Annotated in this window: 58 protein-coding genes (1 of these 58 running past the window's edge); 23 read left to right on the top strand and 35 right to left on the bottom strand. The window is 43.9% G+C overall.

Features of this window, described 5'->3' with window-relative positions; translation table 11 throughout:
• The 6 genes from IE103_RS14595 to IE103_RS14620 all read right to left on the bottom strand — a co-directional run.
• Window positions 1-97: the 5' portion of a YceH family protein gene (locus IE103_RS14595; protein WP_189346869.1), read on the bottom strand. Its footprint begins 593 nt before the window's first position; the window shows 97 of its 690 coding nt (coding positions 1-97); its start codon is at window positions 95-97; the stop codon falls past the left edge of the window.
• A 215-nt stretch (window positions 98-312) separates the two neighbouring features.
• Window positions 313-1587: a hypothetical protein gene (locus tag IE103_RS14600; RefSeq protein WP_189346870.1), complete on the bottom strand. Its 1275-nt coding sequence runs from the start codon at window positions 1585-1587 to the stop codon at window positions 313-315.
• A 143-nt stretch (window positions 1588-1730) separates the two neighbouring features.
• Window positions 1731-2807: a hypothetical protein gene (locus tag IE103_RS14605; RefSeq protein WP_229827304.1), complete on the bottom strand. Its 1077-nt coding sequence runs from the start codon at window positions 2805-2807 to the stop codon at window positions 1731-1733.
• Between the two features lie 573 nt (window positions 2808-3380).
• On the bottom strand, window positions 3381-4532 hold the full coding sequence (locus IE103_RS14610; protein ID WP_189346871.1) for a nuclear transport factor 2 family protein: 1152 nt from the start codon (window positions 4530-4532) through the stop codon (window positions 3381-3383).
• An 86-nt stretch (window positions 4533-4618) separates the two neighbouring features.
• Window positions 4619-5677, bottom strand: coding sequence for an AraC family transcriptional regulator (locus IE103_RS14615; protein ID WP_189346872.1), 1059 nt, complete (start codon window positions 5675-5677; stop codon window positions 4619-4621).
• A 131-nt stretch (window positions 5678-5808) separates the two neighbouring features.
• Window positions 5809-6360 carry a glycosyl-4,4'-diaponeurosporenoate acyltransferase CrtO family protein gene (locus tag IE103_RS14620; RefSeq protein WP_189346873.1) on the bottom strand — a complete coding sequence of 184 codons (552 nt, stop codon included), beginning with the start codon at window positions 6358-6360 and terminating at the stop codon, window positions 5809-5811.
• Window positions 6361-6723: 363 nt separating this feature from the next.
• Between IE103_RS14620 and IE103_RS14625 the strand changes: the two genes are divergently transcribed.
• From IE103_RS14625 to IE103_RS14635, 3 genes are all read left to right on the top strand, one after another.
• The gene (locus tag IE103_RS14625) at window positions 6724-7263 is read left to right on the top strand and encodes a PH domain-containing protein (RefSeq protein ID WP_189346874.1); all 540 of its coding nucleotides are present in this window, start codon (window positions 6724-6726) and stop codon (window positions 7261-7263) included.
• Window positions 7264-7375: 112 nt separating this feature from the next.
• The gene (locus IE103_RS14630; RefSeq protein ID WP_189346875.1) at window positions 7376-8008 is read left to right on the top strand and encodes a methyltransferase domain-containing protein; all 633 of its coding nucleotides are present in this window, start codon (window positions 7376-7378) and stop codon (window positions 8006-8008) included.
• A 69-nt stretch (window positions 8009-8077) separates the two neighbouring features.
• Complete coding sequence (locus IE103_RS14635) at window positions 8078-8827, top strand: FkbM family methyltransferase (RefSeq protein WP_229827305.1); 750 nt, start codon at window positions 8078-8080, stop codon at window positions 8825-8827.
• 82 nt (window positions 8828-8909) lie between these two features.
• On the opposite strand, the gene IE103_RS14640 is transcribed toward IE103_RS14635, so the two are convergent.
• The 4 genes from IE103_RS14640 to IE103_RS14655 form a co-directional block, all read right to left on the bottom strand.
• Window positions 8910-9296, bottom strand: coding sequence for a potassium channel family protein (locus tag IE103_RS14640; RefSeq protein ID WP_189346877.1), 387 nt, complete (start codon window positions 9294-9296; stop codon window positions 8910-8912).
• A 111-nt stretch (window positions 9297-9407) separates the two neighbouring features.
• A complete protein-coding gene (locus tag IE103_RS14645; protein WP_229827306.1) occupies window positions 9408-10067 on the bottom strand; it encodes a DUF3667 domain-containing protein in 660 nt (219 codons plus the stop codon).
• Between the two features lie 156 nt (window positions 10068-10223).
• A complete protein-coding gene (locus tag IE103_RS14650) occupies window positions 10224-10961 on the bottom strand; it encodes a hypothetical protein (RefSeq protein ID WP_189346879.1) in 738 nt (245 codons plus the stop codon).
• A gap of 341 nt (window positions 10962-11302) precedes the next feature.
• Entirely contained in the window at window positions 11303-12406 is a 1104-nt protein-coding gene (locus tag IE103_RS14655; protein WP_229827307.1) for an alpha/beta fold hydrolase, read from the bottom strand.
• A gap of 214 nt (window positions 12407-12620) precedes the next feature.
• On the opposite strand from IE103_RS14655, the gene IE103_RS14660 reads away from it, so the two are divergent.
• The 6 genes from IE103_RS14660 (at window position 12621) to IE103_RS14685 (ending at window position 17542) form a co-directional block, all read left to right on the top strand.
• Window positions 12621-14096, top strand: a complete 1476-nt coding sequence (locus tag IE103_RS14660) for a serine hydrolase domain-containing protein (RefSeq protein ID WP_189346880.1) — start codon at window positions 12621-12623, stop codon at window positions 14094-14096.
• Window positions 14093-14467, top strand: coding sequence for a DUF6249 domain-containing protein (locus tag IE103_RS14665; RefSeq protein WP_189346881.1), 375 nt, complete (start codon window positions 14093-14095; stop codon window positions 14465-14467). The genes IE103_RS14660 and IE103_RS14665 overlap by 4 nt, the downstream gene beginning before the upstream one ends.
• Window positions 14448-15056, top strand: coding sequence for an RNA polymerase sigma factor (locus IE103_RS14670; protein WP_229827317.1), 609 nt, complete (start codon window positions 14448-14450; stop codon window positions 15054-15056). The genes IE103_RS14665 and IE103_RS14670 overlap by 20 nt, the downstream gene beginning before the upstream one ends.
• Window positions 15053-15370, top strand: a complete 318-nt coding sequence (locus IE103_RS14675; RefSeq protein ID WP_189346883.1) for a hypothetical protein — start codon at window positions 15053-15055, stop codon at window positions 15368-15370. The genes IE103_RS14670 and IE103_RS14675 overlap by 4 nt, the downstream gene beginning before the upstream one ends.
• Before the next feature lie 320 nt (window positions 15371-15690).
• Window positions 15691-16329, top strand: coding sequence for a CatA-like O-acetyltransferase (locus IE103_RS14680; RefSeq protein WP_189346884.1), 639 nt, complete (start codon window positions 15691-15693; stop codon window positions 16327-16329).
• 190 nt (window positions 16330-16519) lie between these two features.
• Window positions 16520-17542: an OmpA family protein gene (locus IE103_RS14685; RefSeq protein WP_189346885.1), complete on the top strand. Its 1023-nt coding sequence runs from the start codon at window positions 16520-16522 to the stop codon at window positions 17540-17542.
• 124 nt (window positions 17543-17666) lie between these two features.
• Here IE103_RS14685 and IE103_RS14690 read toward each other — a convergent pair whose 3' ends face one another.
• The gene (locus IE103_RS14690) at window positions 17667-18725 is read right to left on the bottom strand and encodes a phytanoyl-CoA dioxygenase family protein (protein WP_189346886.1); all 1059 of its coding nucleotides are present in this window, start codon (window positions 18723-18725) and stop codon (window positions 17667-17669) included.
• 577 nt (window positions 18726-19302) lie between these two features.
• Window positions 19303-20004, bottom strand: a complete 702-nt coding sequence (locus IE103_RS14695; RefSeq protein WP_189346887.1) for a hypothetical protein — start codon at window positions 20002-20004, stop codon at window positions 19303-19305.
• A 350-nt stretch (window positions 20005-20354) separates the two neighbouring features.
• Here IE103_RS14695 and IE103_RS14700 point away from each other — a divergent pair, with 350 nt between their 5' ends.
• From IE103_RS14700 to IE103_RS14725, 6 genes are all read left to right on the top strand, one after another.
• Window positions 20355-20945 carry a DUF2239 family protein gene (locus IE103_RS14700; RefSeq protein WP_189346888.1) on the top strand — a complete coding sequence of 197 codons (591 nt, stop codon included), beginning with the start codon at window positions 20355-20357 and terminating at the stop codon, window positions 20943-20945.
• A gap of 69 nt (window positions 20946-21014) precedes the next feature.
• Entirely contained in the window at window positions 21015-21455 is a 441-nt protein-coding gene (locus IE103_RS14705) for a GIY-YIG nuclease family protein (RefSeq protein WP_189346889.1), read from the top strand.
• Between the two features lie 270 nt (window positions 21456-21725).
• Entirely contained in the window at window positions 21726-22271 is a 546-nt protein-coding gene (locus IE103_RS14710; protein WP_189346890.1) for a peroxiredoxin-like family protein, read from the top strand.
• The gene (locus tag IE103_RS14715) at window positions 22268-22792 is read left to right on the top strand and encodes an RNA polymerase sigma factor (RefSeq protein WP_189346891.1); all 525 of its coding nucleotides are present in this window, start codon (window positions 22268-22270) and stop codon (window positions 22790-22792) included. The genes IE103_RS14710 and IE103_RS14715 overlap by 4 nt, the downstream gene beginning before the upstream one ends.
• 270 nt (window positions 22793-23062) lie before the next feature.
• Complete coding sequence (locus tag IE103_RS14720) at window positions 23063-24103, top strand: serine hydrolase domain-containing protein (protein WP_189346892.1); 1041 nt, start codon at window positions 23063-23065, stop codon at window positions 24101-24103.
• A gap of 202 nt (window positions 24104-24305) precedes the next feature.
• Window positions 24306-25319, top strand: a complete 1014-nt coding sequence (locus IE103_RS14725) for an IS110 family RNA-guided transposase (protein WP_189346893.1) — start codon at window positions 24306-24308, stop codon at window positions 25317-25319.
• A gap of 874 nt (window positions 25320-26193) precedes the next feature.
• On the opposite strand, the gene IE103_RS14730 is transcribed toward IE103_RS14725, so the two are convergent.
• The 4 genes from IE103_RS14730 to IE103_RS14745 all read right to left on the bottom strand — a co-directional run bounded on the left by IE103_RS14730 (window position 26194) and on the right by IE103_RS14745 (window position 30467).
• Window positions 26194-26697 (bottom strand): hypothetical protein, encoded by a 504-nt coding sequence (locus IE103_RS14730; RefSeq protein WP_189346894.1) that lies wholly within the window; start codon window positions 26695-26697, stop codon window positions 26194-26196.
• Window positions 26698-26947: 250 nt separating this feature from the next.
• Entirely contained in the window at window positions 26948-27337 is a 390-nt protein-coding gene (locus IE103_RS14735; protein ID WP_189346895.1) for a hypothetical protein, read from the bottom strand.
• 214 nt (window positions 27338-27551) lie between these two features.
• Complete coding sequence (locus IE103_RS14740) at window positions 27552-28640, bottom strand: FRG domain-containing protein (RefSeq protein ID WP_189346896.1); 1089 nt, start codon at window positions 28638-28640, stop codon at window positions 27552-27554.
• Between the two features lie 51 nt (window positions 28641-28691).
• Complete coding sequence (locus tag IE103_RS14745; protein ID WP_189346897.1) at window positions 28692-30467, bottom strand: glutamine--tRNA ligase/YqeY domain fusion protein; 1776 nt, start codon at window positions 30465-30467, stop codon at window positions 28692-28694.
• Window positions 30468-30852: 385 nt separating this feature from the next.
• Between IE103_RS14745 and IE103_RS14750 the strand changes: the two genes are divergently transcribed.
• Window positions 30853-31710, top strand: coding sequence for a hypothetical protein (locus IE103_RS14750; RefSeq protein ID WP_189346898.1), 858 nt, complete (start codon window positions 30853-30855; stop codon window positions 31708-31710).
• Window positions 31711-32036: 326 nt separating this feature from the next.
• Window positions 32037-34283, top strand: a complete 2247-nt coding sequence (locus IE103_RS14755) for a carbohydrate binding family 9 domain-containing protein (protein ID WP_189346899.1) — start codon at window positions 32037-32039, stop codon at window positions 34281-34283.
• Window positions 34284-34373: 90 nt separating this feature from the next.
• On the opposite strand, the gene IE103_RS14760 is transcribed toward IE103_RS14755, so the two are convergent.
• The 3 genes from IE103_RS14760 to IE103_RS14770 form a co-directional block, all read right to left on the bottom strand.
• A complete protein-coding gene (locus tag IE103_RS14760; protein ID WP_189346900.1) occupies window positions 34374-34841 on the bottom strand; it encodes a hypothetical protein in 468 nt (155 codons plus the stop codon).
• A gap of 138 nt (window positions 34842-34979) precedes the next feature.
• Window positions 34980-35594 (bottom strand): DUF4124 domain-containing protein, encoded by a 615-nt coding sequence (locus IE103_RS14765; RefSeq protein WP_189346901.1) that lies wholly within the window; start codon window positions 35592-35594, stop codon window positions 34980-34982.
• Window positions 35595-35913: 319 nt separating this feature from the next.
• Complete coding sequence (locus IE103_RS14770) at window positions 35914-36846, bottom strand: methyltransferase domain-containing protein (protein WP_189346992.1); 933 nt, start codon at window positions 36844-36846, stop codon at window positions 35914-35916.
• Between the two features lie 399 nt (window positions 36847-37245).
• Here IE103_RS14770 and IE103_RS14775 point away from each other — a divergent pair, with 399 nt between their 5' ends.
• Entirely contained in the window at window positions 37246-37617 is a 372-nt protein-coding gene (locus IE103_RS14775) for a BlaI/MecI/CopY family transcriptional regulator (RefSeq protein ID WP_189346902.1), read from the top strand.
• On the top strand, window positions 37614-39026 hold the full coding sequence (locus tag IE103_RS14780; protein WP_189346903.1) for a M56 family metallopeptidase: 1413 nt from the start codon (window positions 37614-37616) through the stop codon (window positions 39024-39026). The genes IE103_RS14775 and IE103_RS14780 overlap by 4 nt, the downstream gene beginning before the upstream one ends.
• An 89-nt stretch (window positions 39027-39115) precedes the next feature.
• On the opposite strand, the gene IE103_RS14785 is transcribed toward IE103_RS14780, so the two are convergent.
• The 3 genes from IE103_RS14785 to IE103_RS14795 form a co-directional block, all read right to left on the bottom strand.
• Window positions 39116-39424, bottom strand: a complete 309-nt coding sequence (locus tag IE103_RS14785) for a DUF1272 domain-containing protein (protein ID WP_189346904.1) — start codon at window positions 39422-39424, stop codon at window positions 39116-39118.
• 40 nt (window positions 39425-39464) lie between these two features.
• Entirely contained in the window at window positions 39465-39872 is a 408-nt protein-coding gene (locus IE103_RS14790; RefSeq protein WP_189346905.1) for an SRPBCC family protein, read from the bottom strand.
• Between the two features lie 145 nt (window positions 39873-40017).
• The gene (locus IE103_RS14795) at window positions 40018-40905 is read right to left on the bottom strand and encodes a DMT family transporter (protein ID WP_189346906.1); all 888 of its coding nucleotides are present in this window, start codon (window positions 40903-40905) and stop codon (window positions 40018-40020) included.
• A 149-nt stretch (window positions 40906-41054) separates the two neighbouring features.
• Between IE103_RS14795 and gcvA the strand changes: the two genes are divergently transcribed.
• Window positions 41055-41951, top strand: a complete 897-nt coding sequence (gene gcvA, locus IE103_RS14800) for a transcriptional regulator GcvA (RefSeq protein WP_189346907.1) — start codon at window positions 41055-41057, stop codon at window positions 41949-41951.
• Between the two features lies 1 nt (window position 41952).
• Here the strand turns inward: gcvA and IE103_RS14805 are convergent, their stop codons facing one another.
• A complete protein-coding gene (locus IE103_RS14805; protein WP_189346908.1) occupies window positions 41953-42555 on the bottom strand; it encodes a dihydrofolate reductase family protein in 603 nt (200 codons plus the stop codon).
• A 298-nt stretch (window positions 42556-42853) separates the two neighbouring features.
• On the opposite strand from IE103_RS14805, the gene IE103_RS14810 reads away from it, so the two are divergent.
• Window positions 42854-44434: an AbgT family transporter gene (locus IE103_RS14810; protein WP_189346909.1), complete on the top strand. Its 1581-nt coding sequence runs from the start codon at window positions 42854-42856 to the stop codon at window positions 44432-44434.
• A 107-nt stretch (window positions 44435-44541) separates the two neighbouring features.
• On the opposite strand, the gene IE103_RS14815 is transcribed toward IE103_RS14810, so the two are convergent.
• The 4 genes from IE103_RS14815 to IE103_RS14830 form a co-directional block, all read right to left on the bottom strand.
• Entirely contained in the window at window positions 44542-45294 is a 753-nt protein-coding gene (locus IE103_RS14815) for a substrate-binding periplasmic protein (protein ID WP_189346910.1), read from the bottom strand.
• Between the two features lie 368 nt (window positions 45295-45662).
• Window positions 45663-46256: an HD domain-containing protein gene (locus tag IE103_RS14820; RefSeq protein ID WP_189346911.1), complete on the bottom strand. Its 594-nt coding sequence runs from the start codon at window positions 46254-46256 to the stop codon at window positions 45663-45665.
• Window positions 46257-46355: 99 nt separating this feature from the next.
• Complete coding sequence (locus IE103_RS14825; protein WP_189346912.1) at window positions 46356-47168, bottom strand: LytR/AlgR family response regulator transcription factor; 813 nt, start codon at window positions 47166-47168, stop codon at window positions 46356-46358.
• A gap of 34 nt (window positions 47169-47202) precedes the next feature.
• Complete coding sequence (locus IE103_RS14830) at window positions 47203-48189, bottom strand: sensor histidine kinase (RefSeq protein ID WP_189346913.1); 987 nt, start codon at window positions 48187-48189, stop codon at window positions 47203-47205.
• A gap of 704 nt (window positions 48190-48893) precedes the next feature.
• Here IE103_RS14830 and IE103_RS14835 point away from each other — a divergent pair.
• Together IE103_RS14835 and IE103_RS14840 are read left to right on the top strand one after the other, a co-directional pair.
• Window positions 48894-49361, top strand: coding sequence for a helix-turn-helix domain-containing protein (locus IE103_RS14835; protein WP_189346914.1), 468 nt, complete (start codon window positions 48894-48896; stop codon window positions 49359-49361).
• Window positions 49358-50269, top strand: coding sequence for an alpha/beta hydrolase family protein (locus IE103_RS14840; protein ID WP_189346915.1), 912 nt, complete (start codon window positions 49358-49360; stop codon window positions 50267-50269). The genes IE103_RS14835 and IE103_RS14840 overlap by 4 nt, the downstream gene beginning before the upstream one ends.
• A 137-nt stretch (window positions 50270-50406) precedes the next feature.
• On the opposite strand, the gene IE103_RS14845 is transcribed toward IE103_RS14840, so the two are convergent.
• The 8 genes from IE103_RS14845 to IE103_RS14880 form a co-directional block, all read right to left on the bottom strand.
• Window positions 50407-51267 (bottom strand): alpha/beta hydrolase, encoded by an 861-nt coding sequence (locus IE103_RS14845; RefSeq protein WP_189346916.1) that lies wholly within the window; start codon window positions 51265-51267, stop codon window positions 50407-50409.
• A 57-nt stretch (window positions 51268-51324) separates the two neighbouring features.
• Entirely contained in the window at window positions 51325-51810 is a 486-nt protein-coding gene (locus IE103_RS14850; RefSeq protein ID WP_189346917.1) for a DUF1579 domain-containing protein, read from the bottom strand.
• A 210-nt stretch (window positions 51811-52020) separates the two neighbouring features.
• Entirely contained in the window at window positions 52021-52431 is a 411-nt protein-coding gene (locus IE103_RS14855) for a VOC family protein (RefSeq protein ID WP_189346918.1), read from the bottom strand.
• Between the two features lie 76 nt (window positions 52432-52507).
• Window positions 52508-52855 carry a YciI family protein gene (locus IE103_RS14860; RefSeq protein ID WP_189346919.1) on the bottom strand — a complete coding sequence of 116 codons (348 nt, stop codon included), beginning with the start codon at window positions 52853-52855 and terminating at the stop codon, window positions 52508-52510.
• A 29-nt stretch (window positions 52856-52884) separates the two neighbouring features.
• Complete coding sequence (locus IE103_RS14865) at window positions 52885-53295, bottom strand: VOC family protein (protein WP_189346920.1); 411 nt, start codon at window positions 53293-53295, stop codon at window positions 52885-52887.
• 38 nt (window positions 53296-53333) lie between these two features.
• Window positions 53334-53780, bottom strand: a complete 447-nt coding sequence (locus IE103_RS14870; RefSeq protein WP_189346921.1) for an SRPBCC family protein — start codon at window positions 53778-53780, stop codon at window positions 53334-53336.
• A 214-nt stretch (window positions 53781-53994) separates the two neighbouring features.
• Window positions 53995-55278: an RNA polymerase sigma factor gene (locus IE103_RS14875; RefSeq protein WP_189346922.1), complete on the bottom strand. Its 1284-nt coding sequence runs from the start codon at window positions 55276-55278 to the stop codon at window positions 53995-53997.
• Window positions 55279-55650: 372 nt separating this feature from the next.
• A complete protein-coding gene (locus IE103_RS14880; RefSeq protein ID WP_189346923.1) occupies window positions 55651-56610 on the bottom strand; it encodes a DUF6624 domain-containing protein in 960 nt (319 codons plus the stop codon).
• Window positions 56611-56779: the final 169 nt, after the last annotated feature.

The following is a 56779-nucleotide window of genomic DNA, read 5'->3' on the forward strand; positions in this document are numbered from 1 at the left end:
CTTCTTTCTCAGCAAGTGAGCCTAATACCCGAACTTCGATTTCATCGAGAAATGCATTGTTTGTGCTGTGATCGGAAGGAGTTGCTTCGGTTGTCATGATAATTTTTTGGAGATAGGTAATAGTGGGATTACAGCAGAGGTCGGTACAAAAAAATATGCAGAAACGTGCAGACTGGACGACCTTATTAATCAAAGATTGATTTCATTTTCCTCGCATCTAATTAGATATCGACACCAAGCATCAAACATCAAGCATCAAGCATCGAGAACAAAGATGCCTTGTCTTTTCGTTCCACAGTATTTTACTCCATCTTATTTTTTTGACGGCAGTGCTAAATTTGCTGGTGTGCGCCATAAGTCTCGGCAAACGCCGCCACCGACTTCTCCTTGTGAATCAATGCGAATATCTGCCACCCGCCAATTCTTTTTTTGATCCATGGCGGTGATGAAACTGATGCGGCAACTGCCGCTCGCTCCTTGCGTTGATAGCACTCGACCAGACGCTGCACTTACTAATGCTGATCGATTATCAAATGATGACTGGTAGTTTAAAAATCTCAGTCCACCTACTTCGCTAATCTGTGGTGAACCCATACTTGCGCCGACTTGTTCCTCAGGCCTGCCTTGCCATACTGAAAGTAAGGTTCTTTCTTCTTGGCCGACTTGTCGATCACCTCGAACTTTTCTTACGATTTCTAAAAATTCTAATTCGGCTTGATGTTGTTCTATGATGGGTTGGCCGAAGTTTTGCGCGGCCTCAACTTGCTTCTTCATTTGCTTTTCGATGGCAGCGTACTGAAGATCATAGCGGGCTTTCTCTTCTGGGCTCAGCTTTTTCACCCAAAGCCCTGAAGGGTCAGCACGTTTGCTGCCTTTCCAAAGTACATTCCAGCTTAGGTTAAGCAGATCAATGACTGTTTTTGATTCAAGTGGATGCACAGCTTCTTGCAAACCTATTTTTTGTAAGCCCGAGTTGAAGGCTTCGGCATTCCATTGACCGTTGGCAGTGGATTCTTGCAAAGTAAGGCGTACATCTTCATCTTGGCATGCAAATTTCTGGGCTTTGATCATCGCCGCATTGCTATTGAGTGCCCATTGGGTTTGCTGGATGGGGCGATTGGATAGATCAACTCTGGGTACGGTATAGCTGCGCGGCGCGATACGCATCTTGACCGGATCATTCCATCGTTGCGGATCATTCCAGCCATCGACGATGACGGATGAACTATATTGTTTGCCTTCCTGCCGCGCTTTTTTCGCTGCTTTTTCTGCTTCGCTATAGCTTAGGACACGATATTTGTTGAGACATTCAAATTGTAGTTTTAGCTCATCCCATTCTGGTGCGGTGACGGACTCGTACACAACAATAATGGGCAGTTCTTTGATACTGGTTTTAGCCATGATGTCATTACCTTTGCCCAGCATATCTTCCACTTCGGTACGATCGGTAACACGGGTAATTTGTGCGTACCATGCCTCCCTTTGACCAACTTTTCCTTGTTGGTGAAATAGTGCCCAGTTAGCATCTGCATTACTCATTAACGTCAAGAGTAATGTCATACAACCTAAAGATTTGATCGAAAGCATGGAAGATCTCCTATTGATCGCTTATACGAAAATGCGATGCGCACAATCACTTAAGCTTTGCGACTATCGTTCTGGTAATCGCATGTAATATTGATGATTTGCTTGGCTAAACTAGAGCAAACTACGCGCACAGCAACAACATACTAAAAGCAAACAAAGAAACAAATGGTTTGTGATTTATCTAGCGTGATCTCCACATTATCCCCATCGTTCTTAATTGATACTTGTTTTTGGAAGGTGGTTGGTTGTTTGATGATATAGGACCAATTGACGACTTTATCTTGCGTACCAAGATGTACGCCAGCCGCATTAAACGTATGTGTTTGCCCGACCACTTCTGGAACATTAATCTCCTTATCGTAATTAAAATTAGCAAGCAAGGTGTATTCGCCAGCGGGCAAGCGAGGAAAGGAAAATTTACCTTCATCATCGAGAATTTTTGTACTGATAAAGTGTTTGGCGATCCGTTCGGGAATCTGATCTGGAAGCTTTTTATTAGCTTTGACGTCGGCGAACCAAGCATTAAATTCATCAGTGAGCCATATGAGTGAAACCGCGGTACTGCCTTTGGGTGGATATTGTTTAGAAGCAAGCAATCCACCTTTGAAGTAGGCCCGTCCACTGATTGACGATTTTCCTACTGGACGGATTTCTGCTAGCGCTGCATCCATCGTTTGACCACCGATTTTGCGCCCAGCAACGCAATCGAGCATGGCTGTACGCGCTTTATCAAGTCCATCGTAATTTAATTCGATAAGCAATTTAGGAATTACGCTTTCGGGCATCCATATGCCTAGGTCTTTTTCGCTATCTCGCATCGATTGTAATAATGTACGAATATCGCCGGCAGCAACCATCAAGTTACTAGTACTTGAGTTCGCCTGTTTTGGCAATATCACTCCCTTTAAATTTGACTCAGGCAAGCCTTTCATTCGTAAGATTAAATCGGTTTCTTGTGCCGCATGCGTTACCGGAATTTGCGAACCAGAAAACAATAAGGTGGAATGCTTTGCGGTCGAAGTCGGTCCGAATATGGCAAAGCTATCGACATTGCGTTTGCCCGAAATAAAGCGAATACCACAATTTAATCCCGGCGTTGATTCGTTATAACGAAGATGCCAGGCACCGAGCGCAGAGCGCGTAATAATTTTTCCATCGGATTCTTGCGCATAAGCCTTAGTCCCATTAAGAATTAGCAATCCGATAGACAATATAGTCATACTCATCACGCTAAGAGTAGCGCTTCGCGACCTACATAGTAAGCATCGTTCGGAAAAAGAATAGCGTTGTTGGTCAAGCTTAAACACGAATGATAAAGCGCCAAAACGCTGGATACTTGCCATAAAAAGTTTAACATCGCGCGCGATCATGTTTTATCCAATCTAGTAGGACGTCACGATTGCATTTTGATTGCGGCCAATTGATTGTTTTATTGGTTAATCAAACAAACGTGCGAGTGAGTTGGTGTTGAGGGGAACGCTATTTTTGATTGCATTATATAAAAGTAATCGACTTGGAAATTGTATTAAATTGTACAAAATTAGGTAGTTTTTGTATCTGTGCGCAAGGTTTAGTCCATTCAATCCATCGTCTTTTTTGTATTGGTAGCAGCAGGTATCTACACAAATTGAAAACCAGATAATTCGAACGTTCCCACAAGCGGGAGAAGGGTTACGTTCATCATGATCTTGCGTTGTTGCACTTGTGTAGATACCTATCGCTGGAACGCCAGAGCTCCTTTGTTGTATTCAAACTGTGCTGTTTATGCTGTTTATGCTGTTACTTGGCGCTTTTTACTCTTTCTTTTGTTCTTGTTCTTTTTTTAGTTGCTTGATGATTTCATCAGCAACCAAGGCAGAGGATAAAAAGTTCTGTCCCGTCACCACACGGCCATCAACTTCGACATATGGACCATTCGGTTTGTCGAAGTGAAAGCTACCTTTGTGTTTCATAACCGTTTGTTTAATTAAGAAAGGGAATTGCTTAAAATATTCTGCATTCGCTTTTTCAAAGTCTTCTGGATAACCGGTAATTCTCTTGCCCTCGACTAAGTATTTTCCATCTTTTGTTTTTAGATGGACGATGCCAGCTGTGCCATGGCAAACCGATGAGATGATGCCATTATGCTGTTCGTAAATCTCCATTACTAAGCGCCCGATATCAGCGTCTTCTGCAACACCATACATCGCATTACTTCCACCGATATAGTGAACGGCGCGATAGTCTTGCGCTCGCAGTTGATTTGCTCTTTTTGTATGTTTTAAAGCGTACATAAAGTCGCTGTCATATAAATGCGCCTTATGTAGAGCATTCGAAGTATCGATATAGGCAAGTGGTATTGCACCACCTTCTGGACTTACAAAATCGACGGTGTATCCTGCTTGTTTAAATCGATCATAGGCATTCACGATTTCAGAAAAGCTCGCGCCAGCGGGCAACATGCTGCTACCGTGGTAGTGCGCACTAGAAAGAATAAACAATATACGTGCACCGTTTTGGGTGGATGATTGTTTGACTGCGGCTTTACTAATAATTTGCCATTGATTATTGATGTTTTTTAATAAAAACGTATCAATGTAGCGGCGTTGTTGATGAGGAATAATGATCTCTGCTTTGGCAGTCGCCAAATCGCCACTTACATCGATTTGCAAGATTTCGCCAATGCGTCCATTGAACTTGCCTTGATTCTCTGGCTTATACCAGTTGAGGTATTCCGCGACAGACACTTTGGCAAATGCCTGACCTTCTTTTTCTAATAAGAGATCTGCTGCGGGATTAAACGCTTTGGCGATTTGCTGTCGTCGATTATAAGAAGTTCCCTCAATGTAGTTGCGCAGAACTTCTTGAATTGCTGACACGCTATGCTGATTTTCAGTGGCGAACGGCATTGCATCGCTTGATGGATGCAGGAATAAAAAAAATACAAAAATAAAAAAATAATGCATTGTTGCTCCTTGATTGATTGCGGAAAAAACAGGAGCAAGAATAAGTTTCTAATTGGGGTAGATCTAGCGCGAATTACAATTTCGAATTACGGATTTATAATTTCGGAATGTTGTAATCCTTGCAGAGCCTTATATTTCGCGGGTGTTAGCTGAGTATACTTTTTGAAGGCAGCATAGAAAGTCGATAGCGAATTAAAGCCTGAGCTGTTTGCCAGATCTTCCATTTTCATTGATGAATCACTGCCGAGTAAGTTCTTCGCATGCTCAATTCGATAAAAATTAATAAAATCATTGAACGATTTATGTAGGTTGTCATTTAATAGTTGGGACAACTTTGGGGTTGACCAACCTAAACTTTTCGCTAATTTGGGTAGCGCTAGATTCGCATCCAAAAAGACCTTTTGTGTGAGAACAAATTGTTCTAGCTCGTCGATCAATGCCTGTGCATCTTTATCTGCGATTTTCTTATTCGCGTATGGACTTGGGGTTTTATTTCTTTGCTGTTGTATATGCAAGAATATCGTCATAACCCCGATACCCATTAAAAAAGTGAAGGTCAGTGCGCCTGAGATATATGAGGTGTATGCAGCAAAAAAATATGCAGCCCAAACGAGCGCACTGCCAATGACGATACTTAAAACGATGTAAAGGTCGACATCTTGACGCCAATCGTTTGCTTTAATCGACGAGAGTTTTGGCCAAAGAATATAGATGGATGCAACTGTATAAATCAACCAGACAGCATTAATTAATTTGTAAAATATACCGCCCCACAGTTGTGTGTACAAATGGTAAGGGAAGACAATCCCGATCACAATAATTAATACGCTGGGAATAATCAGATGAAGGCGGTACAGCGAAGACGTTTGAAATCTGCCGAGAAAATGTAAGCAATAACAATACAGTAGCGGACCAATTAAAAAACAGGCGGATAAGCCCACTTGCAAAATTTGCTTACCGATAGCCGGATTAAAATGAAATAGCACCGATTTCAGTACGCGAATGCTCAGCATTAAGACCAGCAACGCTAGAAATCGATTACTCCATCTTCCAGGTTGGCGAAAGAAAAAATAAGCAGCGAGTAGTAATCCATGGCTGCCGCCAAAGCCGCTAATGAGAAGTAAAAGTTGATCTGAAATTGGCATTGCGATGTCAGAGTGTCGCTAGGCGATGTGGCGATAAAGCGCAAAATTATAATGTAATGCGCGTTATTTTAAACGCCTAATTTTTTAACAATCGGCCACAGCGCAGTTCTAATTGAGTTAAGTTGAGCAAGTCAGTTGCAAGCAACCGATGTTCTCTTACTTAACTGAATCGCTCTTTCTATACGAGGGCGATTGTAGCGTTGCAAGATAACTGGATAGAAGTTCAATAGGATATTTAAGACTAATAACCAAACAGATTTGAACACGCCAAATCGTAAGGCAACATAGATATTGAAAGCCAATACAATCAAGAAGATGAGTAAGTGACCTAGTTCAGATTTTTTTGTTTGATGATGTAAGTTAATCAGTGCCTGCGTATTTTTCTCTATCGGATTAGATTTTCGAATGAGCTTTTCCCAACCAACCAAGACTAATATTTTTCTGAAAACATCAACACCGAAATAGGTGTAAATTTTTCCTCGGCGCTCCCATGATTTCTGATTGAAGTATGGCGACTGTAATGTACTCTTTTGAACTTCAATAAAAACAGAAACCCACATCATCAATAGAAAATTCAGTGCCCAAGAAAAAGTGAAGCTCTCCATTTTCATAAAATAGACTAGGGCATAAACCGACGCGATGCTGGCAAGGAAAATTAAAAACAAGCTGATATTTCTTTTCATGATTGAACCCTTTAATTGCCCAAATATCGTGCTTCATCTTTGGTTTAGCTTGGTATTTACTGGGATAAAGTCACCGAAGAAGATACCTTTGGCAGTCTTAGATCACTGATTCTGCGACGATAATTCATCAATTGGTATCGGAGTGTGAAGTATTTTAGTTAGTTGGTCAAAATTAGTTTTTGACATTGAACTTTACTGAGAGGTTTTGCCCACAACATCACTAATGTGAGGAAATGATATGAGGAATCGGATCTGGGGGAGCAGCAGAGCACGATACAAGAACGCAAATGCGTGTTAGCGAATCAATCAACTTTGTGGCAGACTACGCGCTTGGTGTAACAATCACAAAGAGATAAAGATACGATGTTAGCTAATCAGACGATTGAAAAATCAGATACAAAAGATTGTCCAGTTTGCGGCGAGACCATCAAAGCAGTCGCGATTAAGTGTCGCTTCTGTAATACCGATTTACAAGCCTACGCTGCACAAGTAGAGCATGAGTCCGAACGCGTTTTATTTGAAGGTCATCCGGCGACTATTTATAGCGTTTGGCAATGGTTTGTTGTGGTACCGACGCTCGGTATTGGCTACCTCTATTATTGGTTCAAAGCGCGCGGCTTACGCTATGAAATTACCACCCAAAGAGTAAAGTTGGAACGCGGTATATTTTCTAAAGTAAAAGACAACGTTGAGCTTTTTACGATAGAACATTTCGATTTAAATTCACCATTTGGCATGCGTTTGATGGGTTACTGCATATTGCAACTTAGGTCGTCAGATACTAGCTATTCCGAGTTGCATTTGTATGGTATCAAAAATTTAGAAACACTTGCCGATACCTTACGCGATTGTTCCATGCGTGAACGGACTAGACGACGTGTAACAGCGATCATTCATCCTTAGCTATAAATCGCCTACATCAAAGAGTTGAGTTTTTTGCTCCTAAAGTATAACTTTCTTAGTTGACTAATCTAGATTTTCCCTTCACTTATTAAAGTTTAAAAAGGAAAGAGTAATGACGGGCACTAGCAAAGCACTTATGCGGCGGGTTCATGATCAACGGTTTGCAACACGATATTTTGTCGGTAGTGGTATTGATATTGGTTGCGGCTCCGATCCGATTGCGCAGTACCATGAACAGTTTCCTCTGATTACGAGTGTCAAGAGTTGGGATTTGCCGGATGGTGATGCACAGTACCTTGCTACTATTCCAGATGCAAGTTTAGATTTTGCGCATTCTAGCCATAGCTTGGAACATATGGTCGATCCCCGTATAGCGTTAATCAATTGGTTGCGTGTGTTGAGGCCAGGCGGTCATTTAATTGTGATGATTCCTGATGAAGATCTTTATGAGCAGGGACAATTTCCTTCGACATATAACGATGATCACAAGTGGACTTTTACGATTCATAAATCGACTTCGTGGTCATCTCGGTCAATTAACTTAATGCAATTGTTGTCGGAGTTTTCATTGCAAGCTCAGACGCTCAAATTAGAGTTGCTAGATGCAACCTATCGCTATCAATTAAATCGCTTTGATCAAACACTGACGCCTGTGGCAGAATGCGGTATCGAGTTTGTGATGCGAAAACTGACGTCAGAAGAGCTGAAAAAACGTGGACGCTACTCTTCAATTGAACATTTTTAAAGTCAAATAATGCCTATTGCTAATTTACGCCCAATTGCTTTCGTAATCGCAGCCACGAATCACGGAAGTATGTTAGTTAACCGCCACGATTATCGCTTAATAGAGGGGGGCGGATATGGTGTGGGATATCAGCTATTAAACAATTCTGCTTTTGATCCAAGCGAAGTCGATTTTGTGTTGCAACTTCTCAATACCCGTAAGGAATTTGGCGGTCCAGGCGTTGTTGCGATCGATTGTGGTGCGAACATCGGGGTTCACACTATAGAGTGGGCCAAGCATATGCATGGCTGGGGAGAAGTTATTAGTGTAGAGGCGCAAGAAAGAATTTTTTATGCACTTGCAGGCAATATCGCGATGAACAATTGTTTCAATGCACGTGCGATGTGGGCTGCGGTGGGCGCTAATAGTGGAACTATACAAGTACCTGCAGCGAATCACTTCGTGCCATCCAGTTTTGGAAGTTTAGAAATTCGAAAAACTGAACGCACTGAATTTATTGGACAGACGATCGATTATTCAGCACAGAAAACGATAGAAACCAGATTGTTCGCAATCGACGATTTAGCATTGCCGAGAATCGACTTCATTAAAATTGATATCGAAGGTATGGAAATGGAGGCGCTACAAGGTGCAACTGAATCCATCACTCGTTGCAAACCGCAAATGATGATAGAAAAGATTAAATCTAATGAGAAACAATTGACTGAGTTTTTGAAGGCGAAAGGTTATGTGATTTTTGGTTTGGGAATTAATTTGTTAGCGATTCATGAGTCCGATCCAACTTCGAAAAATGTTCGAGTGAATGTAGCATCGAAATAAGGAATAAATTGAATGAATTAATTCGCTGCTACAAGACTGAAAATAAGTCCGCTTGTCCAAATATCTAGCTTAGGTAAATCAATCAGAAATCCCGAGGTGGTGGATCAAGCGGAATGCCTAATTTGTCTGCAATTTTTTGCAGACTTTTTTCTTGCCACTCCTGTTCGTCATGTGTGAACGCGCTCTTGTCGACGAGAATATTTGTGATGATGCTGGCGATGATCATGGGGATAATGCAAAAAATCCAGAAATGCGCAAAGACGATTGCCATCAGGCGACCTTCGATCGTCATGGGTGATAGATCTCCATAGCCAATCGTTAAAGAGGTGACACATGCCCACCATAGACCATCAACAAATGTTTTGCTTTCCAAATGCGAGAATAGAAACGCGGCTCCCAAAATACTGAGCACATACAGAATCAAGATAACTTGAATACGATTCGCGACGTATAACAATAATTTTCTCACTATCAAACTCCTCTTATCGCACGGCAAATCGTCGTGCACTCTCTGTTAATAGAACTTAGTCTGGCATGTTTGCACATGACTTAACTGTTGCAGCTGGCGTGCTTAATTGAATTAATGCAGATACTTAATAAACGCATCGTAACCCAGACCCAATAGCCACGCACACATAGAAAACGTTGAGAATCCTAAAATATAAGCGACCCCTGCCTTGACGTAGCTGAGCTTACTTTTTTGATCGAAGAATTGGCCGATGGCCCATGCCAAGTAGACAAAAATAATTACGCCGAATAGGGTGTTTAGATTAAAGCCTGTCAATCCATAGATGAGAACTGGAACCGCGATGAACAGCATTCCTACACCCATCACGAAGCAAAGTAGGATCAAAATCTCAAAGAAATTCACGTCATGTTTTCTGAAGAAAATTCTGAGCCAACAGGCGATAAAAAATCCCATGATAATGTTGGCGTAGCCATAGTGCGAATGAATCCAGTTCGAAATAGCCAGTTCGGTTGAACTGATATTTGTGCCGATATTGCTTGAGACTTTTTCTACATGAAACAGGTGCGCTATCAGTGTATAAATTAAAGAGGTAACGATAATGAAAATAATTGGCTTCACAAGCCGTGAGCGATTTTCAGTTACATATTCTTTTACCGACGCACCCGGACGCAGTAGTAGCTCTCTCATCGTAAAGAGAAACCCTTTTTCGAAATGCAAAACGTGCTCAATCTCGTGCACAATAAAATGTCCGTCGATGCGCTTGAGTTTCACTGCCTGCCCACAATGAGAACAAAAATTTCCGTGAATCTTGTGCGTGCAATTTTTACAGTTCATAGATGAATAGGGTAAAAAAATGGTGAGGTAGCTTGGTGTATAGAAAAATCTGAAAACGCGACCGACGAGTGGAGCAATTCAAATCTTCAACGATTAGCAGCCTAGGCGCTGGATGCTAGCGACTAATTTTGCGTGTTCATTCTTTCCTGCTTTGGAGGATAAATACAACTCGGTACGTTCGCCGTTATAGAAGGTATTGCGTAAGACGAAATCGAGTTTGCCGTCTCTATCTAGGTCGCCGCTCCAGATCACATTAATTGATTCTGTCTCAATATCGCTTGGCTCTTCGTTTGGCTCGATGATTTCAGTGATGAATTGTTTGAGCTTGGCATTGCTCAAATAAATTTTGCATTTGAGCGGCTCGGTTTTTGATTTAGATTTGGCGCCTTGATGTTCGACTCGTAATTGTTCACTGCCCAATTGATAGATCTCCGCGCTTTCTGCTTTTACCGCTTTTTGAACTACACCATCTTGCAGCCAGCTCGCTTTAATGAACAATAGCGGAGTCGTTTTCCCCTCGCTAACCAATTTACCCGTGTAACTCGCTTTGTTTGACTTTTCGTCAGCGATTGCGTCATAGACTTTACTCACTTTCGGCATACTCTTTCTGAGCACGCTTTGCATGCCTTGTTCTTCTAAGGCAAACCAATTCCGAGCGATCCCATACGACAGCGGAATTTCGCCCCCGTGGTATTGAGCAACTTCCATAATCTCGACACCACTTATTTGCTTAGACAAAGCATCGGCCTGTCCATGCGTCGTATTGCTGATGCTGCTTATGCTAGCGATGATACTTAGTACTAGGATCTTGCGAGTAAATTGAATTTGCATCTTCGATACCATGTGTGGTGTTTAATGCTAGGCGTAGAGAATTTACTCAATTGTAACCAAGTTGTCGGCATGTTCAAATTGATTTTGCGTGGAATTGTTGTCGGTCACAACGGTACTATCTGTGTCGGCTCTGGATTGGGAAATGCAGTTACAGTCAATTTCACACAGATTGCTCTGGACTGTAATCGAATTTGTGAGGCAGAAGTGCATTGTGCAGCATCTCTCACTGAAGAAAAATACTGCACAGTTGATGAATGTTTGTAGTTGATTGATGCGAGCCTACGATCATCATTTTTATTCGATCAGACTAGGCTATTTGATCGTTAAGTTTATTATGTTTGTTAATTGCGTTTCATTTGCATCGTATCCAATACTTCGATGATTTTTTGTTGAAACTCAGCAGATTCATCTTTGTGAATTTGATGGCCAGAGTTAGAGAACATAAATAAGCCTTTTTTCGGAGCTACAACATTTTCAAAATAATTGACCGTGATTGGTGTCGATGTTTGGATATCATTTTTCCCCACCATAAAATAAATAGGGCAGTTGACGGTCTTTAGCGTTTTTGGAAGGTCGATAGCCATCACCTCATTCCAGGCGGGTGACCATGTTTTTGACCACTGCATAAAACCGTTTTTGAACTCCGCACTTGTAGCGAAGGATTTTCCTTCTTTGAAGAACAGCCATTTTCTTAAATAGAATAAGTCTTCATCGACTTTAAAGGGAATATTAACCTGAGCCAGTTCTTGACTAGCCGTTGCGTTTTCTTTTAAAGACTCTTTTAGGATCTCAAGTAATTGCTTCTCGCTTTCTAATTGGCTCACGACCGGATTCGCTGCAAAGTAGGCATGTAATAGTTCGGGGTGATTTCTGACTATATAAAAACCGAGTACATTTCCCCAAGAGCTACCTAGAAGATAAACTTTTTCTTGATGTAATTCCTTTTGTAGAAAGCGTATTACTTCATAGGTATCTTTTCCCATCAAACTCGCAGATGGCGTGATCGGTGATGGATTCAATTGTAAAGTTTTGCCCGCATCTCTTTGATCCCATTGCACGATGGTGAATCTATCCTTTAGGGCGTTGGTAAATGCCTTGGCGTTTGGCATCATGGAACTACCAGGGCCACCGGATAAAAAAAGTAATATAGGACGCTTGGCGTCATCGGTTTTGATTTCAATTGCTTGTTGAATGCCACCGATGTTGGGTGTGTAAATTTGATCGATCTTTACTGGCGCTGCATCAGATTGATTATCTGTATGTTTTGATGCTTGATTGGAATTTAGTGATATTGCTGCGCCAGTAGAAGGCGATGAGGAAGAAAGATTTTTCAACTCAGTTGCATTCGCTACCGTCATCCCACATGAGATTGCGACCAATGCTGCAGTCAATGTTGCAATCTGTGCTGAACGAAAAATGTTTTGTGTTTTTGTCGCGAGTTTCATTTGATCTTCTCCTGTTTGTTGATGTTTGTACTGTATAGAACAGAGAGGTCGTAAATGAGGAAAAAGCGATGAACCGCGATATTCTGGGAATAGAATGAAAAACTTCAAATTATTTTCAGAATTATTTAAGATTAATTTCAAATTCATGAATCCAAATTGATTGATTCAAGTATCTAAGTTGGTAGGTCATCACTCAACATAGAAAGGATTTAAAATGAAATTGATCAAGAAATATTGTGGATTTGTGGTCGCGGGAGCAAGCGTTTGGCTTGCATCGTCTGCCATCGCAAGCGTCATCTCCTTCCCAAATACACCAGCAGCTCAGCTCGCCGCACAGCGTCTTAAAGCCTTCAATGCCGGAGATGCTGCGTTGTTGAAAGCATTTAAAGATGCGCATGATTCGAATCTGTCGGTGGAGAATGAACTGGGTTTGAAAAAAATGATAGGCGAGTTAGAAGTTCTGCGTATTACGCCGAATGGACCACATCGTGTATCGATTATCTTGCGTGAAAAAGATGGCGATCGGGTTGGTACGATGAACTTAGAGGTTCATGAGAACAAGCCAGATCAGGTGAAGAGTTTTGGTCTCACACCAATGCCAGTGACACCAGAAGATTTAATGCCGCAGCGATTAGCTGCACAAGAGGCTTGGCAAAAGCTACAGCGTAAAGCAGACAAGTTGGCCGCCGAGGGAAGTTTTTCTGGTGTGTTTGCGGTGGCGCGGCATGGAAAAATCCTGCAACAACAAAGTTGGGGCTATGCAGATCAAGCTCGGCAACTAAAGAACACTAATCAAACACGTTTTCGGGTTGGTTCTATGTACAAGATGCTGACAGCCGTCGCCATTTTGCAATTAGTCGAACAGCGACGTATCGCTATAGACGCACCAATCGCACGCTATTTGCCCAGCTATTCAAATAAGTCGTTAGCCAATCAAGTAACGATACAACATTTATTAACCCATACCGGTGGAACTGGCGATATCTTTACCGATGAGTATGCGAAGCAACGCACATCAATTCGTGAGCACGCAGATTATTTGCGTCTATTTGGTGAACGCAGTACCGCGTTCGCGCCAGGTAGCCAAGAAGCTTATTCCAATTATGGATATGTATTGCTAGGCGCGATTATTGAAGCGGTGACAGGTAAGCCATATGATCGTCATATACAACAAGCGATCTTACAGCCCGCAGGTATGACGGATACGGGTACAGAACCAGAAGAGAAGGTTAAACAAAAAATCGCGATCGCTTACACCAATGCAGAAACTGGTTTGATCGATGCACACGAGACTTTGCCATGGCGTGGTACTGCAGCGGGTGGTGGTTACTCGACCGCGCGTGATTTAGTTCGATTTGCTGATGCCTTACTGAAAGGTCGTTTATTGTCCGCAGCGTGGCTTGCTAAAGCAAGTCAGGCACAGGTGCCTAGTCAACTCTATGGTTATGGATTTCAATTAGGTGGCTCGAAAGATGCCCGCTATTTCGGGCATGAAGGTGGTGCTGAAGGAATGAATGGTGCCTTGCGCATCTACCCAGCAACCGGTGATATCGTTGTCGCTTTATCCAACTATGATCCACCAGCGGCAGATGGATTGGTGCAATATTACGCCAATCGCATGCCACTAAATGTGCAAGTTAAGCCAAGTCAGGCAGCGATGCCTCGCAATCAAAAAGGAAACTCACCATGAGAATCGAATTTATTCTTCCCTTAATTTTGTGTTTAGCGCCGCTATTAGCGGTGTGCGCCGTACTCGTGTATCGCCATAAGCAAACAAAGGCACGTTATCAAACCTTGATTTATTTAGCGGATAAAGGGATGGATTTGCCAGCACAACTAATGACCGAACCGCAAGTCGCATTTTGTGAACGTCGTCGTGGTATTACTTTAGTTAGCATCGGCTTGGGCATCATTTTAATGTTCTTGGTACTACCGATTGAATTTGATTCTGGTCATCAGATTGGTGAACTATGGGGTTTTGGTCTTTTACCTTTGATCTCAGGTTGTGGTTATTTATTGAGTTGGTGGCTCAATCGTCGTGATGCAGAGCTCGCAAGATAAGGCTGCAGAAGCACGGATTGATCAAGCCTTGGTTGTTCGGGCGCGCCTGAATAAGGATCATCGTGCTTTTGAAATGTTGGTGCGCCGCCATCAAGGGATGGTGCGCGCCTTATTACGTCGTTTGACCAAAGGTGATCATGCGGCGGCTGATGATTTAGCCCAAGAGACCTTTCTAATCGCTTGGCGCAAGCTAGATCAGTTTCGTGGTGACGCGCGATTTTCGACTTGGCTCTATCGCATCGCGTACACACATTTCTTGAAATATGCTGATCAATTTCAGCGTACTCATGATGAGTTAGCTGCGGTTGAAGAACAATCCGATTATGATGAAAACTTAGCTTCGAGTGCGCCAACAACTTCGCAGTACATAGATTTAAAAATTGATTTTGAACGCGCGCTGCAAAGTTTGAATCCGAACGAGCAACTGGTCTTATTACATTGCGTTCAATTAGACTTAAGTCACGAAGAAGTTGCACAAATCTTAGGCATGTCTTTGGGCACCGTAAAATCGAATGCGACGCGTGGCAAAGCAAAATTGCAAACGTGGTTAGACGCTTGGAAAAACAAAATGAAAGGGACAAACACGTGACTCATCCAGTCGAACCCAATATTGAAGCACTATTAAGTGACGCTTATGACGGGCCGGTAGCCGATGATGGCTTTAGTGTTCGTGTCATGCAAAAAATTCCAGCGCAAAGAAAAACACATCATTCTTATTCGTTGATCGCATTTGCTGCCGGACTCTTCGCATTGATGTGGCAAGTGCTATCAAGCTCCTTATTTGAGAAAGCTTGGCACGATCTTGCGCAAGCTCAGTTTTCTGTCACGGTAATGGTGCTATTCGCTGTTTTTTTCGGCGCTTCTTTGTTAGTCTCTGCATGGGCATTGACTGAAGCAGAATAACTATCTTGTGAATAAGAGTAATTGTTGACGAATCGGTGATTTGTTCGTCTGATGAAACTTCATTTGCGCAGCGGCATTGATAACAGTAGTGACGAATCCACATTCATAGATTCATCTTCATATGTTCACATTTAGAAAGCCAATTGGCAGCCTTTGTGTAAGCCTAGGCGATCTCTTAGTCCAGCGCAGTTGCGGTACTTTTCGGTATCATGTCGATTTCCATCTTGAAAACCCAAAGAAAACAATTGGGTGATCTAGCTCAAGCCTGCAACTTAAATATCAGAGTAATTTTTTGATATTCACATCCACACCAAATCAGCATGAAAAAAATTGATATCAATACTTGGAATCGACGAGAACACTTTGCGTTTTTTAGAAAAGTCGATTTGCCTTTTTATAACGTGAACACGCCAGTCGATATCACTGGATTACCTGAATTTGTCAAAGCAAAATCCATTTCTTTAAACAGCACCTTAATTTATTTGACGATTCAGTCAATGAATCAAATCGAGAATTTTCGCTACCGTATTCGTGATGACGCTGTGTTTCTTCACGATGCGGTACATCCATCGTTTACGCATCTTAAAAACGGGGAAGATTTATTCAGAATCATCACCATGGATTGCGGCAATGACTTACTGCAATTTGATCGCGATTTGAAACAAGCGGTCGAAGAATCGACTTGCTATTTCAATTTCAGTAAAGCAGCAGGGCGCGATGACTTGGTATTTATGTCTTCTTTGCCGTGGATATCATTCACCGGTTTAGATCACACCTTAAGCCTAGACCGAGACGACGCAATCCCACGCGTGTCATGGGGACGATATGTCAAGAATGGCGAGCAAACCATGTTGCCATTCAATGTGCGTGTCAATCATGTGTTTGTTGATGGCTTGCATGTCGGCTTGTTCTTTGAAGAGTTTGCACGACAACTCAAGCGGGTGTTGGAACAGAAGTGAATTTTTGATGAAGTAAGCAGCACTGTTGAGCGCTTTTCACAAACAAGTACTCAAAAACAAGTGCTCAACTTAGGGATGAGGAATGCGTCAGTTTTTTTAGCAATTGCTTAGGTATAAGTAAGGACTTTGATATCTGATTTGTTAAAATATGCACTCTTTATTAATTCTTTATTTGATTATGAAAAAGAAAATGATAACTGCTGTGCGTACTGGTTTTTTGCTGGTGACGCTAGCCGCACTTACTTCGGTGAGTTCTCATAGCTTTGCGCAGAGCAGTGATATTTCTAAAGGCCAAGATCATCCCTTGATACAGCGCTTTCAAGCTTCTCGTATGACTGGCTATTTACAGACAGAATGGACTGAGGCGGCAATTCCTCAAGCTAAGGTCGCCAAATTAGATGGCGCTAAAACAGCGGAGTGGAAACTGATTGAAGGCAAAGAAACACGTCTGCATTATCTTTCGCCAGTGGGTAAGACCACTTTAGAAGTGCATCGTAATTATCGCGATGCTTTGTTAAAAGCAGGTATGCAAATCAACGTCACTTGTGATCAAAAATGTGATGACCTGTATCGTGCTTGGCGCGATCAAGCAAAGCCATTTGAACGTCAGTTGAAATGGGATAACGGGCATCACAACGGATATAGTCATTATGATGCGATCGATAATCAAGAAGGGCGGCTGATTGTTGGTAGTTTTCCTGCCAATGGTAGAACGTCGAAGACCCACGTTGTTGTGTATAACTCGATAGCATTTGGTGGTGGAAAAAAAGTCGATCCTATGGTGTCTACTTTTATCCAAATTATCGAAGAAAAAGCCCAGCCAACGGGGCAAGTCAGTGTGAATGCGGAAGCTTTAAAACAAAACTTAGACAATACCGGCCATGTATCTTTATACGGATTGATGTTTGATACCGGTAAAACTGAATTGAAGGCAGAGAGTCAAACTCAGCTAAGCGAGCTAGCCAACGCGCTCAAAGCGCAGAACAATCTGAATATCATTGTCGTCGGACACACCGATAATATCGGCAGCATAGACAGCAATCTGAGTTTAAGCCAAGCGCGCGCTCAAGCCATTGTGCAAGCCCTGATACAAGCGGGTGTCGAGAAGCGCCGTCTCATCGCTAAAGGTATTGCCAACTTCGCCCCCATTGCGACCAATAAGACCGAAGAAGGTCGTGCAATGAATCGACGCGTTGAAATTGTGGTGCAATAATTTGATACGATGAATTGATGTGATGAATTGATTTAGGTAAATTCATCCTCAGTGCGCTTAAGGGCGCAAATCATCGTGAATGTCGACAACTATGTCTATTTTGAGTTGATTTGCGCCTATTTAATTAGCGAAGGCGACGTCTTTCCGCATGACCATGACGAATGTAATGATCTAATCCATCCATGCCAGCTTGCGCCACATCAGGATTGGCTTCTAAATAAGCATTTGCGTCAAAGTGATATGGGCCATCGGGTTGCGTTGAGCGCGTTGAATCAATAAATTGATTTGGAATTTCCCAGCCCGCGTAGCGATTGGGCATAAAATGTCCATTTTGAATATTGATCAATTTTCGGAAATAAATTTGTCCATAAAATGGATCCGAAAATAATGGCGAATACCATGCACAGTCTTCGAAGAAATAGTGCGTAACCTGTGACCAGCGGCTAGCTTGCCGATTGATATGTGGGCTACCACCGTGCAATAAGTTGGCCGCCCAAATTAACGCATCGCCTTTTTTTGCAAGGAATTTCTTAGGTTTGATTCCGTGCGCGTCTACCAAGGCCTGCCACATTGGTTCATACATCGTTTGATCAGGTCTGCTTGGCAAGGTCGAAACGCAACGTCCCAAATGCTCGTTGGTATAGATTGGAAAGCGGTGACTGCCTGGGTAATAAAATAACGGCCCATTATCAACCGTAATATCTTCAAACGCTACCCAAACACCGCACATAAACCGCTCTGGTACCGAATTAAAATGTACTGCATCAGAATGTAGTGCTTGCTGCGTGCCAACCGGAAAATTCAATGTTTGAAAAGGCCATGCTTGCGCACCATAGAGCTTACTCAATAGGTTAATGATGCTCTGATTTGCGGCGATACGACGCACGTTGGCATCAAATTGCCAAGCATTGAGTATGCGTAAGTCAGCAGCTCGCCCAGCACGAAATTGCGCCATACTGTTCTCGTCAAATGCTTTAGTAAGCGACGCTTTGATATCTTCAACCAGCTGGTCAAACTCAGCCTCGGGAAACTTAATAGCAGCAACCCCATAAGTATGTAGTTGCTTCGCTATTTGTTGTAAGTGCGATTCCGCGTTAGCAAATAGCGTTTCAAAAAATGGAGACTCAATTTTCGGTACGCCGGGTAGCAAACGGTGGAGCTCAGATGCAGAATTTTGATTCATATATTGATCGCGTCTAGTCTATTTGAATCGAACGATGCTAATCGCCCGAAATGGTCTTGCGATCAGTATAACTGTGACGTAGAAAAAAGCACATTAATTTTAAGATGTAAGTTGCTTGCAAAATTTATCAATTTCACACTGATTGAATTCTTGAGAGCGTACTTTTGCCGTAGCGTGAGACGGCAATGCTGGTTGAATTTCATCAATCGTAGCGAACTACGCGCGCAAGGTGAGCATCATCCCATCACTATTCGACGCAAATGACTTAGCAATATTTTTGAGCCATTTGAGTTTGCGGTGGTTTGTCAAACTACAGCTCTGACAAATCTACTCAAACTCTCAAATGCAATTATCAACTGATCGTGGCGAGCATCACCGATTGCTGCCATCAAGAAACACAACAAATGCGTGTTTAGTTCGACTTCTTGACTACCAGAGGCTAATGAGTACCCCCGCGGTTTTCTTCGTGTCGTAATAAGAAAGTTTTTTGGGGCAGACAATTGATGGAAAAGCTATATATAGATCTAGATAGAGAGGGTGTTTTTCCCTCTCATTAGTAACTTCTTCAAGTCTGAGTTTAGAGCTTAACTTTATTTTCCTTCGCTGCTTTTTCTTTTTCGGTGCGGTCTGCGTTAACCGCATTATTGAAGGCTGCTTGCTCTTCAAAGAACAACTTACTTTGGTAGATATTAACGAACATTTCCGTAGCAAAGTTACCAGCGGCTTGTCTGATGTAGGCACTGTAGACATTTGCACAATGAGCTCGATGTTCTGCGAACGGAAGATTCATATCCGAAATTGCGCAATCGAGGTTTTTGATGGCCGCACCATCCGCACCGTAGGCCCATATCTGTGTGGTGTCTCGGATAAAGGTTGGCGCGCCAAATTTTTCAGCTAAGCTATCGACTACATTTTTCACCAACATGGTATTGCGATCAAAGCGAAGCTGGCGCGTTATAAAAAGCGCTTTTTTGGATATATGACCAAAGCTGACGTCGATCGTGTCTTTGCAAACGTCATATGGGCCGACGCCTCCAGGCATCGGTGTGCCGCAGCCACGAATCTTGGCCAATGAAGCAGGTACTCCTGGCGCGGCTTTCCAACTCGCATAATCTACAATTTTCATATTTGCGTCGTGTGCTTTTAGAGCCGCTCGTACTTGATCGGCAGTCATACCCAACTTGATGCCAACAATGTCACTGGGTTTATCGGCTGCCCATACAGGATTGGCGGTGCTTAACACAAACGAAATAACAGCAAGTTGGCGAAACAATTTCATATTAACTCCGGTTAAATAAAGAAGAGGCTAACTTTTTTTACATTTTAATTGTTCAGGATAAAAAAGTCATCTGCGGAATGATTGGCCTCAAATTGGATATCGATATTTTGTTAAATTTGAGGTCATATATGTAGATATCTGCAGATCGCAGCGCGAAGACCAAATATCAGCAACAAATATCATTGATCATTCTGTTCTAATTTTATACGGGTAAAATTGACTTTGAATATTTACCCGGGTATTATTTGTTCTTGGGTACTAGCTTGGCTATCAAGTAAGTTGCCATCTAAATTGCGCATAAAGGCAAGGTAAACAAAGTCTTCGCAAGCGAAGCATATCGAGGGTGAAGTATGAAAAATTACACAGTGTTTTGTGAGGATCGCGTCCCCAAAGCAGGAACGTTGGAAGAAGTGGCTTTGTATCTAAAGGAGCAAACCGATGCGCAAGAATTATTTCAAGGCCAATTTCAAGTAATCGATGACCATTTGGGTGATGCGATTGATCTTGATTTAAGCGGAAGTAAATTGGCGGTGAAAGAGCGCTATACGAACTATGAGAAACTAGTCGAACCTACAAATGAAGAGAAGCAGCCAGAGAGTCGCTCGCGTGGGCGGCCTAAGTTGGGTGTGGTCTCAAGAGAAGTGACTCTGTTGCCGCGTCATTGGGATTGGTTGGCATTGCAACCAGGTGGTGCATCGGTGGCACTGCGCAAGCTGATTGATGAGGCACGCAAGCAAAGTGGTAGTGAAGATCAGATGCGCGCAATGCAAGAGCGCACTTACAAAGCCATGTCACACATCGCGGCTCACCTGCCCAATTATGAAGACGCACTGCGCGCCTTGTTTGCATTAGACCAAGCAAAGTTTTTACAAATGATCGAGGCTTGGCCTGTTGATTATAAAAACTATTTGATACGACTAGCTGGCTTAGTGACAGCATAGTAGCGGCTGAATGTGAGTTTAGTGCCGACCAAAGCGATACGATAAAGACTCTTTTTGAGAGAAGAAAACATGAAACAAGATTTGATTAAAAATCAGCAAGACAGCACGCAAGACCATGAGCAATACAATCAGAATAGCGATCAGAATAGCGGTCAGCAAAACCATAAGCACAAGAATAAACAAGGACGAGAAGATTACAAACAGCAAGATGATCGTGCTGGCATCTATCGCGTGTACAACACAGAAACAGGTATGCAGTGGATCGATAGCAGTGCCGACGTGCAAGGCGCGCTAAATCGTATGCAGTTCGAACTCAAACTCGGCAGCCACCGACGCCATGCGCTACAAGCCGATTTCAAAGTCTCAGCGGGGAAAGCACTGCAATTCGAGATTCTCGAACGCATACGCAAGAAAGTTGATCCAAGCTGGAATTTACAAGAAGCGTTAGAGCAAGCTCGAACACTTTGGCGGGAAGAGTTTGCTGCGATTGGGGCGTTTTATACGGCTTAGGTTTGTGTTATCAAACCGTGCTGGTGTTTTACTTCTTAAAAACTTTTTTCGCGCTAACTTGCGAGAATTTAGCTTGATTACTTGATTGCCGGGGTTAATGTTTGACCCCATCTGTGTTCAAATTAATATCAAGAAGCTTCAGATTTAAGGCCCGCTTTCGTTCTTTTCTAGAGCATGAATGAAAATTTTTTTCAAACGTGCGAACCTAAATCCGCATTTCTCCCCACTAGTCTTTTGAATCGTTTGAAATTCAACTGATATTAAGGAGTTATGATGGCGAAATCCCTTCAATTGCAGATCAATAGTCGAGTCCCAGCAAAGAACTGGCACGATATTCAAGGCGAGATGCTACAAGTCCCGCACCAAACTTTATGGACGCATTTGCAATTTAGGCGCTACGCGCAATGCGCTATTTGTAATCTTCATGTGCGTGAGTTTTTCCAAAATCATGAGAAAATTCATCAAGCAGGAATTCAAGAAGTCATCATCTTTCAATCAACACGGGAGCAGCTGGTGGACCATTTGCATGATGGAAAAGTGCGTGTCATTGCCGACCCAACGCGACAGCTGTATGACGCTTTTGGTGTTCAAAATTCCATACTCGCGGTGGCGCATCCCGCTGCATGGTGGTCGGCAATTAAGGGCGCTGCGCAGTTTGGTGTGCATTTGCCAAATGGTGTTGAATCGATGTTCGGTTTGCCTGCGGACTTCTTAGTGAATACCGAAGGTATGGTGGTCGCAGTCAACTACGGTCGTCACGCAGATGATCATTGGTCCGTTGAGGATCTCATTCAACAGCGGAGTGCAGCGCGATGAGTGGTACTGTGAATATCGAACAGATGATGCTCAGAGCGCAAACGGGAGAACCAGTTGCGATTGCGAACTTACTTGAGCACTGGTACCCAGATTTACGGCGATATGCGCAGCGACATTGTCACGCATCGTACGCTGAGGATGCAGTGCAAGAGACCCTGTTGGTGGTGACCCGACGATTTGCTACCTTACGACAATTGACGTCAGCCACTGCCTGGATGTTCACGATCTTAAAGCGACAGTGCTACACGTTGTTTCGTCGATTTCATATCGATCTTCACGTCGAAGATGAAGTATGGGCAGCGATGATCGAAACAAGGCCAGCCGCAGAGCTGCGGCTTGATCTGATTGCTGCGTTGGAGTCATTGCCCCCACATTACTTACAGGTGATTTTGCTGCGAGATTTTGCGGACTTAACGATCACCGAAATAAGCGAGCAGCTCAACGAATCAATAACAGCAGTAAAAAGTCGCCTTCATCGTGCACGTCAAATGGTTCGTGAATACTTGTCGACACCAAGTTAAACCATGAACGTGTTTTAGCGAATATCATCGGAGGCTGGCTTTGAACGAATGGTGCATTTGATCAATCTTGTATGGCAAGTGCACTAGGGCGTAATAGCGCAGCGCTTCATACTGTTTCTGAACTATTGTGAAATGTAAGACTTGATTCCCACGCCCGTTGGTTGAAACGTATTTCAGCGATTCAATTGTAATTGAACTTTAAAAAACAACGCTGTCAAACCGAAGCGAAATACCGAGCCACGATCGTTGTAACGAATAAATGGAGAAGAAATGCGATTATTAAGTTTTGTATTGGTAGTGTGGCTTGCTACCTTCACTTCAGCATGCGCGCATGTAGAAAATAATGTGCCACAAAGCGTGGTTCCCCATGATTTTAACGGCGTCGTCTTTCATGCAGAAAATCGCACAGATGTTGGTCGCTTCTCCGGCTTTGGTTTGCCAGATTTCAAGAATACCCGCAAATTTGATGTAAATACACGCTTTCAAGTGGGTTCGGTTTCCAAGTTTTTCACCGCATTAATTGTTCTACGCCTTGTCGATAAGCAGCAGTTAGACCTTGATGCGCCAATCGCTCGTTATCTTGATGGCTTGCCAAAGCAGACAGGGGATGTTGTTACGATTCGTCATTTGCTGAGTAACGCAAGTGGCATCCCCGACGGTGCAACGGCTGCCTTGCGGCTGGATTCGTCCTTGCGGCAATCATCGATCAATGCACAAGACGCTTATTTGAAGTGGGCACAAGCACCGCTCGCATTTAAACCAGGCGAAGGATGGGACTATTCAGTAACTAATTGGATTTTGATACGAGCACTGCTTGAACGAGCTAGCAAAATAAGTTTTGAAGCGCTAGTCAATCGTGAGTTAATTGAACCACTGAGCTTAGCGAATACGGGACTACCTGCTGCGAGTTTTCCGTTTAGTGACTTGGACGCGAAAAACTATTCTTCTGGCGAACCGCGTCAAGAACAACAAAGCATAATCCCGAAATTTGCTGCGGCATCAGGTTCATTCTATAGCTGTGTTGCTGATATACGGACCATAATGGATGCATTGCGTAACACGCAATATCTGTCGACATCCAGCCTGCAACAATTAAGCACCGTGAATGTCGCTTCCGAAAACTATGCTCTGGGTGGTCGTGTTGTTTTAGAAAACAATCAAGCAACATTCTGGACACCCGGAAAAACAGCAAACTATCGATCCCTAATTGCCTATCGTCTGAGTGATGGAAAATTCACCGTGGTCTTAAACAACGTCAGCGTAGATCAAAGTGTACTCACCACGATTGTGCGTAGCTTAAGAGATAAATAATCGCTGCTTGGGTAGCGATTATATTTTTGAAGCTGCAGGTGCGAAGCAAAAATATACGAATAGATGATTTGCTTCGTCTTCATGTTACGTTCTTAAAATGTCAAATTTAAGGTCTGATAATCATCTAGCCGCCTCCCTCCAATAGCGTATGCCGTTGGAGTAAAGTTGAGTTGCGAAACGAAACTTTAACGGGGAGGACGGTATGTTATTTTGCGGCATAGACCTACATTCGAACAATAGTGTTGTGGCTATTTTGGATGAATCAGACAAAGTGATTTATAGCAGAAGGCATCCGAATAATTTAGACGAGATTTGTGGCGCGTTGATGCCATATCAATCGCAACTGGCTGGTGTCGTGGTGGAGTCAACCTTTAATTGGTATTGGTTGGTGGATGGCTTGCAAGCACAAGGTTTTCGAGTTCACTTGGCCAATACGACGGCAATTAAACAATATGACGGTTTAAAGCATCGTGGCGACGAATCCGATGCACGTCATTTGGCGCATGTGTTTCGTTTAGGCCTATTACCAACCGGGCACATTATGCCGAAGGAACAACGTGTAGTTCGTGACTTGGCACGTAAGCGCATGCAATTGGTACAGCAACGATCGATACATATTTTGTCAATTGAAACGCAAATGGATCAACACCGCGGCGCACATTTATCGAGCAATCTCATTAAGAAATTATCTTCCAGTGATATTGATGCGATGGGTCTCGAAGAAATGGCATCGATAGCGATGAAAGCCAATTTAAGTTTGATGCAATCGACAGATCAACAAATCGACCTGATTGAGAAAGCGCTGGCAAGCCATTGCCGACACCATCCTGGCTTTCCATTACTCAAAAGTGTGGCTGGAATTGGTGATGTACTGGCAACCGTAATTCTGTTAGAAACGGGCTCAATCGAACGATTTAAAGATGTCGGGAATTACGTGTCGTATTGCCGATGCGTTGGCAGCATACATACGTCAAACGGCAAGAAGAAAGGCGAAGGCAATACCAAGAATGGCAATCGCTTCTTAGCGTGGGCGTACGTCGAGGCTGCTAACTTTGCAATCCGCTACAGCGAAGCGGCGAAAAAGTTTTATCAGCGTAAGAAGGCCAAACGCAACGGCATCGTGGCGATCAAAGCGGTAGCGCACAAGTTAGCAAGAGCCTGTTTTCATATGCTTAAAACAGGTGAGGTATTTTCCGTGGAGCGATGCTTCACTTAAGGTTTGGCAGGGCTGCGTGAGCCAGGCAACGGGGTTGGATACGAAGCCATCAGGACTGATTGGACACGCAGCATTTGCCATCACGTTAGTTTGTTCGAAATGAGTCGTCTGCAATGTGAGCCACAAGGGGTTGGAACCGAAAGGTAGCCACAGATCTGCCCATCAATTGGACACAAAGCGGTACTGAGATGCTTCTGGAGTAGCTGCGCTACTTGGGCGAAAACAGCAACACCATTTTCGCTAGAACCACATGGGTGACTGGTGCGATTCACGCAACCACACGACGAAGCAAAAGGCACGATGGCATTTTGAAACAGGCGTGTGGTGGTGTAATAAAAATTATCGCGGTCATTTGCGAGTATTTGGTTCGACTTCTTGACTACCGGGGGCTAATGGGTGACCCCGTGCTTTTCTGAACACCGTTTGCTTCAAATGAAATTTGGTCATTGATTTGGTACTTTAAACTTTTATGTGATCGTGTTGGAACTAGGCGGTCGAAAGAAGTTTTAAATTTCACAGCGCGTTCATCGGTGTCTAACACCCAAATATTCTTGTTCAGTTCTTTGATTTCTATTAATGCATATTCGTATTTATAAATCGATTGTTGTTGGTCGCCATTGGTATTGACTGTTGATTTATGTGAAAAGCTACAACCAAGCAAGAAAAATAAGAGAAGTATCAGAGAGAAATTAGATTTCATGTTCGAGTATCCCTATTTTTCACACTCAAAGTTCTCACGATCTGTACAGCTAGTAGGACTTGTACATTGTGTCCATTCCTTGCGATTTATTAACGAATTATCTAATAAGAACAAGCAATGATTTATGTGTTACGTTATTTTCTGCGTGCTAGCGATATTTGAGAGATTCCTGTTTTACTCGTTGTCTTGTAATGCTGATCGTATAGCGTCTGAGATATCTGAGACATCATTTTCCGACACAAGATATCCCCAAAGCATGAAGAAATGATTCGCACCTAAAAAGAAAAGAATCTCGCTAGGTAATTTAGTGCTCGGTATCGTGAAATAGCGAAAAATTTCAATTGCGCTTGTATAGAAACCCGCACATAAAAGAATCAAAATAATTAATCGGATCGATATTGGAACGCCAAATCTTCCGATAAGAAAGTTGGTGTCATTTTTGAGTACAAATTTCCCAGTGAACTGCGGTTTCATATTTGTCCAGAATGGGATGTTAGATGACTCAATCATTACTTTTGTAGCGGAAATATCGGACGAAAATCTTGGATAAGAACTATTTTTTCGTTTCTCATTTTCAACTTTTTGTTTGAGCTTTTCGACCGAATCTTCAAGCTGAAACTTACTGGAAAATTCCTTATCCTTGCTGAGAAAATAAAAACCGTAAAGTTTATGGAGCATCTTAATAATCTCAATTATTGTGATTTATGTCCGGCACATTCAGTGCAGTAGGGTGTAACAGCATAGCGTACTACATCGTCGCTGTAGAATGACATTCGACGTAATGCGCCTTGCTTTTGACGCTCTGCGAAAAAATATACCTTCGTGCGTTGATTCGTTTGCACATTACGGTCTAATGTCAAATGTAAGGCTTGACCCCTTACTTCCTTTGACCCCTTACTTCGTTATTTCTTCTTACTTCTTTTACATGTCAAGACTTGACCCCACTCTTCAACGCTTTTACGATTTCCCTCCATATCTTTAAAGAAATATAGGGAAAAAGTAAAAGGAAAAAAGCCGCTGAATAGTACAGCGAGCTTCCGGCATTTAAGCCCCAAAACATTTCAAATTCCTCAGTAAATTTTGACGGGATTGTTAGCAATCCAATCCATCCCAAAACTCCAAAGATAGTAATAGCTGGGAATTCACGAAGATTCCTTCCATTTAAAATGAAAAACATCGCAAGTAAAAATATCTGAGCGACAATCAACCCAAGAAAAAAGATCATCAAAATCGCCTGGTTGCCACTTGCATGGGCGGGAACACTAAACGCAACCAAGATCGTTGTTATAGCAACCTTAGTATTTCTCAACGAAAGCATTCTTTACAACTCCTAAGCAAAAGATGGGTTGGGTTTTGAGTCAATGGTTCTCGTGTAAATGTTGTATGTCAAGACTTGGCCCCATTTTTCGTCAATTCCATGCAATCATCTATCAGTGCCTTACGAAAAAATTGCGCCTTGCCGAGTTGATCATGTCAAATGTAAGGCCTGTCCGCGCACTCTTGCTCGCATTCGCGCGTTCGGAGGGGCGTCTTTATGGCTTAAAGAATTGCTTGTTCATCGCAAATTTCGTTGCGCCGTCTAAGCCCGGAAATAGTGACATAGCATGTGTTCCCATGAATGCAAGGTCTGCAATTGCTCTTCGTGCCTCTGAAGCGGGTATATCAACGATGGTGAGCGGCGACACACCTTGTTGCTTATTAGTGGATACTTTCATGAGATACGACTCGATATCTATAACGTTTGAAATTAGGAATAAACCTCGCTGAAATATTAAGCGTTGATTTCCTTTTGACTTTGGTTTGAAAATATTGATTCGAGGTGCGGTTTCAGACAAGTTTAAGAACTGTGGACTATGCTCTAGTACATATGAACCTGAGAGTATGTAAATCCTTGCCGGCTCTTCATCTTCGATAGAATTTAATCTGTCTGAAAGAGCAAAGTATGCGGCAACATATGCTGATTCACTCCAGTCAAGTAACGGGGTAGGAAAACCATGATGTTGCGCATAGGCCCACATTGCGCCGTTTTCATTGCCAACATTAACGCCACCTATGGTCTCCGCAAGATCACCGAAGACAGGCAAGTCCTCATGACGATAACGCTCTAGATTCGTTCGGCCAAGTCGATGAAAACTAGTTCTTAGTTTGAACGATTTTCTAGAAACACCGCGGAAGACAGCTGCTCTGTCGCGACTATACATGTTAGAAACGAAGTCTTTGTAATCTTGCCACGAATCTAAGGAAGTGGCTTCATGTTCGGCGCTCTCACTTAGACAGTCGATAAACTCGATGTTCTCTGGGTTTTGATCTGATGCTGTGAGCGAATGCCGATCTGTCGAACGATCTAGCTTAAATTCGTAAATAGAATTGTCTTGAATTTCAGTCTTATTCTTTATCCCATGCAGAACCTCAAGTGGTATTGATCGCTTTGCTTTCCCATTAATTACCTTGTTTACTTCGAAAACCTCGAAACATTCATAGATGAAGGATTCATTCTCGGCAGTGTTTATGTACCCAATTCCAACTCCAGGCCTATCTGTATCCGCGTTCAGCATCAAAGTAAATAGTGTCCCTGAATAACGAAAAATGCCTATATATTGGCCATGGTATAAGTTATTCAAGGCGGGCTCCACTATTCGAGTTATTAATATCAGTCTAGTTTAACCTTGGACTCACTTCCCCCACGAGTCCTTCAAAGTAGTAACCCGATTAAACACAGGCTTACCCTTCACAGAATCCACACGATCCGCCACAAAATAACCATGGCGTTCAAATTGCAAACGCGTATCTGGTTCCACGTTGACCATGCCCGGTTCAACAAACGCACGTATCGTTTCTAAAGAAGAAGGATTCAACAAAGCCATAAAATCTTTGCCGCCTGCATCTGGATTCGCATCGGTGAACAAGCGGTCATACAAACGTACTTCGACTTCTAAGGAATCAGACACGCTCACCCAGTGGATGTTGCCTTTGACTTTGTAGTTGGCGCTGCCTTCTGTGCCGGATTTACTGTCGGCGAAGTAGTTGCAGTGCACGGCGATGACATTGCCGTTTTCGTCTTTGTCGCAGCCTGTGCATTCAACCACATAGCCGTAACGCAAACGCACTTTGTTGCCCGGGAAGAGGCGGAAGTAGCCTTTGCTTGGTTCTTCCATGAAGTCTTCTTGTTCTATCCACAGTTCTTTGCTGATCGTGAATTCACGGTTGCCGAGCTCTGGGTGGTGTGGATGGATAGGTGCTGTACAGGCGACCGCTTCGTTTTCTGGGAAGTTGTCGATAATCAGTTTGAGTGGACGCAAGACCGCTGTGGCACGTGGTGCTTTCGGGTCGAGGTCGTCACGCAATGCGCCTTCTAAAGTGCTGTAGTCGATCCAGCCATCGGACTTGGAAACACCGATGCGGTCGCAGAAAAGTTGAATCGCTTCAGGTGTGTAGCCGCGACGACGGATACCGACGATGGTCGGCATGCGTGGGTCATCCCAACCGCTGACGATGTTTTGTTCGACGAGTTGGCGTAGCTTACGTTTGGACGTGACGACGTAGGTCAAGTTCAAACGCGCGAATTCGTATTGTTGCGGCACAGGTTGTTTGAAGAAACCACCTTCGGCTGCGCGGGCGATGATCCAGTCGTAGAACGGACGGTGATCTTGGAATTCCAAAGTACAGATCGAGTGCGTGATGTTTTCAATCGCGTCTTCGAGTGGATGCGCGTAATCGTACATCGGGTAGATGCACCATTTGTCGCCAGTATTGTGGTGGTGCGCATGACGAATACGATAGATCGCTGGATCGCGCATGTTCATGTTCGGTGATGCCATGTCGATCTTAGCGCGCAAGATGTGGGCGCCGTCGGCAAATTCACCGGCCTTCATGCGGCGGAACAAATCTAAAGATTCAGCAGCTGGACGATCGCGGAAAGGCGAGTTCACACCTGGCTTGGAGAAGTCACCACGATTGGCGGCCATGTCTTCTGCGCTTTGGCTATCGACATAGGCGTGGCCAGCTTCGATCAAGTATTCGGCAATTGCGTAGAAAGTGTCGAAGTAGTTGCTGGCGTAGTAGAGGTGGCTGCCGCCGCTATAGGATTCACCATTCTTTTCGCCATAGTTCCAATCGAAGCCTAACCATTTGACACTGTCCATGATGGTGTCGACGTATTCTTGATCTTCTTTTTCTGGGTTGGTGTCGTCGAAACGCAAGTGGCAGCGACCTTGGTAGTCACGCGCTAAACCAAAGTTCAAGCAAATTGATTTGGCATGACCGATGTGCAAATAGCCATTTGGTTCAGGCGGAAAACGGGTGATCACATTTGGCAAGCCGCCGCGCGTGTATTTGCCGTCTGCTAGATCGCGGTCGATGATGCCGCGTAAGAAGTTAGAAATAACCGGTGCGTCTGTTGGTTTGCTATCTGGTTTGCTTTCTGGCTTGTTGTTTGGCTTGTTACTCATTATGAAAATCTTTGCAAAAAAATGTGGTAGATACTTGATTGGCAAACATTTTACCGCAGGGCAGCATATTTAGGCGGTTTTGGGCTTGCGTTGTCGTTTGTTATGCGTATTTTAGGATGAGCTTAGACCGAAGTTACAGCTTAGTTAGAACTAACTACGATGCCTATAGTTAGCTGCTCGTCTGTTTTGCACCGTAATTTTTATCACATGCATGTCCTTAGCAAGTAAAAGCGCATACAAATTTGAACAGCTTAGTCTAAATGACTGATTCCAATTTTTATATGATTCAATATAATACAGCCCACTTTACAGTGACTAAATATAATTGCTCAATTCTTACTAGCTTTTCTGCCACTCTCGCCACTCTCTTAAGACGTTTTTCATTATGACCAACAAGAAAAATCTAGGTGTATCGAACAAATTAAGCCGCTCTCATTTGGTGTCGCGTCTGAAATCAAGAATTGAGAAGGACGGTTATCCGCGTCTGCAAATGATGTTGATGGTGTTGATGACGGGCTTGATTGGTTTTTTAAGCTCTTTCATTTTGTTGCACTCTGGTATGCAAACAATGTGGCTGCGTTATTTGTGTGCGTTTGGGATTGCTTACGTCGGTTTTATTGGTCTGCTGCGGGTCTGGCTGGTGACGCAGCGCGAGCAAGTGGCGGATGTGACTGAGGCTGTGTTGGATATCGCTTATCACGCATCTCGCCCCAGTTCAGGCTCGGGGAGTCAATTCAGCGGGCAGGGTGGTGACTTTGGTGGTGGTGGCACGAGTGCATCGTTTGATAGCGTGGGTTCGCCTTCTGAAGGTGTGATCGACCTGAGCGAGGCCGGTAATGCGGCGAGTTCTGTTAGCAGTGGTGGTAGCGGCGGTAGCAGTAGTAGTGGAATTGGTAATGCTTTATCTGGTGCAGGTGATGCGGATGAATTGGTGATTCCGTTGGCGATTGCGGCGTTTGTATTGGCCTTGCTGCTATCAACTTTGTATGTGGTGTATTCTGCGCCGATGTTGTTGGCGGAATTGAGTGTTGATTTTTTATTGGCGACTGGTCTCTATCGTCGCTTAAAAAAGATTCCTGAAACCGCATGGCTAGGGACAGCGATCAAAAAGACAATTTGGCCTTTCTTAATTACAGCTGTGGTGATTAGTGGCTCTGGCTGGGTATTGCAGAATTCAGCACCAGGTGCGAACACCTTGTCAGAAGTATTGAAGTATCACGAAGCGCATCAAGATGATAAGTAAATCGGTATAAGCTATTTGCAATTTGGGTGTATGTATTGTCTGGATAGTCTGGAACTTTTCTGTTTTGTTAGGTTCATATTGACTTGGTTTTTTGCTTTGCCTGTGTTGGTTTGGCTTTGTCACAGATGTCTTGCGGAAATTTTTTTCGCTGTTTCTGAACTTCCCTCATCCCCGGCCCTTCTCCCGCATGCGGGAGAAGGGTGTGTCAATTTGAATTTGTTGAGTTGCGCTCGTTCGCGCGCTAGAAAATTATTCTAAATAAGCACTCTGAACTAGATTCGCCTTCAATCCTATTCTTGTAGTTTGATTCTTTTTTTGAAAATTCTATGTTGAGACGTATGTTGAAAAAAGCTGCGATGCAAACGCTGCTCGCAACTTGTTTATCATTGATGATCTCTGCTGCGTATGCACAGACCGATCTGATTGTGCCGCGTGCTAAAACGCCGCCACAATTGCAAGATTATGTTGGGCGCGTGCCTGCTGATGCGGGTTTTGTGGTGCGTGATTTTAGGCAGCGTACTCCTGGTGATGGTAATCCTGCCTCATTGGCGACGACAGCCTATTTGTCGTATGACGATACGCATTTTTATGCCGTATTTGTAGCGAAAGATGATCCCAAAAGTGTACGCGCTCGGATTGCCAAGCGCGAAGATTTTGACGGTGATGATTTTGTGATTTTGGAGCTCGATACCTTTCACGATAAGCGCCGCGCATTTTCTTTTTTCGTGAATCCTTATGGCGTACAAATGGATTCCAAACGTACTGAAGGCTTGGAGTTAGATAAAAATTTTGATACGCAATGGCAGTCGGATGGGCAATTAACAGACGATGGTTATGTGGTGCGTATCGCAATTCCATTGAAGAGCTTGCGCTTTAAAAATGCTGATGTACAGACTTGGGGCGTGACACTTGGGCGGGTGATCGCGCGTTTGAGTGAAGAATCGTTTTGGCCGCATATTTCTAAGCAAGTTGCGGGCTTTGTGCCGCAAGCCGCAGCGATGCAAATTCCAGAAAGACTGAGCGCTGGTCGTAACGCGCAAGTGAATCCATTTGTGTATTTGGGTAACTCACGCTTCTTGAATGCTGATGTGCCGACATCACCTGTTTGGCTGCAAGAGAATAAGGTGCAAGCTGGGCTAGATGCCAAGTGGGTGATTGGTGATGCGAGTGCAATTGATTTAACCATCAAACCTGATTTTAGCGAAGTGGAATCAGATGAGCCACAGATTGTGGTTGGTAAGCGTTATGAAGTTTTATTCCCCGAGAAGCGCCCATTCTTTCTTGAGAACGCAGGCTTTTTTCATACACCAACCCCTTTGTTTTTCTCGCGCCGGATTGCGCAACCACAGGCGGGTTTGCGTATCACCGGGCGTCAGGATTCTTGGGCCTATGGCGGCTTGTTGATTGATGATCATGCGGCAGGCGAAGATGCGAGTGAAAATGCAAAAGCAAAGATTGCGATGGCGAGGGTGCAAAATGATTTGAGTCATGATCTTGCAGTGGGCGGTCTCTTCACCGATCGCCGCTTGAATCAAGGTCATGTTCGTCAACGCGATACCGTCGCTGGCATCGATGGACGATTTCAGTTAGACGATAATTGGATACTTCAAGCACAATTCGCACGTAGCCAAACTGATCTAGATGGCAAAAAACTGCAAGGCCATTTGGGGTATCTGGAGGCCAAACATCAAGGCAAGCATCTGGAATATTTGGCGAAGTACTCGGATATCAGCCAGAACTTTGCTAGCAGTTTGGCGTTTTTGCCGCGCACTGATCTCAAGCAATTGCAACAAGAAGCAATGTATCTTTGGCATTTAGACGCTTACCCAGATTTACAACGTATTGGATTTATTGGTAACAGCACGGTGTCGCGCGACCAAGCAAATCAAATGCAAGACTGGTCGGTGGATCTTGGTGTGTTGGCCGAGGGGAGTCGCGATTCTTGGTTAGAAATATTCTCACGTCATGGCTACGAAAAATATGCGGGCCAAGAATATCGCAAACAAGGCTGGATGGTGAACACTGGCACAAGCTGGTTTAGCTGGCTCAGCGTGATGACTGAATTTGGAGCAATCGATAGTATCAATTACACGCCTGCTGCTGGCGTGACGAACCTACTTGGTAAAGGGCGTAGCATTGATTTGACGCTGACTTTCAAACCGCATCCGCAATGGCGCATTGAAGAAAAGCTCTTGTGGAATGATTTGCGCAATAATCAATCTGGCCAGTCAAGCCAATCAAATGAAGCAACTTCGGTGTATCGCAATTTGATGTGGAGAACTAAGCTCAGCTATCAACATAATCGCTTTTTGGGTGTGCGTTTGATTGCGGATTATCATCAGCTTGCGGCAAATCCGCGTTTGAGTAGCCTAGAATCCGGCAAGCAACTCAATACTGACTTGCAGCTGAGTTATTTGCTGTCACCAGGAACAAGCTTGATCGCGGGTTATGGGAATCGCCAAGAGAATTTGGCATTGATTGGTAATCCCGCCTATTTGCAGCGCACCGCTGATCTCTCATTACGTACAGGACGACGTGCGTTTATTAAATTAAATTACTTGTATCAGCTTTAGTGTCAGCTGTAAATAAGATGAAAGAAAATCGCCTTAGTGGATTAGCATTAAGGCGATTTGCGTTCAGGCTGTGCGTGTTTTGGAATGTACTTATTGAATAACCTTGATCGCGAACACATCAGAATCTTTTTGTAGGCAGCCGGTGTCGCGTAGCTTTCTTCTGAATGCCAAAGTGTCTTCCAAATCTTTACTATCAAAATCCCTTTGCGCTCTTAAGATGGCTTTATTGCTTTGCTTAGGATCGATTTGCAATTGCAGTTTGTCGCTATCTAAAAAAAGTTGGCGGCAACCTTCGATCAATTTGATATCAGTCGAATCCATGATAAATTCAAATTGCATTTTTTTTACTTGCTCAGTTGCTTGAGCTGGTTCGTTTGCTGGTGGCTTTGATGGCGTTGTCGCTGGTTTAATCGCCGCGGCTGTATTGGCTGCGGTGTTCGTTGCCGTAGATTGGGGGGCGGAACCTGTTAGCGAAATATTGTCTTTTAATGTGTAGATTTGCACCGTGTAATAGGCGATGCCGAGGGCGCAAAGAAGAATGATGATAATGCGTGTCATGGTGCTTATTCCGTGCAGAGTTGATGTGGCGATCTACTTAAAACAATGCGCCAGACTTAGCTGGCGCACAATATTCTTACTAACTTCTTGCAAACTATTTTCTAGTGCTCATCAGATCATGTTGAGCGTATTTTAGATTTAATATTCCCGCCAAGATTTTTCTTCACGCGTCGGCAATATTTTCAACTTGTGATTAATTGTTTTGGTGTCTTGTGGAGAAATTTTATGGCTAAAGTGGCGCTTTAAAAAATCCCACATGTCTTTTTCTATTGACTCACATTGCAAAACAGCACGGCTTTTTCTTACATGTCGATTTGCATACTCAAGATCATCTGCTTCTGTCTGTTTGGTGGTTTTTTCATAGCGACCGTAGCGATCATAGTAGCGATCAGAGTTTCTTTTTTTGTTTTCGATTTGATCTTGGGTGCGTTCAAACTCGTTTATCGGTAAGGTACAGTTTTCTTTGAAAACCGTTTCTAGCTCTAGGTTGGCAGCGCGGTAGCATTGAGAATTACGATGTGATAAAACCCAGCAGCTCTTTTCTAAGCTCAATTGGCCGTTCAAATTAGAAGCTCGCTTGATTGCCTCGGTTTCTTTGATCTCGGTTGATTTGCCGTCGACTTTGCTGGCACATGGCGCATCTGTGTAGATAGACTTGCCATCTGCCGTAACGCATTTGCGCATTTGTGCCTGTGCCGACAAACTGCTAACCATCAACAAAGAGAAAAAAACAAGTTGAAATAGTTTTATCATTTTGGAAAATTTATTTAAAAATATTAGCTGATGTTGAATACGTATTTGGTAAGTCAATTACGAAACACGAGCCGATGATTATACTGAAACGACACAACACTGCACAGCGTATTTTTGTGCAAATTTTTAAATAGATAAAACTGTATTTTTATGGTGAATTTGGATGCAAGAAATTGAGGATTCCAGCATGTCTGATGAGATGTTGAATAAGCTTGCAGGTTGTACTGCGATGTTGGATTACATCCCTCCGCGTGAATGGCAAGAGGGATGTATTTGATCTGGTTAAAATATCATCAGATTCAATAGAGACTTGCGGTTTTTACGCTTCAACCAAGCTAACTTGTGTTTGTACTTGTTCTTGCGACAGCTTCGACAAGACACTGACCTTGATATTGTTTTGCAAGGAATCGATAGAACCGCCTGTGCGATATTGGAAAGCGACGCGGATCACATCGCCAGCAAGCACATCGATAGGATTGGCTAAAGGCAGTGCCATGTAGTGATTGAGCCAGTCGATGGTTGAATTGGTTTCCATGACGACCGCTAGCACGTTCTTGGTAATAAATCGCAAAGCACTGAGTTTGCCGCTTTGCTCAATCAAGATATCTCCTTCCCAACGCACCCATAAATCATTGGGCTCGCAAAAATCGATAATTTTGTACAGAGCAGGTTGGCCTAGTTCTAAGGTATCGGCGGTGAATACGCCACCCAATTGGAACTGAATAATGGGCGCTTGAAAGCCAGAAAAATCATAGCGTTGTTGTAGCGGCTGCACCGCCATCAAGATCGCTTCTGGAATAAATACCGGCATTTTGATACCAGGGAATTTATCTGCATAGCGACGTTTAAAATTTTCGATTACTTCGACTTGTTTTTCGCGCAGCATCGCGACGTGGATCATCTCGCAGATGACAAAATCAACCGGCTCTGGCGGCAAGTATTCAAACGCGTCAGCATGAATCACCTCAACACGATCGCCATGCTGATTCATCGACAATAATCGACGCGCTTCAACAACCATATCTGGATTAAATTCGACGCAATACACCTTGGACGCAGATTGCGCGGCAAACCACGACAAGACCCCCGTACCGCCACCGAGTTCGAGCACGCGCGCACCTTCAAACACATGGCGCTGAATCGCTGCCTTAAAGTTATCCATACGATTCGCATCCATCAACATATTGTGATGATATTGCAGCGGAATATACTGCCCGAGATAGCAACTCTCTGCTTCGCGTTCGACTAACATGGTCTTCCTTCCATCAAAAGATTGAGATCGCACTGCCGATACATCAGAACCCGCAGTAGTGAATGCCAGTTGGCGCAAAAAGTGTTCGCCAATGACAGGATTATCTGGTTTCTTGAAAGAAACGAAGGGCAGAGTTGCGAGGTGTTTCTCTATCAATTCGGCTTTTGACTTGGTTTTGGTCATCCGTTGATCTTGATTTGAGATGAATAATCAATGCAAAAAACAACATTCTTATTTGAATCTACGAAGTTCTTCGTATATAGTGCTGAAAACCTACGAATTATTTCGTAGATGAGATATTTGTAAGTCTTCATATCGATTACCTGCTTAAGCAAACTAACTTGGTTTTGAGATTAAGCCCAACAAGTTCGCTTTCAAAAAAACATAGGAAACAAAACGATGGCAACTCCGACTGCATCTGAATTAGAAATTTTGGCGATCTTGTGGCGACTGGGCGAAAGCAAGATTCAGGCAGTCAATGATGAGCTATGTAAGTTGCGACCAGTCGGTTACACCACGACGCTAAAAACCATGCAAATCATGGAGCAGAAAGGTTTGCTAGGGCGTAAAAAAGATGGCAAGAGTCATATCTACTTCCCCTTAGAGCAACAGCATGAGACGCAAACCTCGCTGGTCGATCGTTTATTACAAACTGCGTTTGGCGGATCTAAATCGAGCATGGTCATGCGTTTGTTTGAAGATAAGAAAGCGACCAAGGAAGAACTAGCAGAAATCAAAGCATTTCTAAAAAAGATGGAAGCTGATAAATGAAGCTAGTTGAATTGGTAGATATCTTCGACATTGATATCTTGCATGCACTCGCATGGACTTTGGTGCATTCACTTTGGCAAGCCGCTCTGCTCGCGATTGGCGTCACGATCTGCATCGCGTTTACCCGTAGCAATCAAGCCGCATTACGCCATAACATCATCGCGCTTGGCATGGGGCTAGGGTGGGGATGCAGTGTCGCCACCTTTTTTTCGTATTTTCAAAAAAGTGTATTGATGGTGCGTTTTAGTGAGCAAGGTGGCGTCACATCTATCATTCCGCTCAACGGCGAGGCCGACTTTTTTGCGAATGTTAGTCTATTGGTGAATCAACATTTATCACTATTGGTCTTGAGTTGGTGTCTTGGTTTTGCGGCGATTAGTGCAATAGCGATTTACGCTTGGGCGCAAGGCAGAAATCTGGCTAAGCAAGGAACCGATGCATTCAGCAATGAGTGGGAAGAGAAATTCTATGCTTTAGCTCGGCAACTCGGTATTCATAAAAAACTCACTTTTCTGCTTTCAAACAAGATTCATGTGCCTTGTGTAGTTGGCTACATGAAACCAGTCATTTTATTGCCCGCGAGCTTAATGTTGGGGATGAGTCCGCAACAAATTGAAGTGATTGTATTGCATGAACTCGCGCACATTCGCCGACACGATGTGCTGGCGGCGTACTTGCAGAGTCTTACTAAAGCGGCTTATTTTTTCAATCCATGCATGCTGTGGATGAATATGAAGTTAGATCAAGAGCGCGAAAACGCTTGTGATGATTTGGCAGTCCGTGTTTGTCAAAACCCCTTGTTGTATGCGCAAACTTTGCATCACTACGCAGAAATGCATACGCATTTCTTATCCACCACCACATCTCTTATCGGGAGAAAAAACATGTTGAAGCACAGAATACAAAGATTATTTCCGAGTCCAAAAACGCATACGAGTAATGCGAAGAAATTGATGAGCATGATCGTGCTTTTCAGTATGGGCATGAGTACCGCCGCCTTTGCTTGGATGCAATTAGATAAGCGTGGCACCTTCAATTTAAGTGCAAAGAATTTACCGATCAGCAGTGTACTAAAACAGGCGGAACAAGCTTGTCCTGGGAGTACAAAGCAAATTCAATTGCGACAACCTGAACAAGCTATTACGCTGAGTTTTTCTAATTTGGCTTGTGCCGATGTTCCGGCAATCTTTGTCGATATTGAAGAACGATTTGGTATGAAATTTACTAAAGTACAGTTTAACGAAGCACTCAAAGTATTTCAGCAGCAATGCCCCGCGGTATTTCGTGATGTTCGACTAAAAAATCCGACTGCGCTTTATAGCGTCAATATGGTCGACGTGACTTGTTTAGAAGTGTTAAGTTCTGTTGCCGCCTTTGATGCCAAACCATATTTGCAATCGGCTGAGTGAGGTGAAGAGCGGATTGATTTAATCCGCTGCCTCCACATAAGGATTGAAGCTATTTAAAATTGCTTGCCAGACTTATTGTTGCAGTTTCATTAGCGCTTTTCTGGCGGTATTGATTTGATCTCTGCTGCAAATCGTGCATGGGTTTCAAGATCGATGGGCCGGTGTTTGACCACGGTGCTTGCTGGGTTCTTGCCAAGATAATTGTTGCCTTTCCAATTTTTCGATGGTCTGATTGGCCTGTGCACAAAACCTCCACCACAGTTAGGGCAGACATTGCTTAAGATTGTGTCGACACATGTGGCGCAGAACGTGCATTCATAAGTACAGATGCGCGCCTCAAGTGACTCGGGTGGTAATAATTTGTTGCAGTGCTCACAGCTTGGTCTAAGTTCAAGCATGATGTTTCTCTTCCATGAAGCGTAAGGATTGGCTTAACGATTAGTTCAAGGATTCCACATAGCGCTTGAAATTATTCAAAATCGCTTGCCAGCCTTGTTGTTGCTGTTCTAGCGAGTAAGTAGTTTCTGCTTCAAACGTGATGCTGAGTTGGACTCCTGCTGCGGTATTGGTGAATTGTATTGTTGCCTTGCGATCGCCGAAGCTGTATTCGATGCGCTCGTGTTCGACGACCTTGGTGAAGGTTCCTGCAAAATCAAATCCCATGCTGCCATCTTTTGCTTCCATACGTGAAGAGAACTGACCGCCTTCGCGCAAGTCGACAGTCGAGGCGGTAGTGTGCCAATCATCGGATGCGGCATTCCAATTTTTGATATGTTCTGGCGTGTTGTAGAGCGTCCATACTTTGGCGATGGGGGCGGCGATGATGGTTTCGACTGTGATGTCCATGATGTTGTCTCCGTTAAATTTTCATAAAAATGAGGACTTAAGTACAAGCGATGTGCAGGTCCTTAGATTTACCTCGTCGGCGCTTTGTGATTAAGTCCTTTGCAATTTATTCGTTTGCATATTATTACATGCAAGACCATAGTGACTAGCGCTTTACGAAGGGCAGCTTTTTTAGTAATCCTAATGACATTGCGGTTGCGATTAAGACGATCAAGATGCCAGCGACAATCCCTGGCGTGATCGGTTCATCGAGCAGCAACCATGCCCAAACCGATGCTGTTGCGGGAATTAAGAAAGTTACCGTCACTGCTTTGCTAGCTCCCTCTGTTGAGATCAGATGAAAGAACAATGCATAGGCAATTCCTGTACAAACAATCCCCAGAATCACAACAGAAATCAATGCGCTGCTAGTGCCGTATTCGATCGCATGCGGTACTGACGGCAGTGCGAACGGCAGCAATGCGAGCGCGGCAGCGAATTGGCTACCGGCCGCGGTGGCTAGTGATGGAATTTCTTTGGCATACATGCGTGTGTAGGTTGCCGCAAAGCCGTAATTAATCGAAGCCCCCATGCCCGCTAACACGCCAGCAATGACTAAAGGTGTGACGCTGACTGGACCGATTCCAACTAAAACTGCAACGCCAAATAAGCCCAAGACAAATGCACTAATGCGTAACCAACTCAAGCGCTCACCCAGCATAATGAAGCCAAACACCGCAGTAAAAATCGGCGCCAGTGAATTCATGGTTGCCATGTACGCCGATGGGATATGCAGTGCAGACCAAGCGAACAAGCTAAATGGAATCGCCGTATTGCCTAAGCCTATCACCAAGTAGGTCTTAGCATTTTTTTTCCAATGAAATTCGACACCACGCTGGCGGGCAAAAAGGTAGATCGCTAATGCGCCTAAACTAGCTCGCCCAAACGTCGTTAGTATCGGGCCGAACACGGGGGAGGCGATACGCATCAGCATAAAGCTAGTACCCCAAATTAATGCTAGTAATACGAGTCGGGTTAAATTCGATGTGGACATGTGGGTTCTTTTTCGAATGTAAATTTAAAGTTGGAAATTGGCTAAAGTAAGCAATGCAGCTAAGTTCAGAGCAACATGCTAACTGTGGTTTGTTAAAAAGGCGAACGATACTTATTGACATCTTCTGTTAGAAAATCTAACAATACTGGATGTTTCCTACTTCCCTAAATTCGCTTCTTACATTCGAGGCAGCTGCGCGCCATAAAAGTTATTCTTTGGCGGCGGCAGAGCTGCACATTACCCATAGTGCAATTAGCCAACAAATGCGTTTGCTGGAAGAGTCTTTGGGCGTTTCTTTGTTTGAGCGCAAAGGTAGGCAGATGCAGTTGACTGCCGAAGGTCTGCAGCTACATAAGCAAATCCAACCTGCATTGCGTCAAATCACGCGCGCTTTGGCACAAGTCAAAACAGAAAAACGTATGCCGGCAATTCGGGTGGCGACTTTGCAGTCGTTCGCCACATTTTGGTTGTTACCGCGTTTGGGACAATTTCAAGCGACGCATCCTGATTTGGTGATTCATATTCAGGCAGCGATTGGTTTGGTGAATCTCGACAAAACACAAACTGATATCGCGATCCGTTTCGGGCTAGGAAAATGGGAAGATTATGATGCCGAGAAATTGCTCGATGATCAGCTCTACCCCGTTTGTAGCCCCGATTTTAATGCGGGACGATTTCCAAGTAGCCCGAAACAACTACATCGCTTTCGGATTTTGTGTGTGGAAAATGGTCGCGAATGGCTCAATTGGAGCCAGTATGCTGGTGTCGATATCGCCAGTTTTCAACATGAGACGCATCACAGCGATAGTAATTTAATGTTGACTGCTGCCAAAGCAGGGCAGGGCATTGCGGTTGCTCGTCATAGTTTAGTTGCAGGTGAAATCGCAGCGGGAAATTTAGTGCGCCTGTTCGACGTCATAGCTCCTTCTGATTACAGCTATTATTTAGTAACACCGAAAGACCTGCAAAAAAGCGCAGCGCTACTGGCATTTGAAACCTGGTTGATAAGCGAGGCGAGCGCTTTTGCCAGCAATGAGCTTGTGTAATTTAGTCGGGATAACTTCCGGTCTGAACCTCTCCAGCACGCGCGTAGTTCGCAATAATCACGCCAGTTGAAGTGACTTGGCAGGCGTTTAGCTTAAACGCCGCAGGCGCGGTGCCATCGGAAAAAAGGCGTTTTCCACTACCTAAGGTAATCGGATAAATTTTAAGCCATAGCTCATCGACTAAATCATGTTGCATTAAGGTTTGCATCAAATTGGCGCTTCCGTACAAATGCAGATTCGGGCCGTTCTCTTGTTTGAGTCTTTGAATTTTCTCGACGATATCGCCGTTCAAAAACACGCTAGGTTGCCAGTGATGTTCTGTCAGCGTATTTGATGCGACGTATTTAGTGACCTTGTTGACTGCTGGCCAAAAGTCATTGTGCTCGGGCCAATACGGCGCCCAAATATCAAATGTCTTGCGTCCTAGTAAGAGTTCGAAAGGCTCGCGCATTTGTTCACGCATGACCTCAGCTAATACGGGATCAGAGTGCGGCACTTGCCAGCCGCCATAGTCAAAGCCACCACTCGTATCTTCGGTTGGGCCTCCGCCAGCTTGGATTACGCCATCTAGGGTGATAAATTCTAGTGCAATTATTTTTCTCATAGGCTCTACCGAATTATTTTGAAGTGCTTCTAAGTTGATGTGCGCACCGCTGCCTGAACCAGCGCTTGAATTGAAGCTTGATTTGATTCATGGACTAGCAAATTTAATTAATGCTTATCCGCCTTTCTTTGCACATTGAGTGAAATGCGCTGCAAAAAATCTTATCAGAGAAATCTGTTAAATTATCGCCGCGAACCTGAAAATCGCAGCACATTGTGTATTGCATCTGCTATCGCAGAATATTCATGATTTATTTCAATTGATCAAATAATTAGAAGCTTTTTGATAAAGGAAAATTATGGCTGAAGTCAATGCAACTCCTAGCGCACCAGCACCTCAGGGCTGGCTCAATCGTAGCTTGAATACGATCGAGCGCGTTGGCAATAAATTGCCCGATCCGGCAATTTTATTTGCCTTGTTTATGTTGGCAGTTTGGATTATTTCTTGGGCGATGTCCGGGATTAGCTTCAATGAAATTGATCCGCGCAATGGTAAACCGATTCAAATCAATAACTTATTAGATGGCGCAGCGTTCACTACGTTCATGGCAAAGTTGGTCAATACCTTTGTCAGTTTTCCGCCGCTAGGTGTGGTTTTGGTCGCCATGCTGGGGCTAGGTGTAGCAGAGCATACGGGTTTTATTAACGCTGGATTGCGTTCTATTTTGGCAGTTACCCCCAAGATGCTATTGACGCCTGTATTAGTTGCAGTAGGTATTTTGAGCCACGTGGCGGTTGATGCTGGTTATGTTTTGGTGATTCCTTTAGGTGCAGTGATTTTCTATGCGGCTGGGCGACATCCCTTAGCTGGTATCGCGGCGGCGTTTGCGGGCGTATCGGGTGGGTTTTCTGCTTCTTTGTTTATTCCAAGTAGTTTAGATCCTTTGCTGGCAGGATTAACGCAGGCCTCTGCGCGTCTTTCGTCAAATCCGGCGGCGGCTGATTTAATTATTAATCCACTCAATAATTATTATTTCACTTCTGCATCAGCGATTTTGATTGTGTTTATCGGTTGGTTTTTGACTGACAAAGTGATTGAGCCGCGTTTAAAAAATACTGCGATTGATGGTGATCCCGCTAACTTGCCCAAGTTAGATCCATTGACGCCAGCGGAGCGACGTGGCTTGCGTTTTGCAGTATTAGCGATGTTGTTGAGTATTGGCTTGTTGTTTATTTCTGCGCTACCAGCGAGTTCGGCGTGGCGTGGAACCGATGCGAGCTTGACGCATTCTTCAGCGCCTTTAATGCAATCGATCGTGTCTTTGATTTTGGTATTGTTCCTGATCCCAGGGGTGGTGTACGGCTATGCTGCCGGTACTGTGAAGAATCATCGTGATGTGATTCAAGGTATGAGTAAAGCAATGAGTGGGATGGGCTACTACATTGTGATGGCATTCTTTTGCGCGCAATTCATTTATGCGTTTGGACAATCTAATCTTGGCGCGCTGCTTGCAATCAAAGGTGCGGGGGCGTTAAAAGAACTAGCTTTGCCAATGGGCGTTACGCTGGTTGGTATCGTTATTTTGACTAGTCTCGTGAATCTGCTAGTTGGCTCGGCTTCTGCTAAGTGGGCATTGATTGGTGCGGTGATGGTGCCCATGCTGATGGAGTTGGGCGTATCACCAGACTTAACCCAAGCGGCTTATCGTGTCGGTGATTCATCAACAAATATCATCACACCTTTAATGCCGTATTTTCCGTTGATTGTGGTGTTCTGTCAGAAGTATGTAAAGTCAACAGGCATCGGTACCTTGATTGCCTTAATGCTGCCATTCTCGGTAACTTTGTTGGCGTTGTGGACTGCGTTCTTAATGTGCTTTTGGATGCTTGGTATACCGTTAGGAATCGGTGCTAGCTATGAATTTCCAGCGGTAAGCTAAGCTACTTTCTTAAATCGAAAAATGCTAAAGAGCGATCAATCATTGATCGCTCTTTTTTTATCTGCAAAAAAATTTGAGTTGTGCGGCTTGGAAAAGTGTCGTGGTGACTAGTATTTGAGATCGATATTTTTATACGTGCCATCCGCCTTCATTTCACGCAATTTGGCATTTAAGAGGGCAATGGTTTCTGCGCGCATCTTGGGATGACAGGCAAGGTAGTAATCAGAGCTTTGATAATTGAATAGAAAAACGACTTTGCCTTCAAGTTGGTTTTCAGCGATGATTTTTTTACCGTGGGTATCGCCAGCGGTGGCGTAATCAATCCGTCCCAGTGCGACGTTTTTAAAGGTGGTTGATGATTCTATCGAGGTCACAATATTGAAGCCTCTTTCCGATAAATACGAAACCGATACATTGCCTTCTTCGGTGCCGATGCTTGCGTTCTTGATGTCTTCAAGTCGAGTGACTTTACCAAGTTTTTCAGGGCTGCCAAACACTGCCCAGTTGCCAGATGCAATGGGCCCTATCCAATGAAACCAAGATTCTCTTTCTTTGATACGTGCGGTTGAAAAAACACAGGTATTTGGATTGCGGCGCGCTAGCTTAAATGCACGACTCCAGCTCATGATATTCATCTGGTACGGCAATTCGCTACGCTTAAATAACTCATGAAGCTTATCTGCCGACTGACCATAGATATGCGCGCCGTCTTTGTCGACGATATTGAGCGGATATAGATACTCGGTGGTGAGATAAATCGTAGGTGGATTAGTCTGTGCGCTGCTTGAACTGCAAAACGCCAATAGAAGCAAGGAACACATCCAAGAAAATTTACCGTTCAAGTGCTTTATTTTTATCATGTTCACGGCGCTAATTTCTAGTCTCTGATTGCTAATGGTTTGTGTCGGGATCACTTTTTTTTGTAGTTCTGCTTTTGAGGAATTAATTTAATCGCTCAAGGAATTCGGCGCTCAGAGTAATTCAAGCTGTCATTTGGGTCAAATAATGTTCCTATCTTGGCAATTTGTTGGTTGTGCATTACATACGCATTCACGTGTGCATTTGCATGTGCATCATGCGAATGTTATGCACATTGCTAGTTAGATTGATTTTCATTTTGATATGCGTACGGATGATTACGAGAAACGTATTAATTAAGCTGCTAGGTCTTTAAAATTTTTAAAAAAGTAGGCTGTAATTTAAATGCCAACTAATCAACTAGAAGTCTTTAATCTCTTCTTAACCAACCTCGATCTTCAGCGATATCAATTTGCTCCAGCACGTACTGCCATAATTTTGGCGCAGCAGTCTCTAGGTATTGATTGCGTTTTATCACTTGGTGTTTGAATACTTTATTCTGTACCCAACTGCCGCCTTCATTTTGCATATTTTGGATGAGTGGCAGTATGCGATCGATTGCTTTGGCAAATTGCGCATCAGCAGTTTCTGCTTGCTCGAACTCGTGCCACAGAGCGATCATGGTCTCGCGCTGCGGTGATGGCAACAACCCAAAAATACGCTCTGCTGCTGCGGCTTCTTTTTCTGCTTGCTGGCCCAAGATCGTGTGATGATCAAACGCAAAAGTATCGCCTGCATCGATCTCAACAATATCGTGAATTAGTAACATCAAGCATACGCGATGGATATCCACGGTCGCATTTGCATACGGCGCTAAGACATGTGCAGTCAACGCAATATGCCAACTATGTTCCGCACTATTTTCATAGCGATTTTTATCCGCACGGATCAATGCTTTACGATAAATCGCTTTGAGTTTATCGAGTTCTAGAATGAAGTTAATTTGATGGTTTAGTTCTTGCATAAAATGGTGTCAGTAGAATGGAAGTAGTGCGCAGGTGATGCTATTGCCTAGCTTAGTTGATTTTTAATTTGTTCGCCAATTTGACTATTAATGTGGAAGTTAATTGGATTCTCTGAATAGATAGCCAAAACTTCTGCTCACGGTTAAACGCTCAGCGCAGTTTTTAAGAATTACTTCTAAGCGTTCACTATCGATGCGTTCTGCTGATTCGATTGCGTGAGCATTTACCACGGTGCCACGATGAATTTGCCAGAAAATTTCTGGATCAAGCATCTCGATTAAGTCTTTGAGCGCGGTACGAATATAGGCTTCGCCGTCTTTGGTAACGACCCGTGTGTACTTGGTATCTGATTGCAAGAATAAAATATCATTCAGATGAATCAAGCGAATTTGTTTGCCAACACTGGCTCTGAGCCATTTTGGTTTGGTCTTTTTCTCGCTCGTTTGGTTTGCATTCGCGATGCTATTTAGTGCTTCTGCGTGTGACTTAGATACGCTATTTTCTGCTGTTTGCGATGCTGATTTGCTAGTATTTTGAATCCGTTCAATTAGACGTTTGATGGTCTGTTCTAAGCGTTCCAGTGTGACTGGTTTGAGCAGATAATCGAGCGCCGCATGTTCAAACGCCTGTAAAGCATGTTGATCATAAGCAGTGACAAAGACGATGTGTGAGCGTGCGCGAATTCTTTCCGCGACAGCGAGCCCGCTTAATCCCGGCATTTGAATATCGAGAAACACCACATCAGGTTCGTGTTCTAGCCACAAATCCCAAGCATCATTGCCGTTCTCAGCAATCGCGACGATTTGTGCTTGTGGATGGCATTGCTTTAATTGCGTAATAAGGCGTTCGCGCATCATGTCTTCGTCTTCGGCAATAAGCACGGTAAACGTGGGGTGGCTTAAGTCGTTCATAGATGGTGAATAGTGTGAATTAATGTCGCTAAAGTTATGCAGGCAATACTAAGCGAGCAATTACGCCACGCGGTTCATTTTCTTCTAGTTCTAACTTTGCTTTGTCTCCATAGCTCAGTGCTAATCGATTGCGGATATGGTCAAGACCTAGGCCATGTCCAATTTCTTCTCCAAATCCAAGCCCGGTATCGATTACGGTAATACGAATTTGCTGATCGATTTGATGTGCGACGATGCTGATATGGCCACCGTCAACAGCGGGTTCTATACCATGTTTGATTGCGTTCTCGACTAAGGTGAGTAATAACGCTGATGGCAATCGAAATTGCTGTAAATGTGGCTCGTAACTGATTTCATAACTCAAACGGCGCGGTAAGCGTGTTTGCATAATTTTGAGATAAGCATCACAAGTTTTGCAATCATCTTCAAGTGAAATCGTATCCGACCTTAAGCTCTCAAGTGTAGCTCGAAGAAATTGAATCAAATCAGCCGTTAGCGCAGCCGCTTGTGGTGCAGTGGGTTCTGCTAAGTGTTGTACTAGACCCAAAGTATTGAACAAGAAATGCGGCTCAATTTGTGCTTTGAGTAATTTTAACGTGCTGCTGATTTCTAATTGATTGGCACGTTCACGCTCTGCATCATGACGAGCGATGGTCTGCGCAATTGCACGTTTCAATAAAAAGTTATGCGTTAAGAACCACATGACCGCGAGTAAGCTCAGCAACAATTGTTGCGACATGCGCCAAGTCTCGAATTTCAAATCGTCTGCATTGCCAGCGGAGTTCCAGCCTGCAATAAAACCACTAACAAAGTCGCCAAAACTTGAAATCACATAAACGCAAGCCAGTGCGAACATCAAGGCCAAGAAAATGCGCAGCAGACTTTTCTTCAGCACACTCGCTGAATTTGAAGCGCTTGATGCGTTTGCTTGGTCATGCTCCGGTAAGTTAATGCCAAACAATAAATAACCTAGACGAAATAAGCGCTCACGTTTGCTTTCTGTTGGAATATGGGCGTTCATAGATACTTGCTCCTCAATAAAGTTGAATGGCCGATCTGACTTTTTCGTGAATATAAGGCGGATGGCGTAGACCGAAGTTTCCTTGACAATACCAAGCGAGAAAATCCAGATCTGACGAATGAAGCAATCGAGGGCATGAGTGAAGTAAAGTGGGATCAGAGCGCACGTCGTGCGTTCTGTTTTTTGATGTGGTAATGATAAAAATTAAAGAAAAATTGAGTTTTAGCTCATTATTAATCCAGTATCAGATCAGCATCAACTCAGTTACAGGAGGTTGAGGTAGTTGAGCTTATCTGCCGTATTGATTGCCTTGGATAAACATCATTTTGCCATATCGACAGCATTTCTGGCTGGAAGAAATCATCGGATTGTGCGTATAAGCTAATGAGGTATCGAACTGATTATTCCCTAAAAACCATGAAAAATCATAAGGATAATGCGTATATATCAAAGTGTTCTTTTTGAGGGGGGGGCACGAAATATCAGCGGGAAAAGGGTTTACTGTTTTAATCGATCTCATTTCTAAAAAAATAGAGTTGTGGAAATGATGCTACTTATTCTTCTCTCGCTTTAATAAAGTATCGAAAATCGCTCCTTTGTCAGCTTGTGGCGTGTTGATGTCGTCTCGCTGTCGCCTAGATTTGTTTCTAAATTGGTCTTCTTCTCCTAAACTAGGGCTTCGTTTGATTATGCAGGGAAAGGCTATGTCGATAAAAAATCTACGAATTGAAAGAGGTTGGACCCAGGCACAGTTGGCGGATTTTAGTGGTGTTAGTCAACGTACCATTCAGCGAATTGAAAAGGGGCAGCCAGCAACAGCAGAGACGGCAAAATGCTTAGCCGCAGTGTTTGAGGTTCCACTTAAGGAATTAGGGTTAACCGAAGCCTTAGACGAAACTCAATTGACCGAAGAAGAAAAGCAAGAGTTGGAGAATATTCGAAAAATTCGCCACTTTATTGTCGAATTAATTGCTTACTTGATTATTGTTCCTTTGATTTGCTTTGCCTCCTATGTTCATAACGGTGAAATTCGTAATGGCTTAGGTTTGGCTGTTGGTTGGGGCTTTTGGCTGGCCTACCAGGCAATCGACTTATTTGATACCAAGGCATTTTTTGGGGCAAGTTGGGAAAAGCGACAGTTAGATAAACGTATGGGAAGAGATAAAAAATGAAACAAGTAATCATCCAGCTTAAGTTGACCACTAAGTTGGCCACTAAGTTGATCCTTATGTTGTACATTGTAAGCGCGCAAAATTTGATCATGGCGCAAGAGCAGCAGGTCGTGTTTCCAGAACGACATGGACAAGTTAGCCAACAGTTGTTTACCAGCACAAACAAAAAGCAACCCTTGATTGTTGGTCTAGGTGGATCTGAGGGCGGCAATCCTTGGGCGAGTCAATTTTGGAAGGCGCAACGTGATCGTTTTTTAGAGCGAGGATACGCTGTATTGGCTTTAGGATATTTTGGTACGAAAGAAAGCCCCGCTAAACTAGATCGTATTGCCATCGAGGGAATTCATGCCGCTATTATGCAAGCGGCTCAGGCACCAGACATCAACGCAGAGTGTATTATCGTCATGGGCGGTTCTCGTGGTGGCGAACTCGCTTTGCTTCTTGCAAGTCTATATAAAGAATATGATGCGGTGATCGGCATTGTCGCTGGTAGCTCGATATTTCCAGCTTTGACGATGACTATGGATACACCTGGGTGGAGTCACCATGGTAAGCTGCTTCCGTTTGTGCCCGTGACTGAAGCGACCTATCCAGCATTGATGCGTCGCGATTTGCGTGCGGCATTTTCTATCATGATGGAAGATCAGTCCGCAATGGATAAGGCCTCAATCGCGGTAGAAAACATCAATGGTCCAGTGATGCTCTTATCTGCTAAAAAAGACGAAATGTGGCCGTCGACAGAAATGTCTGACAAGATCGCACAGCGCCTCAAAGCAAAAAGCTTTGCATATCCAGTACAGCACATTGCCATTGATGGCAATCATAGTGCGCCACTTAAGCATTTTGATCTTATCGAACAATTTTTAGAACGTGAATTGAAGCAGAGTAAATCCGAGTGTGCACTGTGACAGTATTAAAGGAGGGTTCTGTTACGAGCGAATTGTCGTGCAAGATTGAAACTATTTTATAGACGTATAGTTGGTAGTAAAAAGGGGGGGGCTTTGAGTCACGCAGAAAGACCCCTCAACATCGTTACCCGCGCCAATCAAGGCAAGCTAGATTTCCAAGATTTTCCAGAAATCCAATTGATGATTTCTTGCGCAACGTCGTTTTCTTTGCCCGCGAACCAGTGGTTGGAACCAGGCCCACATGGATGAACTTTGTCGGTGATTTCTATGCCACTTACTAAAATTTTAGGAATAGTAATGGGCGAGAAGTCGGATACAGGTGACACTGGACAAGCGTCTTTCGCGTGATGAACTAGCAGCATCGGCATTTTCAGCGATGACAAATCTAACTTCGATAAACCCGGGCCACTTGATGGCATATTGGGTCCAGGAAGGTAGGCTTGATATAAACCAGAGAGAAGTACCAAGGCGCTGACCTGATCGCCTAAACTCTGTGCCAGATAAGCGGCAGAAATAGTGCCTCGGCTATGCGCCATAATCACCAGACGTGATTTTGGAAAACGGCGCTGAATTTCCTTTACGGCTATTTGCATGTCAGCCACGTGATTAGATGACATGCGGATATTCTGCGTTAAGTCTTCTTGGTCAGAGGGCGCGTTCATCACCATCACTGCCATCTTTTTTTGTAAGAGAACTTCCCGTTGTCCTAAAAATAGATGTGGTCTTTCGGCTTTTGCTTGACCATCTTTTAGGCTCAACCCGATGTTTCCTGAGCCACCAGGAATCAAGAGGATGACCGTTTCTGGATTGGCAGTATGAGGTTCCCAAAGTAGTAGAGATTGGGAGACGTTCGGCCGACTCTTGACTGTGATGAGTTGGTCTGCGAGAGCAAACGGAGTGAACAAAAATGAGATCACCGCGAAGACTATTTGCAGTTGGCGTAAACACAGTGCCTTCGTAGATAAATACCAATTGAATTGAAGTTGTATTGTGTTCATTTGCGTAGCGTCACGGTGATGGAAGGTAAAAAAAGATCACAAAATTTTGCGTTCTACTTATGACTTCCGACGGTAATGTGCGCACATAAACTGATGCCAAGTTCCATCCTCGCTTTGCACGCGCGAGGTCAGTGTACGATGATCCGGCGTGATAAATTCGATGATGTCTTGATACTTTGCCATATTGCCGTTGTCCGCGAAGCTCGGGCCCTCTGAGTCTAGTGCCAGAATTTTTGCAGACGCATCGAGCGTGCCTTTGTACGGCCACAAATGTGTCATCACCGATGCGATGAACGTGCCGACAAAGCGCTGTGCTTGCGGATCATACCCAAGTGTCATAATCGAATTCCATGGCCCACCGTCTGGTGAGTCACTTGTTCCCTCGCCGATAGTCCACAATTTTCCCAATGATCTAACTACTTCACTTCCTGCCGTTTTCATGGGGGGCTGGTCTGGGCCCATGAGGCATTCTGATTCAAAAGTCCATTCACCGACGAGTTGCTGTAGCCAAAGATGTTCTGTTTGTGGTTCTGGGATTTGCATGATAAGACTCCTTCAATAGTGAATATACAGCGTGGATGTTTTAAGCGATGCTAGCTTCCACTTGCTTTACATCAACTGCAAAAGTGAGAATGGCGTTAGGTGTTTGAGGCTTGGACACATTTTGTGCACACCGAGTTCCACGATTAGCAGCGATGTTTTTCTAAGGTTTTTCAAAGAAACCAAGGTTCGCAAGTGAGTTTGAGTTTGAAACTATTGCGGCGATGGAATTGCCGACATATCCATCCAAACCGCGCCCCAGATATGACCATCAGGGTCAGCGAAGTCGCGCCCATACATAAAGCCATGATCTTGTACCGGATTGATATCCGCAATACCACCCATGTGCATCGCGATTCGATTCATTGCATCAACCTCGTCGCGTGATTCGCAAGAAATATTCAAAGCGACTTCGCTTGAAGTGCTTGGGGGAATTGGTCGGGTGGTGAAGCCGCTCCATTTTTCATGCGTTAACAACATCACGCTGATGGTTTCACTCCATTCCATCAAGGCGGCACTGTCGTCACCACATTGTGGATTGAATTTGAAGCCGAGCTCTGTATAGAACGCCTTGGACGCATCGAGATCTTTGACGGGTAAACTAATGGTGATGGTCTTAGCCATGATTTTCCTTTTTGACTTGTGTTGCCTGAGCATGCAGGGTGGTTTATTTGTGTGTGAATTGCCTGTGCTGCGGTCTTTATGTTGTGGCTGCACTTAAATCTAATTCACGTACTGGTCGCACTTCGATACTGCCGAACTTGGCTGGCGGAATTTTTGCAGCCCAGTTAATTGCTTCATTGAGATCTTTGGCATCAATCAAGTAAAAGCCTGCTAACTGTTCTTTCGTTTCGGCGAATGGACCATCGGTCATCGACATTTGCCCATTGCGCACACGTACCGTAGTGGCCGTCTGTGTTGGGTGTAGTGGCTCGGCAGCGATCATATGACCACTTTGTGCTAATTGTTGGGCAAAAGCAAAACAAGTCGTGTCAGGACAGGCATTCCAATTTTCTTCAGACAGATAGACGAGGCAGAGATATTTCATAGCTGGGTTTCCTTGTTCAAATCGACTACTTAGGCATTGGCGACGGCAGCTGGGTCCATCCAAAAAATCTCCCACACATTGCCATCTGGGTCTTGGACGGAACGACTAAACATAAAGCCGAGATCTTGTTGTGGATTGGGGTCTGCCATCCCGCCCGCCGCAGTGGCACGTTCCACAGTGGCGTTGACCTCATCTCGACTATCGAAAGTTAATGCCAATAGGCTAGCACTTGTGGCACGAGCGTCTGCAATTGGCCTACTGGTGAAAGAGCCGTATTTAGCGTGGGTTAGCAACATCACATGGATGGTCTCTGATAGCACCATACACGCCGCTGTGTCATCCGAAAACTGTGGATTTTTTTTGCCGCCAATTGCGGTATAAAAGCGGATGGAATTGGCAAGCTCAGTAACTGGCAAATTTACGAAAATCATTTTTGGCATAGCGAGTCCTTTTTCGTTAACTAATGAATTGAAATTATTTATCCAGCGATTTCTGGCTCAACCAACTTCGCCAATTGTTCTAATGATTCTTGCCATCCCAAGTAACACATTTCTACGGGAATCATCTCGGGAATGCCGCTCTGAGTGATATTTAATTCGGTGCCACAAGCGACCTCTTTGAGCGATACCTCGACGAGTAATTCTCCCGGCAGATTCGGGTCTTCAAATTTGTCGGTGTAACGCAGCAATTGACCTGGGATTAATTCCAAATATTCACCACCGAACGCATGTGAATGTCCAGTTGAAAAATTTTCGAACGACATACGGAAAGTGCCACCTACTTTTGTATCCATGTGGTGGACTGTGCAAGTGAAACCATACGGGGCAATCCACTTAGCCATAGCGGCTTGGTCTAAAAACGCACGATAAACCTTGTCAGGGTTTGCTTTGAGAACGCGGTGCAGTTGAACAGTACCAGTTGCCATCGAGATATCTCCTTTTTGTTGATTTGTTGAAGTCAATATGCTTGGGAAAAAAGCAAAGCTCGTGATGTGAAAGCAATACTTTGTAGTTTAATTTGTTCCCAATCTACAACTAGTCGAACGGCAAAACTTCAAATCGACACTAGCTCAAAAATATTTTGAATTATTTGCGGACTGGCTAGCGAAAATTATGATCTTTCAATTATTTGACTCTAGGCTAGCCCGAAATTTCGCTTGTTAAGCGATTCATTTCGGCGATGCGTTTCTGTAAAAAACGCTGCTCAGCACCTTGCTTAGTTAAGGCGAATGCATGTTCGTAAGCGCATTTTGCTTCTTGGTAGCGAGCCAAACGGCGGTACAAGTCTGCCTGCGCGGCGTAGGCTAAGTGATATTTTTGCAGAGATTCTTCTTCTAAAAGTTGGTTCACTAAAGCTAGGCCGGTCGCCGGACTATCGTGCATTGCAACAGCCACTGCGCGATTGAGTGCAACGATAGAACTGGGCTCCAGCCGAAATAGAGCGTCGTATAAACCGACGATTTGAGCCCAATCGGTGTCAGCACTTGTTGGTGCTTCTGCGTGCACAGCAGAGATTGCGGCTTGTAGACTGTAAGCACCGAATTTCTTTGTGCGTAGTGCTTGTTCAGCCAGAGTACATCCTTCGGCGATCAATGCGGCGTTCCACAAACTACGGTCTTGTTCATCTAGTGGGATTAAGTCATCTTGTAAATTGATACGTGCAACTCGCCGTGATTCATGTAATAACATGAGTCCCAGTAAGCCCATAATTTCTGCTTGCTCAGGTAGTAATTCACTTAGCAAACGCGCTAAGCGAATCGCTTCATTCGACAGATCGCCGCGGGTTAACATATCACCACTTGAGGCAGAGTAGCCCTCGTTAAACACCAAATAAATCACGCGCAAGACACTTGCTAGCCGCGCAGGAAGTTCCGTTGCATCTGGTACTTGGTAGGGAATTCGTGCATCACGAATTTTGCTCTTGGCACGCACTATGCGTTGCGCTAAAGTTGGTGCGGGTAGTAAGAACGCACTGGCAATTTCTTCGGTAGTCAAGCCGCAAACTTCACGTAGTGTCAGTGCGACTTGTGCATCAAATGCTAGACTAGGATGACAACAAGTAAACACCAAGCGCAGCCTGTCGTCTTCCAACATGATTTGTTCTTGTAACTCGTCCCAAGAGGGTGTCTCGTCCGCAATGCTTTCCGCTTGCTCTAGTGCTTCATCCCATGCGGTAAAACGTTGATTGCGCCGAATACCATCAATTGCCTTAAAGCGTCCCGCTGAGATCAACCATGCATGCGGATTGGAAGGAACGCCCTGTGTCGGCCACTTCTCGATAGCTGCTCTAAAAGCCTCATGCAGCGCTTCTTCTGCCAAATCAAAATCACCAAGTAAGCGCACCAAGCTTGCAAAAATCTGCCGCGACGATTGCCGATAAATTTGGTCGATGGTCAAAACAATGTCGTGATTGGTAGTGTGCATACGACGCGCGTGGCTGAACAATAGTATTTATATTATCTGCGCAAGTGGATTCAAAATGTAAATTTAAGTTGATTTCGGCAAATTGCTCTTAGATAAAAACTAATCGGCGTAATCTAAAGTAAGCCTAGAAAAACGGCAGAGCTGGAATGTGTGTTCTGAAAAAAATAATACAAGAATCTAGAATTGCATTGCTGTGAAATTTCTGATGTCTATTCATTAGCACATCAGCTACCTGTGTATTACGCTGTTCGATAGTCGTTTGATCAACAAGAGTTTCTTTTGTGATCAAACGACGCAAAAAATAATTGCTCATCATGGGCACATGTCATACGGCATGATAAGTCTTCGGCTAATTCTATTTGTCTAGCAAGTTCATTTTTTTGCTGCCTTGCGAGCCTCGTCTTCAGCTAGCGATTTTTTGTAGCTTTCTAGATCCCAAGTGAGGTTCCAATTCTGTAGATAGTCAGCGATGGGTCCAAGTCCAACCGCAGCGCGACGCTCATCGAGGCGATCGGGGTCTTCAACTGGCATCAACTTGGTTACGCCGTCGACTGTTTGTAATTGGCTGCCATATAGCTGCTTCTTGCCTAAACCGAAGGCAAGATAACGATCTTCGAGCAAAGCTAAACTGGATGCGCTGGCCTTTTTCTCTTGGACCGCTTTACGCATCATTGGAAGATACTTTTCCCATACTGCTTTATTCGCGTGTTGAACGACTAAGAATAAAGTAGAGCTGGCTCTTTCGCCTACTTGTTCGGGGCCTAGCCAGCCCTTGCTATCTAAAATCTGGGTGACACGTTTCAAGTTAGCCGCATCAAGTCGCTCGATTTCGTCCCAAGTTGCTTTGACTTGCTCAGATTTCTCACCATATTGTTTGATGATTGCGTCTATGCCAGTTCGCAGTTTTTGATCTGCGATGAAGATGTCTTCTAACTCTTTTTTGAGCGCGTGATCATAATTTTTCTCACGTGCAGCAAGTTTTGTCTGTAGCTTGTTGAGCATGATTGGCCACTCAGGACGAACATGTAAAGATTGCAGATCGGTATCTGCCTTCAAGTGGTCGATATTCCACCAATTTTTGTCGATCGATTTATTCAGCCAAGTGAATGCTAGATCATGTTGACCTGCAAGTGCCGCAGCGCAGGCTGCATCATAGTATTCGCCACGATTTGCATCTTTCTTTGCAAATATCGCTTCAAAAACCTTGACTGCTTCGGCATACGATTTTTGATTTAACAGACGTTTCGCTTGGCTCATAGTGGCGCTCTCCTGCTGCGCCAACGAAGGAAAACTGAGTGCCAGTGAAATAATGAAAACTAATCTCTTGAACATGGATTACTCCAATCACTTGAATTGAAAAAATTGAATAGGACGATTTGAAAGATACATCGAATTTGTATTTTTACCCATACCAATTGCTCGCTTTTTAGTGGAGTAATTTTATCAGAATAAATTTTAATTTATGCAAATCATTGATCAGAAAGAGTAGCTTTGAACTTGG

This window comes from Affinundibacterium macrobrachii (assembly GCF_014652415.1).
Lineage (GTDB): Bacteria > Pseudomonadota > Gammaproteobacteria > Burkholderiales > Burkholderiaceae_D > Undibacterium > Undibacterium macrobrachii.

What these genes read in the sequence shown, in the direction of transcription:
- IE103_RS14600 (WP_189346870.1), bottom strand. Translation starts at nt 1,587, where the DNA reads ATGCTTTCGATCAAATCTTTAGGTTGTATGACATTACTCTTGACGTTA.
- IE103_RS14605 (WP_229827304.1), bottom strand. Translation starts at nt 2,807, where the DNA reads ATGACTATATTGTCTATCGGATTGCTAATTCTTAATGGGACTAAGGCT.
- IE103_RS14610 (WP_189346871.1), bottom strand. Translation starts at nt 4,532, where the DNA reads ATGCATTATTTTTTTATTTTTGTATTTTTTTTATTCCTGCATCCATCA.
- IE103_RS14615 (WP_189346872.1), bottom strand. Translation starts at nt 5,677, where the DNA reads ATGCCAATTTCAGATCAACTTTTACTTCTCATTAGCGGCTTTGGCGGC.
- IE103_RS14620 (WP_189346873.1), bottom strand. Translation starts at nt 6,360, where the DNA reads ATGAAAAGAAATATCAGCTTGTTTTTAATTTTCCTTGCCAGCATCGCG.
- IE103_RS14625 (WP_189346874.1), top strand. Translation starts at nt 6,724, where the DNA reads ATGTTAGCTAATCAGACGATTGAAAAATCAGATACAAAAGATTGTCCA.
- IE103_RS14630 (WP_189346875.1), top strand. Translation starts at nt 7,376, where the DNA reads ATGACGGGCACTAGCAAAGCACTTATGCGGCGGGTTCATGATCAACGG.
- IE103_RS14635 (WP_229827305.1), top strand. Translation starts at nt 8,078, where the DNA reads ATGTTAGTTAACCGCCACGATTATCGCTTAATAGAGGGGGGCGGATAT.
- IE103_RS14650 (WP_189346879.1), bottom strand. Translation starts at nt 10,961, where the DNA reads ATGCAAATTCAATTTACTCGCAAGATCCTAGTACTAAGTATCATCGCT.
- IE103_RS14655 (WP_229827307.1), bottom strand. Translation starts at nt 12,406, where the DNA reads ATGAAACTCGCGACAAAAACACAAAACATTTTTCGTTCAGCACAGATT.
- IE103_RS14660 (WP_189346880.1), top strand. Translation starts at nt 12,621, where the DNA reads ATGAAATTGATCAAGAAATATTGTGGATTTGTGGTCGCGGGAGCAAGC.
- IE103_RS14665 (WP_189346881.1), top strand. Translation starts at nt 14,093, where the DNA reads ATGAGAATCGAATTTATTCTTCCCTTAATTTTGTGTTTAGCGCCGCTA.
- IE103_RS14670 (WP_229827317.1), top strand. Translation starts at nt 14,448, where the DNA reads ATGCAGAGCTCGCAAGATAAGGCTGCAGAAGCACGGATTGATCAAGCC.
- IE103_RS14680 (WP_189346884.1), top strand. Translation starts at nt 15,691, where the DNA reads ATGAAAAAAATTGATATCAATACTTGGAATCGACGAGAACACTTTGCG.
- IE103_RS14685 (WP_189346885.1), top strand. Translation starts at nt 16,520, where the DNA reads ATGATAACTGCTGTGCGTACTGGTTTTTTGCTGGTGACGCTAGCCGCA.
- IE103_RS14690 (WP_189346886.1), bottom strand. Translation starts at nt 18,725, where the DNA reads ATGAATCAAAATTCTGCATCTGAGCTCCACCGTTTGCTACCCGGCGTA.
- IE103_RS14695 (WP_189346887.1), bottom strand. Translation starts at nt 20,004, where the DNA reads ATGAAATTGTTTCGCCAACTTGCTGTTATTTCGTTTGTGTTAAGCACC.
- IE103_RS14700 (WP_189346888.1), top strand. Translation starts at nt 20,355, where the DNA reads ATGAAAAATTACACAGTGTTTTGTGAGGATCGCGTCCCCAAAGCAGGA.
- IE103_RS14705 (WP_189346889.1), top strand. Translation starts at nt 21,015, where the DNA reads ATGAAACAAGATTTGATTAAAAATCAGCAAGACAGCACGCAAGACCAT.
- IE103_RS14710 (WP_189346890.1), top strand. Translation starts at nt 21,726, where the DNA reads ATGATGGCGAAATCCCTTCAATTGCAGATCAATAGTCGAGTCCCAGCA.
- IE103_RS14715 (WP_189346891.1), top strand. Translation starts at nt 22,268, where the DNA reads ATGAGTGGTACTGTGAATATCGAACAGATGATGCTCAGAGCGCAAACG.
- IE103_RS14720 (WP_189346892.1), top strand. Translation starts at nt 23,063, where the DNA reads ATGCGATTATTAAGTTTTGTATTGGTAGTGTGGCTTGCTACCTTCACT.
- IE103_RS14725 (WP_189346893.1), top strand. Translation starts at nt 24,306, where the DNA reads ATGTTATTTTGCGGCATAGACCTACATTCGAACAATAGTGTTGTGGCT.
- IE103_RS14730 (WP_189346894.1), bottom strand. Translation starts at nt 26,697, where the DNA reads ATGCTCCATAAACTTTACGGTTTTTATTTTCTCAGCAAGGATAAGGAA.
- IE103_RS14735 (WP_189346895.1), bottom strand. Translation starts at nt 27,337, where the DNA reads ATGCTTTCGTTGAGAAATACTAAGGTTGCTATAACAACGATCTTGGTT.
- IE103_RS14745 (WP_189346897.1), bottom strand. Translation starts at nt 30,467, where the DNA reads ATGAGTAACAAGCCAAACAACAAGCCAGAAAGCAAACCAGATAGCAAA.
- IE103_RS14750 (WP_189346898.1), top strand. Translation starts at nt 30,853, where the DNA reads ATGACCAACAAGAAAAATCTAGGTGTATCGAACAAATTAAGCCGCTCT.
- IE103_RS14755 (WP_189346899.1), top strand. Translation starts at nt 32,037, where the DNA reads ATGTTGAGACGTATGTTGAAAAAAGCTGCGATGCAAACGCTGCTCGCA.
- IE103_RS14760 (WP_189346900.1), bottom strand. Translation starts at nt 34,841, where the DNA reads ATGACACGCATTATCATCATTCTTCTTTGCGCCCTCGGCATCGCCTAT.
- IE103_RS14765 (WP_189346901.1), bottom strand. Translation starts at nt 35,594, where the DNA reads ATGATAAAACTATTTCAACTTGTTTTTTTCTCTTTGTTGATGGTTAGC.
- IE103_RS14770 (WP_189346992.1), bottom strand. Translation starts at nt 36,846, where the DNA reads ATGTTAGTCGAACGCGAAGCAGAGAGTTGCTATCTCGGGCAGTATATT.
- IE103_RS14775 (WP_189346902.1), top strand. Translation starts at nt 37,246, where the DNA reads ATGGCAACTCCGACTGCATCTGAATTAGAAATTTTGGCGATCTTGTGG.
- IE103_RS14780 (WP_189346903.1), top strand. Translation starts at nt 37,614, where the DNA reads ATGAAGCTAGTTGAATTGGTAGATATCTTCGACATTGATATCTTGCAT.
- IE103_RS14785 (WP_189346904.1), bottom strand. Translation starts at nt 39,424, where the DNA reads ATGCTTGAACTTAGACCAAGCTGTGAGCACTGCAACAAATTATTACCA.
- IE103_RS14790 (WP_189346905.1), bottom strand. Translation starts at nt 39,872, where the DNA reads ATGGACATCACAGTCGAAACCATCATCGCCGCCCCCATCGCCAAAGTA.
- IE103_RS14795 (WP_189346906.1), bottom strand. Translation starts at nt 40,905, where the DNA reads ATGTCCACATCGAATTTAACCCGACTCGTATTACTAGCATTAATTTGG.
- gcvA (WP_189346907.1), top strand. Translation starts at nt 41,055, where the DNA reads ATGTTTCCTACTTCCCTAAATTCGCTTCTTACATTCGAGGCAGCTGCG.
- IE103_RS14805 (WP_189346908.1), bottom strand. Translation starts at nt 42,555, where the DNA reads ATGAGAAAAATAATTGCACTAGAATTTATCACCCTAGATGGCGTAATC.
- IE103_RS14810 (WP_189346909.1), top strand. Translation starts at nt 42,854, where the DNA reads ATGGCTGAAGTCAATGCAACTCCTAGCGCACCAGCACCTCAGGGCTGG.
- IE103_RS14815 (WP_189346910.1), bottom strand. Translation starts at nt 45,294, where the DNA reads ATGATAAAAATAAAGCACTTGAACGGTAAATTTTCTTGGATGTGTTCC.
- IE103_RS14820 (WP_189346911.1), bottom strand. Translation starts at nt 46,256, where the DNA reads ATGCAAGAACTAAACCATCAAATTAACTTCATTCTAGAACTCGATAAA.
- IE103_RS14825 (WP_189346912.1), bottom strand. Translation starts at nt 47,168, where the DNA reads ATGAACGACTTAAGCCACCCCACGTTTACCGTGCTTATTGCCGAAGAC.
- IE103_RS14830 (WP_189346913.1), bottom strand. Translation starts at nt 48,189, where the DNA reads ATGAACGCCCATATTCCAACAGAAAGCAAACGTGAGCGCTTATTTCGT.
- IE103_RS14835 (WP_189346914.1), top strand. Translation starts at nt 48,894, where the DNA reads ATGTCGATAAAAAATCTACGAATTGAAAGAGGTTGGACCCAGGCACAG.
- IE103_RS14840 (WP_189346915.1), top strand. Translation starts at nt 49,358, where the DNA reads ATGAAACAAGTAATCATCCAGCTTAAGTTGACCACTAAGTTGGCCACT.
- IE103_RS14845 (WP_189346916.1), bottom strand. Translation starts at nt 51,267, where the DNA reads ATGAACACAATACAACTTCAATTCAATTGGTATTTATCTACGAAGGCA.
- IE103_RS14850 (WP_189346917.1), bottom strand. Translation starts at nt 51,810, where the DNA reads ATGCAAATCCCAGAACCACAAACAGAACATCTTTGGCTACAGCAACTC.
- IE103_RS14855 (WP_189346918.1), bottom strand. Translation starts at nt 52,431, where the DNA reads ATGGCTAAGACCATCACCATTAGTTTACCCGTCAAAGATCTCGATGCG.
- IE103_RS14860 (WP_189346919.1), bottom strand. Translation starts at nt 52,855, where the DNA reads ATGAAATATCTCTGCCTCGTCTATCTGTCTGAAGAAAATTGGAATGCC.
- IE103_RS14865 (WP_189346920.1), bottom strand. Translation starts at nt 53,295, where the DNA reads ATGCCAAAAATGATTTTCGTAAATTTGCCAGTTACTGAGCTTGCCAAT.
- IE103_RS14870 (WP_189346921.1), bottom strand. Translation starts at nt 53,780, where the DNA reads ATGGCAACTGGTACTGTTCAACTGCACCGCGTTCTCAAAGCAAACCCT.
- IE103_RS14875 (WP_189346922.1), bottom strand. Translation starts at nt 55,278, where the DNA reads ATGCACACTACCAATCACGACATTGTTTTGACCATCGACCAAATTTAT.
- IE103_RS14880 (WP_189346923.1), bottom strand. Translation starts at nt 56,610, where the DNA reads ATGTTCAAGAGATTAGTTTTCATTATTTCACTGGCACTCAGTTTTCCT.